Below are 57,671 nucleotides of genomic sequence, written 5' to 3' on the forward strand. Positions count from 1 at the left end.
GGGAGGCACGGGGGCTTCACCGTTGATGAGGATGTCGCCCTTCGCGGATCCGGCGATGGTCGCGAAGCCGCCTTCGTCGAGTTCCTTGCCGATGGAGCAGCTCACCTGGCGTGAGCCGGCGAGCCAGCTGGTGACGTCGATGGTGTTCCAGAAGAGCGTGAGCGTTTTGTCTCGCAGCGCGGTGTCCGAGCCGAGGTAGCCGTTGACGGCTTCGGTGCAGGTCTGTTCGAGGTAGGCGTCCTGGTCGGCTTCGGTGGGGATGCCGCTGGGGAACTGCTGCTGCAGGTCGATGATCGATGCGACTTCGAAGGCGTGTGCCTGGGCGCAGTCGACGGGGTCGGCCGGGACGTTCTGGTTGATGCCGATGCAGGTTCCGACGTCCCACACGTTCGATTGGTCCTGTCCCTGAACCGAGCCGCTCATCTCCTGCGGGATGCCGGTGTTGGAGGACTGTTGGATTCCGCAGCGCAACGTTCGTTCGCCCGACGCCCATCCGGCCTGGCTGGGGAACATGAGCCCGACGCTGAACTTGCCGCTCGGATCGAACTTGGTGCCGAGGTAGTCGTCGACGACGTCGATGCAGTGTTCGTCGCGTAGTTGCCCGAACCGTAGGGCCCCGGGGTACGCGGCTCCCGGGGCGAACTCGAGGCCCGGGTAGGCGGTCATGTCGACGTCCTTGGCGACCTCGAATCGGTGCGGTTCGGCGCAGGAGACTTCCGCCAGATCCTGGCGGTCGGTCTCGGGGTCGTCGGTCGGCGTCCAGTCGAGGCAGGTGCCCGGGTCGGCCGAGCCGAAGGACGCCGCGGACACCGGGCCGTCGGTGGCGGGACCTGCCTCGGAATGCGTCGTGATCTTCTCGGGCTGGGAGAAACCGTCGGACACGAAGAGGGTGATCGCCGCGGCGGCGACGGCGCCGATGGCGACGAGCACCAGGCCACGACGCGCGACGTGGGCGGTGACGGTGCGCTGGTTCGGTTTCTCGGGCTTGCTGGACATCGCCTTCCATCATGCCCGAGTAACTTCTACTGTCATGACGGGACCTGATGACGTCGACGACGTTGCCGAGCTCGCCGGACGGCTGTTCGACATGGCTCGTGCCGGGGACACCGAGGAGCTGACGGCGTACGTCGATGCGGGTGTTCCGGTCGATCTGAACAATTCTGCCGGGGACACGTTGGTGATGCTCGCGGCGTACCACGGGCATGCGGCGACGGTGAATGCCCTGGTCGAGCGGGGTGCGGATGTGAATCGGCCCAACGACAAAGGTCAGACGCCGCTCGCCGGTGCCGTGTTCAAGGGCGAGGACGACGTCGTGAAGGCGCTCGTCGACGGTGGTGCCGACCCGGCAGGGGGTCACCCGTCGGCGATCGATGCAGCTCGGATGTTCGGACGCGAGGACTACCTGGGGTTGCTCGGCAAGTAAGGTTTGTCTCCGTGATCGACCTCAAGTTCCTCCGCGAGAATCCTGACGTAGTTCGAGCCTCGCAGCGCACACGTGGTGAAGACCCTTCACTGGTGGACGCGTTGCTCGAGGCGGATGCGTCTCGTCGCGCAGCTGTGCTGGCCGGGGATCAACTCCGCGCCGAGCAGAAGGCGCTGGGCAAGAAGGTCGGCAAGGCGTCTCCCGACGAGCGCCCGGCGCTGCTGGCCGGTGCGTCCGAGTTGGCGGCTCAGGTCAAGGCTGCCGAGGCGACGCAGAACGAGGCCGACGCGGCCCTCGACGTCGCGGCCCGCAAGATCTCCAACATCGTCGAGGAGGGCGCACCCGCCGGCGGCGAGGACGACTACGTTCTGCTCGAGACCGTCGGCGACATCCCGACGTTCGATTTCGAGCCGAAGGATCACCTCGAACTGGGCGAGTCGCTCGGCCTGATCGACATGGAACGCGGCGCGAAGGTGTCCGGTTCACGGTTCTACTTCATGACCGGGTACGGCGCGCTGCTGCAGCAGGGAATGCTGCAACTCGCGGCGCAGAAAGCCGTGAAGAACGGTTTCACGATGATGATTCCGCCGGTGCTGGTGCGCCCGGAGATCATGGCGGGCACCGGTTTCCTCGGGGCGCACGCGGACGAGATCTACCGGCTCGAAGCCGACGACCTCTATCTCGTCGGAACGTCGGAAGTTGCTCTTGCGGGCTATCATTCGGGCGAGATCATCGATCTGTCCGACGGTCCCAAGCGCTACGCGGGATGGTCGTCGTGCTTCCGCCGCGAGGCAGGCAGTTACGGCAAGGACACCCGCGGCATCATCAGGGTCCACCAGTTCGACAAGATCGAGATGTTCTCCTACATCAAGCCGGAGGACGCTGCGGCCGAGCACAAGAAGCTGCTCGAGTTCGAGCGCGAGATGCTTGCCGCGGTGGAGCTTCCGTACCGCATCATCGACGTCGCCGGCGGCGATCTCGGTTCGTCGGCCGCCCGCAAGTACGACTGCGAGGCATGGGTGCCCACCCAGAACGCCTACCGCGAGCTCACCTCGACCTCGAACTGCACGACCTTCCAGGCGCGTCGTCTCGGCGTTCGGTACCGCGACGAGAACGGCAAGCCCCAGATCGCGGCGACGCTCAACGGCACCCTGGCGACGACCCGGTGGATCGTCGCCATCCTCGAGAACCACCAGCAGGCCGACGGTACCGTGCGGGTACCGGAAGCGTTGGTGCCCTTCGTCGGAACGGATGTCCTGCGCTGACGCGCGGGGTCATCCGCCGAACTTGGCGGTGATCCGGTGCTCGAGCCATTGGAGTGCGATGGTGGGTGGCAGCGCCATCACCATGATCAGTACGACGGTGCCCATGATGTTCTCCATGCGGACCAGGCTGACGTTGCGCAGCAGTTCGTAGCCGATGCCGCTGGACGACGAGAACATCTCGGCGAGAAGCAATCCCAGGAACGCCAGCCCGAACGTCATGCGCATTCCGGTGGCCAACGCCGGCAGCGCCGAGGGAATGACGATCTGACGGATCAGCCGTGGCCAGCCGACCTGCAGTGACGCTGCCATCTTCAGGTGGATCTGCTGGACCGACGCGGTGCTCTCGACGGCGACGAGAAACATGGGTACGAAGGCTGCGTAGAACGTGAAACCGCCTCGGCTCAGTTCGCCGATCCCGAGGAACGACAGGAAGATCGGGTACAGGACGATCTTGGGAATGCTGTTGATCGAGTAGAAGATCGGCAGGATCGACCGTGTCCAGAACGGGCTGATTCCAAGAGCGAGTCCCAGCAGCGACCCGGCCACGGTACTCGCGAGGTAGCCGAGGGCGAGGATGCGCAACGAATCGAGAACGTTCGCACGGAATTCGGCTTTCCCGAGGTCGTCGGCGAGGGAAGACATGGCCTCGGCGGGCGTCGGGAAGATCAGGCTGTTCGCCACGACGGCGGCGAGCCACCAGAGAGCGACAGCCAGGACTGCGACGACGACCGGGGGTGCGAACCGCCGCAGCAGGCTGGGTTTCGTCGAGGGGGAGCGTTTCGGTGCGGCACTCGGTGCGGTGGCAACCTTCGCGGTCACGGTGCTCATCGGCGACGCCTCCAATCGAATCGGTTCAGGGCAGCGGAGATGCCGAGGGTGGCGAGAAGGGCGAGAGCGGTGACGACCAGGATTCCTGCGTACATCTCTGCGATGTCGAAGCTGTCGTAGGCGATGGAGATGTAGTGACCGAGGCCCTGGGTCGACAGGATGAACTCGCTGGCGAGCACGGAGATGATGGCGTAGGACAGGCCCAGCTTGAGTCCGGTGACGATGTTGGGCAATGCATAGGGCAGGAGTATCGACCGGAAGTACTGCCACCGGGTCAATCTCAAGGTCGACCCGAGTTTGGCGACGATGGGGCTGACGGAGTTGAAACCTGTACGAGCGTTCATCGCGACGACACCGAACGCGAAGATGGTCGAGAGTATGGCGATGGGGGCGATGCCGCTACCGAAGAGTACGACCATGATGGGGTACAGCGCGAAGGTCGGCACAGCGTAGTACACGTTGAGGTAGGGCTGGAATGCTCTGTCCCACAAATCGAACCGCCACAGCAGGTAGGCCGCGCCGATCCCGAGCAGCGAACTGAGAACGAATGCGACGACGATGATGCCGAGGGTCCGCCCGAGTGCATCGACGAGGAAATCCGGATCGGTCATGAGCTGCAGGGCTGTGGCGGCCATGTCGGATACCGGCACGATGTCGAGTGGCGAGGCCAACGGGGAGCGTGCGTACATCTCCACCACCAGCACAGCCAGTACGATGACCGCTGCGGTCCAGCCGGCAGCTGGAATCTTCAGTACGGCTTTCGGTGCGGGACGCAGATAACCCGGTACGACGGAGCGTTGTCGCGTTGTTTCTGCCGCAGTGGACGTGGTCGTCATGGCTCCACGCTCATCGTCTTCTTGGCTTCGTCCCGCAGAGTCGACCAGATTCGCTCGTGAACGGTGATGGCCTCGGGGCTGGACAAGACGTCCTCCGACCGCGGCCGCGGAAGATCGATCGGCATCTCGTCGATGAATCGGCCCGGCCGCGCGCTCATGACGAGCACCCTGTCGGACAACAACACCGCCTCCTGAATGCTGTGGGTGATGAACAGGACTCCACACGTGAGCTTTTCGACGATCTTCAGCAGCTCGTAGGACATGACGAGCCGAGTTTGCTCGTCGAGCGCGCCGAACGGTTCGTCGGCGAGAATCAGATCGGGTTCCATCGACAGGCATCGGGCAATGGCGACGCGTTGGCGCATACCGCCGGACAACTGCGTCGGAAAATGGTCGCCGAACTTCGACAGTCCGACGGTGGCGAGCAGTTCGTCGGCGCGTGCCCGTCGTTCCTTCTTTCCGACGCCCTTGACCTCGAGCGCGAACGCGACGTTGTCGCGGACGGTCCTCCACGGAAGCGTCGCCGATTCCTGGAAGATGATGGCGGTCTTGCTCCGTGGGCCGGTGAGCGGACGGTCGTCGACGGTGACGGTGCCCCCGTCGTGGTCCTGCAGGCCCGCGAAGATTTCGAGCAGCGTGGATTTGCCGCAACCGCTGGGCCCGACGATGGAGACGAACTCACCCCGTCCGATCGTCAGGTCGATGTTGTGCAGAGCGGTCACCTCTCCGAAACGCCGGGACACCGAGTCGGCGACGGCGATGTTCGGTGTGGTGGTGGTGCGTGGTCGATCGTCTGTCTGTGTCACGTGGAATACCCTCTCGTGCAGGCGGAGTGAAGATCAGGTGGTGCAGTCGACAGGCATGTCGCGCGCGACGCCGTCGGCCAGGAAATCGGGGTCGAACAGAGTGCAGAAGTCGGGTTCTCGGTCGCTGCCCGACGCCTCGACGCCCGCTTGTGCGGATGTCACGGAAGCCGGGTCGAATCCGCCGCCCCACGTGTCGACCGAGGATGCGCGTTCCACCACCGCCAGTGCCGACGCGGCGTCGAACCCGGTGTAGGCGGCGTAGATCTGCGCCGCGGCTTCGGGATCGGCCTTGATCGACGCCACGGCCTCGGTGTATCCGGCGTTGATGGCGCGGACGACACCTGGATTGGATTCGGCGTAGTCCTTCGTGGTGGTGATCGTGGACTGCAGAAACCTCTGCATGTAGTCGGGGCTGCTGACGATGAGCTTGAAGTCCTCCGGACGCTGCTCGGCGACGATGGAGGGGATGAGCGCGATGTCGACGGAGCCCGCTTCCAGGAGGGCCAGGCCTTCACCGATGCCTCCCGACGAGACCCGTTCGATCTTGCTCGCATCGACGCCGGCGAGGTCGGGTAGCAGAAGCGTGAGCGCGTCGGAGGCGGAATTGGGGCGGGTGTACGCCCACCGGCGAACGTCGTCGATGGAGTTGATCGACGGATTCGATGCCAGCGCGTAGAAATTCATGGGGTATGGCCCCTGGGTGCCGCCCCCGACGATCCGGAGCTCGGAACCGCCTGCGTCGGCCTGGACGATGGAGGGGTAGCTGACCTCGCCGATGGGGATGTTCCCGTCGAGCAGCGTGCGCATCGTGGCGCTGCCGCCTTTGCCCGGCACGATGTTCTCGACGATCACCCCGTGCTTCTCGAAGAGGCCCTGCTGCTGGGCGACGAGCCACGGGATGCTGTAGATCTCCGCGGCTGCGGACACGGTGACGTCGATGGTGACGGGGTTCTCGGGGTCGGCGTCGGGGCCCGGATCCGACCCACAGGCGGTGAGTCCGAGAGCGAGTGTCAACGCCACCGACAGGGCGGCGGTTCGATGAAGGAACATGGCAGGCCTCGTAGACTTGTTGCGGATTCGAGCGGCGGAGCGTCGCCGCAATGACCTCGGCCACTCACGGTGGTGAATGAGACGTAAGTAACAGATGTCCAACTTTAAACATAAGACGTTTACGTCGTCAAGGTGAGCCTGCGGGGCCGCGAGGATGGTCCGATTCACCCTGGGGCGGGATCGATCGAGCTCTTGACTCGTTAATCATCTGATGTTTATGGTGTGAGCAACGCTACAGCCCAAGCCTGAGGAGGCACCGTGGCAACTCACCCCGCAACGCTCGGACGATTCTTCGAGGACTACGTCGTCGGCGACGTGTATCAGCATCCGCTCGGTCGCACCATCAGCGAAGCCGACAACACGTGGATCACGCTGCTTTCGATGAACACGAACCAGAATCACTTCAATGCGCATGTCGCAGAACAGAATCCGATCACCGAAGGGCGAGTGATCGTCAATTCCGGGCTCACCGTCGCCGTTGTTCTCGGTATCTCGGTGCTCGACATGAGTCAGAACGCGATCTCCAATCTCGCGTTCACCGACATCAAGATGAGTCACCCGCTGTACGCAGGCGACACCCTGTACGCGGAAAGCCTCTGCACGGACAAACGCGAATCCAAGTCCCGGCCGTACGCCGGGATCATCTCGATGATCACGCGCGGACTGAATCAAGACGGCGACGAAATCATCTCCTGGAAGCGGTCGGTCATGATCGCCACTCGCGCAAGCGGAATCGGCCAGAACTATTTTCCCGACGCCAAGGCCGGGCCGCTGGAACTGTCGGCCCTCGTCTCGACCGGAACCAACGGGGTGGCGAAATGAGACCACTGGAAGACGTACGGATCTTGTCGCTCGAGCAGTACGGTGCCGGCCCGTTCGGCAGCCTCCACCTGGCGGACCTCGGCGCCGACGTCCTCAAGGTCGAGGACCCCGGTGTCGGAGGCGACGTGGGGCGGTACGTGCCTCCGTATGCGTCGGGGGAGGACTCGTTGTTCTTCGAGACCTTCAACCGGAACAAGCGCAGTATCTCCATCGACCTGAACACCGAGTCCGGGCGCCGCGTCTTCGAGGACTTGGTGCGAGAAAGCGACGTCGTCTACTCCAACCTCCGCGGCGACGTGCCGGCGAAGATCGGCATCACCTACGACGACCTGAAGCATCTCAATCCCGCCATCGTGTGCTGCAGCCTCACCGGGTTCGGTATGACCGGCCCGCGCGCGAAGGAACCCGGGTACGACTACATTCTCCAAGGCTTGGCCGGGTGGATGTCCGTCACCGGTGATCCCGACGGTCCACCGACCAAATCAGGTCTGTCCCTTGTCGACTACTCGGGCGGGTTCGTGGCCGCCATCAGCATTCTCGCCGGCCTTCATGCGGCACGGCGTGACGGCGTCGGCGGCGACTGCGATCTGTCGTTGTACGACACGGCCATGGGACTGCTGACCTATCCGGCCACGTGGCACCTCAACGAAGGTTTCGAGCCGGTCCGGACCAAGAACTCGGCTCATCCGTCGCTCGTTCCGTTCCAGGCCTTCGAGGCGTCCGACGGTTGGCTCGTGGTCGGTTGTGCGAAGGAGAAGTTCTGGCAGCGCCTCGTCGAGGCCATCGGTGCGCCGGACCTGGCGTCGGACCCGCGGTTCGCGAACTTCACCGAACGCGGAAAGAACGCCGACGCTCTCCTGCCGATACTGGAGAAGATCTTCGCGACGGAGTCCGTGGCCCATTGGCTTTCGCTGCTCGGACCGGCGGGTGTGCCGTCCGGACCGATCAACGACATCGCGGAGGCGCTGACCGAGCCGCACACTCTCGCTCGCGGCCTCATCGTGGAGACCGAACACCCGAATCTCGGCACGATCAAACAGGTCGCATCGCCCGTTCGATTCGGCAGCGAGCCTGCCGTCTACACCCGCGCCCCACTTCGCGGAGAACACTTGGACGAGGTGCTCGATTCGCTCGGCTACGACGCCGAGACAGTCGCCGATCTTCGCCGCAGCGGCGCATTCGGGAAGACGGCAGTGGGAAGCACCGTATGAGAACGGCATCGGAAACCCTTGCTGGGTGGGTTGTTTCCTTCGGTTCCGACGATGTCCCGGATGCCGTCGCCCACGCCGTGAAACGGCACCTCCTCGACGGGATCGGCGACGCCATCGCCGCGCGGAGGCTGGGTGCGGGCGCTCCCGGGTGGGCCGTCGCGCACGCACTCGGAGGGCCGGGTGAAGCCCGAGCGCTCAGCGGAGACGTCGCACTCTCGGCGCCCGCCGCTGCCATGGCGACCGGAATACTGGTGCACGCACTGGATTTCGACGACACCCACGCCGGCGGGCTCGTGCATGCCACTGCAGTGGTGCTTCCCGCAGCGTTGGCCGTCGGCCAGGAAGTAGGCGCGACGGGTGCCGAGGTGGTGACGGCGTCGGTGATCGGAATGGAGACGGTGTGCCGACTCGGCGCCGTCAGTCCGCACGGATTCCATGCACGGGGACTGCACGCCACTGCGGTAGCAGGACCACTCGCCGCAGCTGTGGTGGCATCGAAACTCGTCGGCTCGCGCGAGGACACCGTCGTCGACGCACTGGGTATCGCCGGATCGTCGAGCGGCGGGCTCCTCGAATTCCTCGACACGGCAGCGGACACCAAGTCGCTGCACCCGGGTAGCGCCAGTGTCGACGGCATCCTCGCTGCTCGTCTCGCCGCTGCCGGGGCCACCGGACCGCGCACCGTGCTCGACGGTCGCCGAGGCGTGTACGCGGCCCTTGCCGATCGGCCCGTCGACTTCGCCGTGCTGACCGAAGACCTCGGAACACGCTGGGAAGCAGCGCAGATCGGCATCAAACCGTACCCGGCATGCCAGCTCATGCACGTGACCCTCGATGCGGTGACCGCAGCGACGGCAGGAACCGTCGTCGACCCGTCGGACATCGTGTCGGTGCAGGTGCACGTGCATCCGGATTCGTCTCCCTTCGTGTGCGGCGAGCACGCGGGTACGGCCGCACCGCGGAGTACCTACGATGCCAAGTTCGATTTGCCGTGGAGTGTGGCCGCGTTGCTCGTCGACGGGTCGGTGACCATCGCGACCTACACCGACGAGTCGATCTCGCGCAGTGATGTTCTGCAGATCGCCAAGGCGGTCGAGGTGATCGACGCGCCCACCGACGGTCCGGCCGCCGCGGCACCGGGCAAGGCCGTCATCACCCTGCGCGACGGTTCCACGCTCACCGGTGAGGTCGGTGGCAGCCGGGGGACGCCGAGTTCGCCGTTGACCGACGACGAACTGCGCGCGAAGTTCCTGGCCAACTGTGGTGAACATTCACGCGCCGCCGAGCTGGCCAACATCGTCGCGAATCTCGAACTCGAACCCGACCTGACCCGCGTGCTCGATCTAGCCGCGGAGATCTCCCGAACAACCGACTCCTAGGACACGTCATGGATTTCACGTTCACCGAGCAACAGCAGGACTTTCGATCCGCACTGCGAAAGTTCGTCGACAAGGAAATCATCCCGGTTGCAAGCGAATACGAGCGCAGCGGCCGATACCCGACGGAAATCGTCGAACATCTCAAAGCGATGGGCCTGTTCGGAATCACCACTCCCGAGGAGTTCGGCGGACTGGACCTGGACAAGGTGTCCTTCACGCTGGTCTACGAGGAACTCGCACGTGGGTGGATGGGTGTGGCGGGCATCCTCGGCAGTCACAACCTGTCCTGCTGGATGATCGCCAAGCACGGTACCCAGGAGCAGAAGGAACAGTTGCTTCCCAAACTCGCGGCAGGTGTGTATCGCACCGGCGTCGGCCTCACCGAGCCCGGTGCCGGTACCGACCTGCAGGGAATTCGGACGACCGCCAAGCGCGACGGTGACCACTACATCGTCAACGGGACCAAGACGTGGATCACCAACGCCCGCTACGCCAACGTCCTGCCGACGCTGGTGAAAACCGACAACACCGCCGATCCAGCGCACAAAGGCATGAGTCTGTTGCTGATCGACACGGAGACCGAGGGATTCGAAGTACAGCGCGATCTCGGCAAGCTCGGTTACAAGGGCACCGAGTCGTGCGAAATCCACCTCCAGGACGTCCGCGTTCCAGCGTCCGCCCTCCTCGGTGGTGTCGAGGGTCGCGGGTTGCAGCAGGCGCTGTCCGGGCTGGAGATCGGGCGACTCAACATCGCGGGCCGCAGCGTCGGAATCGCCCAGGCTGCCTACGATGCCGCACTGAAGTACGCGAAGGAACGCACCGCATTCGGCCAACCCATCGCGGACTTCCAGGCCATCCAACTGAAGATCGCCGACATCGCGACACGGTTGCAAGCCGCGCGGCTGATGACGTACTGGGCTGCATCGCAGGCCGATTCGGGAAAACGCGTCGACATGGAAGCCGGGATGGCCAAGTACTTCGCCTCCGAAACCGCGATCGAAGCCAGTCTGGAATCGATGCGCATCCACGGCGGCTACGGATACTCCACGGAATTCGTGGTCGAGCGGTTGTACCGAGATGCCCCACTGATGGCGATCGGTGAAGGAACCAACGACATCATGCGCACCGTCATCGCCAAGGCACTCGTGGCAGGCCACGGAGTGATCGGATGACCGCACTGACGTTCCTGTACGTCCCGGGCGACGTACCTGCTCGGTTCGACAAGGCGTCGAGATCCGGAGCCGATGCCGTGGTCCTGGACCTGGAAGACGCAGTCGTCGCGTCGAACAAGGACGAGGCGCGCAGTACCGTCGCCGCGTGGTTGGCCGCCTGCGAACCGGGGCAGGTCGAGATCTGGGTGCGGGTGAATCCGGGTGCTCTGCAGGATGCAGACATCCGTGCGGTTGCAGGCCCGAACCTCACCGGCATCTGGCTACCCAAGGTCGAATCGCTCGAGGAGATCGAAGCAGCCGCGCGCATTCTGGATACGGTCGCACCGCACGCGGAACTCTCGGCGCTGATCGAGACGGGAAAGGGGCTACTCGCCCTACCGGCGATCGCGACGGGCCCGAGGCTGCGGTTCCTGCAGATCGGCGAGGTCGACCTCGCCGCCGACCTGTCCATCGAGCCCGGCGACGACGGTCGCGCGTTGCTGTTCGCACGCAGTCAGGTCGTTGTCGCGAGCGCGGCAGCGGGGCTCGAGCCGCCCCTCGCCGCGGTCTCGGTCGAGTTCCGCGACACCGACGCGTTCGCTGCCGACACCGTGGAACTGCGCAGGCTGGGGTTCCGCGGCCGAGCGTGCATCCACCCGGCCCAGGTGGCCCCGGCACGGGACGCCTTCGTACCGACGTCGGAGGCGGTGCAGGAGGCCGAGGAGATCCTGGAGGCCCTTGCGCAGGCGACATCCGGCGTCGGCGTCGACAAGAACGGACGTCTGATCGACGAGGCCGTCGCACGATCGGCACGCCGAGTTGTCCAGTACGCCCAGAGCCGAACCTAGCGTCGGCGTCAGATCGTCGGCTTGGCGTCGCCTGCCCAGGCGATGCGTTTGGGGTCGCCGTGGCATTCGACGATGGCAGCGTGGTCGCTGTCGAAATAGTCCCACGCCCAGGACAGGAAAGCGTCGACCTTGCTGTGCGCGCCGCTGAGCAGGGCGGCGTGCACACCCAACCAGGCCGCGAACGCGAGGGGACCCTCCACCTGGTGACGGTGCGCTCCCACCTCGGCGACGGCGGCGCCGCGTCCGATCATCGCCATGATTCCCTTGTCCTTGTAGGCGAACGGCTTTCGAGGTTCACCCGCGATGGACAACAGAATGTTGCGGGCGGTCCACGCTCCTGCCTGCTGCGCAACGGATCCCAACTGAGGCAATGTCTTTCCGTCGGAACCGGGGATGTTGGCCACGTCGCCGACGGCGTACACGTCGTCGAACGTCGGTACCGTCAGATCGGCGAGTACGTCGATGCGGCCGCCGTGGCCGGGCGTCACCGACGCCGTGGACGCGATGGGTGACGCGGACTCCCCGCCTGCCCAGACGACAGTGCGGGAGGCCAGGCGAGAGCCGTCGGACAGCTGCACACCGTCGGTGTCGACAGACGCCACACCGACGCCGAGCCGCACCTTCGCGCCGTGCTGAACGAGCTTGTCGTGGGCGTACTCGTGGGAGCGTTCGCTGTACGGCGCGAGCAGCGCGGGCCCGTGGTTGATCAACCACGCCTCGCCGCGGCCGCCCGGGTGGTTCATCTTGCGCAGCGCCGTGAACAGCTCGGCGAACGCGCCCGCGGTTTCGACTCCGGTAGGACCGCCTCCGACGATCACCACGTCCAGCGGGTCGTGTTCGCCCCCGAGGAGGTCGCTGACGTGGTGACGCAGCTTCTCGGCGTCGGCGACGGAGTAGAGCGGAAACGAGTGTTCCTCGGCGCCCGGGGTGCCGAAGAAGTTGGCCGTCGCACCCGCAGCCACCACCAGGTAGTCGCCGGACACCCGCTCGCCACCCGCTACGAGGGAGCGTTCGGAGAAGTTCAGATCGGTGATCTCGGCCTGGACGACGCGCACCGACTTCATCGACTCGAAGATCGACGCCAACGGCCGGGCGATGTCCTCGGCGGGCAGCTGCGACGTCGCCACCTGGTACAGCAGGGGCTGGAACTGGTGATAGTCGTTGCGGTCGACGAGGGTGACGTCGACGCCCTTTCGGCCTAGATCGTGCGCACATGCAATTCCGGCAAGACCGGCACCCGCTACCACCACGTGAGTCATGGGATCCACAGTAGTTCCGCCGCGTGCCGCCCGGCGGGTTTACGCTCTGTCGCATGGTGCGTCTGCGCTCGTGGTTCCTCGGTGAGGTGACCGAGAACCCATCCGGGCATCTGGGTCCGTACCGCAAGCCCACCGAAACCGAACACACCCACCCGTGGTGGAAAGTGATGTGCCTGACGGGCGTCGACTACTTCTCGACGCTCGGGTATCAGCCGGGAATCGCGGCCCTCGCCGCGGGCACTCTTGCACCGCTCGCCACCGTCGTGCTGATCGTGTTGACGCTGTTCGGGGCTCTCCCGGTCTATCGGCGCGTCGCCCGAGAGAGCCCGACGGGTGAAGGTTCCATCGCGATGCTCGAGAAGCTGCTGCCGAAGTGGGGCGGCAAGGTGTTGGTGCTCGTTCTGTTGGGCTTCGCGGCTACCGACTTTCTGATCACCATGACGCTGTCCGCGGCCGACGCATCGGCGCACGTGATCGAAAACCCATTCGCGCCAGCAGGTCTGGACAGCGCACAGGTGATCGTCACCCTGGTGCTGCTTGCGTTGCTCACCGCGGTCTTCCTGAAAGGGTTCACCGAGGCGATCGGAATAGCCGTCGTTCTCGTCGGGACGTTCCTCGCGCTGAACCTCGTCGTCGTCTTCGTCGGATTCTGGGAGATCGCGAAGAATCCGTCGCTGCTGTCCGACTGGCAGCACGCCATGACCGCGCAGCACGGAAACCCGCTCATGATGATCGCCGTCGCCCTCATCGTCTTTCCCAAACTGGCACTGGGCCTGTCCGGTTTCGAAACCGGCGTCGCCGTCATGCCGCAGATCGCAGCCGACGGTGACGACGCGCTTCCCAACCGGATTCGCGACGCCAGAAGGCTCATCACCACGGCCGCTCTCATCATGAGTGGCTTCCTGCTGACGTCGAGCATCATCACCACGGTCCTCATTCCGCAGGACGAGTTCCAGAGCGGCGGCGGAGCCAACGGACGCGCGTTGTCCTATCTCTCGCACGAATACCTCGGCGAGGTGTTCGGCACCGTCTACGACGTCAGCACCATCGCAATTCTGTGGTTCGCCGGGGCGTCGGCGATGGCGGGACTGCTCAACCTGGTTCCTCGCTACCTGCCGAAGTACGGCATGGCGCCGGAGTGGGCTCGCGCGGTTCGACCACTGGTGCTTGTGTTCTCGTTGATCGCGGTCGCCGTCACGCTCTACTTCGACGCCAGTGTCGACGCGCAGAGTTCTGCCTATGCGACGGGTGTTCTGGTACTCATCACCTCCGCGTCGGTTGCGGTCGCGATCTCCGCCGCGCGGAACCGTCAGCGTGTGCAGATGTGGGTCTTCTCGGTCATCGCCGTCGTCTTCGTCTACACCACCGTCACCAACATCTTCGAGCGTCCCGACGGCGTCAAGGTGGCGTCGTTCTTCATTCTGGTGATCATGGCCGTGTCGTTCTGGTCGAGGGTCACGAGGTCATTCGAACTGCGCACCGATTCGGTCGAATTCGACGAGGAGTCGCTGCAGTACATCGAAGAAGCAGCCGCTCGCGGACGGATACGCATCGTCTGCCACGACGCCCGGCATCTGGACCCGGCGGAGTACGCCGCGAAGGAAGAGCAGCAGCGCCGCGACAGCAACATTCCCGCGGACGAGCCGATCCTGTTCCTGGAGGCCAATATCCGGGATGCCTCGGACTTCAGCTCGGACCTCCTCGTCCACGGAGAGCAGAAGGGCGACTATCGGGTGCTGTGGGTCGACGCCTCGGCCGTACCCAATTCCATTGCCGCAGTGCTGCTGCAGATCAGGAACGTCACCGATGTACGCCCCGATGTCTACTTCGAATGGTCCGAGGGCAATCCGCTGGTGAACCTACTGCGTTTCCTCTTCATCGGCGTCGGCGAAGTCGCTCCGGTGACCCGAGAAGTGTTGCGCCGGGCGGAACCCGACCGAGACCGAAGGCCGAACGTGCACGTCGGGTAGGTCTAGAAGAACTGCCCGACGACGAAGCCGGCAACCAGTACCCCGGTCCCTCCGATTTCGGCGACGGCAAGGGTCCACATGAAGGCGTGGGTGCCGTGGACTGGGTTCTCGAATTGGTTGTCCGTGTCTCGCAACAGCCCGTGGACCATGTAGCTCGCGATGGCTGCGACGAAGAAGACGGTGACGACCAGTCCGGCGATCAGATTCACGGCCGTCGGGAAACCGGAGAACTCTGCCAGGGCTGCGAGGATCAGGGTCGCGAAGGAGTACATCAGAGCAGCGCGGTGTGCGATGTCGACGTAAGGGTGGGCCAGAGCCGTCGGCGACGTCGCCATCTGGCGGTACTTCCACACGCCGAGGCCCAGTGCCCACAGCAGGATCATCCCGGCGAGCAGCAGCAGTATCTTGGTGTCGATCCCCAGCATCGTGTCGTACCCCCCGTTCGTGGACGTTGCGTCAGGCGATGTCGCCTATGCAGTACCCGTTGGCCCCGATGCCCAGTGTGAACACTTGGTTCTGTTCGAATCCCGACACGTTCGTCACGTCGGCGTACACCGTCTTGTAGTCCCCGTTGGTGAAGGCCACGTAGACGCTCGCCGGGTTGTAGGACGCCGACCCCGTGAGCCTGCCCGGGTTGTTCGCCAGCGGCGCGGGCGTGGGAACGCCTGTTCCCTGCGGATCCCACGTCGGGCGGGTGTCGCAGACGAGGGGGTAGTCGCCTTCGAGGTCGGCGGGGTCGACCGGCGCTCCCGTGAATCGCCCGAGGTATCGCTCGACGGTGTACGTCGCGTCGAGGTCGGTGAACACCGGTGCGGTGCCGGTCGGGTAGACGCTCGGGCAGGCATAACCGGAGGCGATCTCGCTGCGCTTGATCGACACCGTCGACACCGGGCCGGTCCACGTCACCGCGTACTGACCGTCGACGCCCGGCTGACCGGCCGCGTCGACGATCGAGGCGACGTCGGAGTATCGCACCGGAATGTCCGTCGGCGGCACGGTCCAACACGTCGGCGTCACAGCCGGCGGCCCTCCGGCTTCCAGGTCGGCCAGGAACGCCCCCAGTGCGGACGCGGCCTGCGGATTGCCCGGAACGTCGCCGACGGCGGGTCCTGGAGGCGGTTCGGGAGTGGTCGTCGTCGCTGACGTCGTCGGGGTCGTCGCTGTGGTCGTCTCTTCCGTCGTGGGTGCCGACGGTGGATCGGTGGGGATGCCCTGCTGGCCGTCACCCTCGCACGCGGTGAGTACCAGGACTGCCCCCAGCAGCCCTGCACCGGCACGAGCGATTCTGCTAAGCGAACTCATGTTCAGCTGACCTTCCCCGTTCACGGCTTCTCCCCAGAGCGTTCTTCTCGCGACCGCCCGATACGACTACGCTAGCCGACTGTGGAACCCGTCTACCGAACTGTCATCGGCATCGCCCGCGTCGTCTTCGCGTCCCAAGGCCTGAAGTTCGAGGTGGAGGGCGAGGAGAACATCCCTGCCAGTGGCGGTGCGGTCATCGCCGTCAACCACACCGGGTACCTGGACTTCACCTATGCCGGGCTGCCGCCTCGGCGGGTGAAGCGCTACATCCGCTTCATGGCCAAGAAGGAAGTGTTCGACAACAAGATTTCCGGTCCCATCATGCGGTCGCTGAAGCACATTCCCGTCGATCGTGGCGCGGGCGCGGAGTCCTACAAGGCCGCGGTCGCGGATCTACGCAAGGGCGAGCTGGTCGGGGTGTACCCGGAAGCGACCATCAGCCGCAGCTTCGAGATCAAGGAATTCAAGTCGGGTGCGGCACGCATGGCCATCGAGGCAGGTGTTCCCATCATCCCGACGGTCATCTGGGGTGCGCAGCGAGTCTGGACCAAGGGATTCCCCAAGAGGCTGGGCCGCACCAACACTCCCATCCGCATTGCCGTCGGCGCGCCGTTGGAGCCCGTCGGACCGGCGAACGAGCTGACCGAGAAGCTGCATTCCACGATGAAAGAGATGCTGCTGAAACTGCAGGACGGATACCCGCACGAGCAGGGTGCGTACTGGGTGCCGGCACGCCTCGGCGGCAGCGCTCCGACCCTCGAGGAAGCGGACAAGCTCGACGCCGCGGACGCGGCAGCGAGAAAGGCAAAAAGGGAGGGCTGACGCCATGTCGCGCGAACCGGTGTATGCCGCGTTGACCGGGTTGGTTCGTGCGATCACCGCCGTGCAAGGCCTACGCATCATCTATCGGGGAACCGAGAACATTCCGCGCCGCGGCGGCGTCGTACTCGCCGTGAACCACACCGGGTATCTCGACTTCATGCAGGTCGGACTCGTTGCGCGCCAGGGCAAGCGGCGGGTTCGCTACATGATGAAGAAAGAACTCGAGCGCAATCCCGTCGTCGGGTTCCTGATGCGACACTGCAAGGCCATCGGCGTGGACCGCGCAGCCGGAGCCGAGTCGTATGCCGCTGCTGTGCAAGCGCTTCGGGACGGTGAACTGGTCTGTGTGTATCCGGAGGCCACCATCAGCAGAAGCTTCGAGCTGAAGGCGTTCAAATCCGGTGCCGCACGGATGGCACTGGAAGCGGGCGTTCCGATCGTTCCGGTCGCCATCTGGGGGTCGCAGCGAATCATGACCAAGGACATGCCGAAAGCATTGGGTAGACACAACTTTCCCGTGCACATCGCCGTCGGACAAACAGTTCCGCCGCACGGAACCCCCGACGAACTCACCACAGCCCTACGTAGTGGATTGGAAAGCGCCCTCGGCGTGGCGCAGCAAGGTTACGAACACCCGGCAGGCGCCCGGTGGGTACCGGCACGACTGGGCGGCAGCGCACCCACCCTCGACGAAGCAGCAGTCATCGAAGCGGACGAGAAAGCGCGGAGGGCAAAGGGATAGTCGGCTGTCCCTCGACTGCTCAGCTGGTCGAGGCGTGCCAGACCAACGCGGCGGCGAGAGCGCCTAAGCCGTTGAGGGACCAGTGCAAAGCGATGGGGGCGATGAGGCTGCCGCTTCGGTTGCGAAGCCAGGTGAACACGAATCCCGCCGCGGCCGTCGCGATGACTGCGCCGACGATGCCCACGACCTGGCCGAACAGTCCGCCGCCCAGGAAGTTGCTGAATCCGGTGTTGTTGGCGGTGAGGCCGAGCGACGAAGCGATGTGCCAGAGGCCGAACAGCAGGGAGCCGGCCGCGAACACTCCGCGCGCCCCGTAGATCCGACCCAGGGTGCCGTGCAGGACGCCGCGGAACGCGAGTTCCTCCGGGATGACGGTCTGCAGCGGAATGACGATCATCGACGCGACCAGGGCCGCCGAGATGGTTGCGTATCGATCGGCCATGAAGAACGGCCGAGTGATCGGCAGCAGTGCGCCGATCGCGATGACCGCGAGGACCAGCCCCACGGCTGCGAGAGCATAGATCGAACCGGTCTTCCACTGCTTGGGTGACAAACCGAGCTCGGACCAGCCCAGACCCCGGCGTCGGGTCAAGGCGACGAGAACGACGGCAGCGATGGGGACCGTCGCGATGCTGGCCCACACCGTCGTGAAATGCGCGATGAGGTTCGTTGCGATCAACACGAGCACGACGACGGCCACGTCGAGGTAGGCGTGGAAGCCGCGCCAGCGAGCGGCCCGCGCAGCATCTTGCGTCATGAGCATCCCGCCGAGTGTACGGATCGATGCTGAGAAACTCAGCCGTTCTCGGGCTGGGACTGGGTCGTCGTGGTCGCGGGAGCGTTCGGCGTGGTCGTGGTGGGTTCGGTCGTCGTGACGGGTGGATCGGTGGTCGTCACCGGTGGGGCAGTCGTCGTCGGCACGACGGCGGCGGTGGTGGTGACGGGTGCCGGTGCGGGAGGTACGACGGCGGGAGCAGGCGATTCCGGGACCACCGTGGCGACCTCGGCGGTGGAGGTCGTCGGGGCCGCGGGCGACGGGGACGGCGGTTCGGTCGTCGTGGTGGGCATGGTCCTCGGGACGGGGCCGGGTGCGACGTCGACCTGCGCCGGCGCCGTCGGGCGGCTCGTGGGCTCTGCCACCAGGAATCCGATACCCGCGGCGATCAGCAGAGCAACGCCGGCGACTGCCGCCCACACGACCTTCCCGGAGGCCGGACCGTGCGTCGGGAAGCCGAGTCGGTCGGTCCGATCGAGAGTGGTGGTGTTCACGACGACCCCCATCTCGGAGTCGGTCAGAATTTTCTCCCGCAGCCCGAACGGCGCGGTTGCCAGCGGAAACAGCCGGAGAATCGCGGCAGCTCCGACGACACGCTCCTGCCCGGCTCCGGCCGAACGCTCGAGCTCCTCTCGCGCCCGGGAGATCAGCGTCGACGCCCGACGTGTTCCGATCCCCAGCACCGCGGCGACGTCGGCGTCGGCGAGTCCGTGACGAATACGCAGGTCGAGGACCTCACGGTGCTCGGCGCTCGAGGCAGTTGCCGCCGTCGCGACGAACTCCTGAACGGACCGTTCCTCGTCGCTGGCATCGGGAGCGATCGTCGATGTGAAGTCGCACCGGTCGCGGCGTGGGCGGGGCAGGCACTCGGCCCGAGCGATCGCGTACAGCCAGGCCCGGAATCGTTCCGGATCGCGAAGCACAGCACTCCGCCGTGCGGCGATGAGCATCGTGTCGTGGACGACGTCGGCAGCGGCGTCCTCGTCGGCCAGCATTGCCTTCGCGTAGCTGAACAGGTGGCCGGAATGCCTGTCGTACGCGTCGCCGAGGCCCGAAAGTTGGCCTGCGACCAGCGCGGCAACGATCCGGGCGTCGGGCGAATCCTCGGACACCCCGGGCATCGTCGGCTCCCTCCCTCGTCGGTTCGCAAGTCTAAGGGACCCAGCGGCGGGCACTGCCGGAGCCACCTCAGGCACAATGACCTCGATGCCTACCACCAGCCGCGCACCCCGCCTCGTCGCCAGTGATGTCGACGGAACGCTCCTCGACCACCGCGAGAAGGTCACCGAGCGCACCCGACGCGCTGTACTGGCGATGGTCGGCGACGGCACACCGTTCGTGCTGTCGACGGGTCGTCCGCCGCGCTGGATTTCCCCTGTCGTCGACCAGCTGGGCTTCGCGCCCATGTGCGTCTGCGCCAACGGCGCCGTCATCTACGACGCCGGCACCGACCGGATCCTCGACGCCGAGGTCCTGACCGGGGAGACGCTGCACTGGCTCGCAGACCTTGCATACAAGGCCCTGCCGGGTTGCGGGCTGGCCGCGGAACGCGTCGGCGAAACAGCGCACGACGCCGCCACACCGCAGTTCGTCAGCTCGCCCGGCTACGAACACGCATGGCTCAACCCCGACAACACCGAAGTGTCGTTGGCCGAGGTCATCGACGTCCCCGCCGTGAAATTGTTGATCCGGCTCTCCAGCGCGTCCAGCGGAGACATGGTGGCCGCCCTGGCACCCCTCGTCGACGGCCGGGCCGACATCACCTTCTCCACCGACAACGGACTGATCGAACTCTCCGCACCCGGCGTGACCAAAGCATCGGGCCTCGCCCTCGTCGCCGAACGCCTCAACGTCCAGGCCGCCGACATCGCCGCATTCGGCGACATGCCCAACGACGTCCCCATGCTGCACATGGCAGGCCTCGGCGTCGCAATGGGCAACGCACACCCCGCAGCAGTCGCCGCAGCCGACGAAATCACCACAACCAACGCCGACGACGGCGTGGCCAGAGTCCTCGAACGCTGGTGGTGAGCTCCGTCTCCGGACCGAACGTGACGTTCAGTCACTTCAAGTGACCGAACGGCACATTCGCTCACTCACCCGGTCCACTTTGGCGGCGCCGGTCGGTGCGACTGGGTGGGACGGAGTGCCCGATACTTTCGAAATCGGCGGACTTCCGCTGTTCGTCGAAGTATCGGGCAATCCATTGCATCGGGCGTGCACGAATGCGGGTTTCGCCCCCCTGACGGAAGCGAACGTGACGTTCGGTCACTCCAAGTGACCGAACGGTTCATTCGGTCGCCCTCGCCTCGACGGTTGGCTGGTGCGCGGACGGAGCGGAACGCGGCGCATCAGGTGGTCACAAGCCGAGGTCGGACAGGCTCGGATGCTCCGCCGGTCGCGGTGCATTCCGGTCCCAGAAGAACTTGCGCTCGCTTTCGTCGATCGGCACGTCGTTGATGCTTGCGTGGCGGTGCGTCATCAGGCCGTCCTTGTCGAAGAGCCAATTCTCGTTGCCGTAGGCTCGAAACCATTGACGCGAATCATCCTGATACTCATAGGCGAAGCGGACGGCAATACGGTCGTCACTGTGCGCCCAAAGTTCCTTGATGAGGCGGTACTCGTGCTCGTGGTTCCATTTACCGCTAAGGAATTCGACGATCTGCGCACGGCCGGTCACGAAAACGGACCGATTCCGCCAGACGCTGTCGATCGTGTAGGCCAGCGCAACCACCTCGGGATCACGGCTGTTCCAGGCATTTTCGGCCAGCCTGACTTTCTGTACCGCTGATTCGTCGGTGAACGGCGGAACCGGTGGCTTCGTGGTGGTTTCCACATTTGCAGTCATTGATCGTCCTTCGCTTCGAGGGTTGGTCGAGGTGCTCTGCCCATGTAGACAATGCTGTCTACATGGCAAGAACGTACGCCATGTAGACAGGCTTGTCCACATGCATGTGGCGCCGGTGGACAGATTTGTCTACTCTTGCGACGTGAGCATCTCCCAGACTCTTGATCCGCAGGTCGACGTGTCGGCCCTCCCCGCTCGGGAGCGGATACTGGCCACCGCGTATCGGCTGTTCTACCGCGAAGGAATTCGAGCAACCGGAGTGGACAAAGTGATCGCGGAGGCAGGCGTCACAAAGGTGACCTTCTATCGCCACTTCCCAAGCAAAGACACGCTGATCCTGGCGTTCCTGGACCTACGGCATCGGCGTTGGATGGAGTGGTTCGTCGACGCGTTGGACCGCTACGCTGCAGGCAACCGTCGCAGGCCCGTGGTGGTCTCGGCAGTCGAGGAGTGGCTGACCTCGGATACCTTCCGAGGATGCGCCTTCATCAACAGTGTCAACGAGATCGGGGCTGAACTGCCGGAGGTGTACGAGATCGCCACTCGCCACAAGGCCGATATGGTCGGGGCTATCAAAGCGACACTTCCGCCGGGCCCCAACCGAACCCGCGCGGCACAAGCGCTCGCAGTGGCGATCGATGGCGCTGTTGTACAAGCTCAGTGCCAGCTCGACGCCACATCGGCAGTCAAGGCTCTGACGACGATCGCGTCGACGCTGCTGCCGGAAGGCAGGTAGCTGAGCTCCGCCGGTGCATGCGCAGTGAGATGAATTGCCCGATACTTTCGAAATCGGCGGACTTTCGCTGATCGTCGAAGTATCGGGCAATCCATTGCATCGGGCGTGTACGAATGCGGGTTTCGCCCCCCGACGGGAGCGAACGTGGCGTTCGGTCACTCCAAGTGACCGAACGGTTCATTCGGTCATCGGTGGGGTCGGTCATCGGTGGGGTCGGTGGGGGAGGGAGCGGAGATGGGTCGAGCGGCGATTCGGTGGATTCGAATCGCCGCTCGACTGAGGGTGGTGATTTACGGTGCCGGTGCGGGCTCCGGGGCCGGGGCCGGCTCGATCGGGGCTGCGACGGGGTTCTGCATCTGCTGCTCGTAGGTGTCGTTGTAGGTCTTGATGACCGTGGTGACGATGCCGGTGAGCTCGTTGAAGATCAGTGAACCGTTTTCGAAGTCGGTGCGCAGACCCTCGGGGACGCGGTATTCGTCGGTGGTCGGCAAGCCGAGTTCGCCGTTCTCTCCGCCGAGTGCCATGAACTGTTCGAAGATTTTTCCGATCACGGCAACGGCTTGGCCGGCAAGGGAAGTGAAGATGGAGCCGTTGGCGAACTGTGCGGCTTCGCCTCCGCCCTTGACCTGGACGAGGCCGCTGACGGGGGTGCCGAGGGTACCGGTTTCGCCGCCGGATGCCAGCCACTTCTGGGCGATGGGGTTGGAACTGGCGAGGCGAACCAACTCGTCGACAAGTCCTGGAATGTTCTCTCCCAGAGTGCTGCTCGCGTCGGAGGTCGGCAGGGACGAATCCGTGGTGGTGTCGGATTCCGTGTCGGACGGTGCCGGAGCGGTGTCGACGCTTCCTCCGCCGCCGAGGTTCGCGGCGGCGATGTCGCGAATTTCGTCCATCTTGGCGTAGGCGCCGTCACCGGGACATGCGGTGTTACCGACGTCGCGGTGCGCGAAGATGACCGGCAGGTCGACGCTCTGGCCCTTGCCGACGAAGGTGAAGTTGGTGCCTTCGCTCGTCATCGTCGTCTCACCGTGTGGGTCGAGACCTGCTTTGCCCAAACGCCATCCGAGGAACTTGCCCACCGAGTCGAGGGTTTCGGTCGACGGTGCTTCGCTGGAGTAGTCGCCCATCATTGCGATGCCCATGGTGTTCTCGTTGAAGCCACCGGCGTGTGCGCCCTGGACGGGACGGTCGAGTCCGCCTGCGCGGCCTTCGAAGATCTGACCGTACTTGTCGACGAGCACGTTGTAGCCGATGTCGCACCAGCCGAGCGTCTGTGCGTGGTAGGCGTAGATCGCCCGCACGATCTCGGCCGATTCGTTCTTGGAGTACTCGTTGCTGCCGGCGGTGTGGTGCACCGTCGCACCGCCGAGGAAGTCGTCGTACGTCGGTGTGGCGCAACGGATCGACTCGTCGGCGCCCCACTGCGACCGCGAGATGACCTTCGGTCCTGCGTTGCCCGCGACCGGAGTCGCGATGTCGGCGAGCGCTGAATCGGCGGGGGAGCTGCCTGGCTGGATCAACACTGCGCTGATGTCGGCCAGTGCGTCCGCCACCGGGGTGTCCTGCTGACGCAGCGGCTTCGAAACCGATGCCGGGGTGTATCCCAGCTCCTGTTCCGGTGCTGGTGCCGCCGCGGGTGCGGGGGCAGGTGCAGCGTCGGGTGCCGGCGCAGCGGGAGTGGCAGGCGGTGTCAGAAGAAGCTGAACGGCTTTCGTGGCTCCGACGAAGATGGGCTCGGTGCCCTTCTTGTCCGGCTCGGCCGCGACGTCGCTGGCTGCGGTGTCGATCGGCTCGGTTGCGATCCACGGACCCCAGGACCCGTCGTCGAGCTGGCGACGAACCTGCGCGACGGCACCGTCCACGGCGGTCGACGTCAACGCGACCATGCTGAACGGATCGTCCTGACGCAGTTCCTTCACGACCGCTCCGAGCGGGGCGCCCGGGTCGTCGCCGGCCGGGAGTTCAGCAGGCGGGGCGATCGGGGCCGCGACGTCGTTGCGGCCCGGCACCGGCGCCTGGGCCGACGGGCTCGTCGGGGACGGCACGGTGATGCCGGGGATTTCGGGAATCTGGATCGGCGGGATGGTGATGTTGTCCGGAAGCGGCAGGTACTTCAGATCGGACAGGCGCAGGTCGGGCAACGGCAGACCCGTCAATTCCTGCAGAGGAACGACGATGTCCGGTGCCGCAGTCAGTGCTGTTTCGACGATCTTGGTCGGCACGGTCACAGGGGTGGTCTCGTTTGCCGATCGAACATCGGTGGACGCGGAGTCGCCGGAAATGCTGTAGACCGCCACGGGACTCGCGACGGCCAGCAAGGCGACAGCGCCGAGAACGATCGACGGCTTCGTTCGACGGTGCAAGGCGGTACTCCCTGGTTGTTGGTGCGTGCCTGTCCGACACGATTCGAACAGGCTTGCGAATTGCTTCGAGATTGACTACTCTTCTGTCACAGGAGTCACATCAACCTCATCCGACACAAGGCTAAACCTTAGCTTGAGAGTTAGCCACCTCATGGATTGACCGGCCCACGGCGCGTCGGCATAGGTTTGTTCCGTGACTGTTCACTTCATCGGCGCAGGACCGGGCGCGGCAGATCTGCTGACGCTGCGAGCCGTCGAGCATCTACGCACCAGCCCGGTATGCGTTTATGCAGGTACCTACGTAGACGACGCGATTCTGGACCACTGCCCTCCGGGCGCGCGGAAAGTCGATACCGCGAAGCTCGACCTAGACCGGATCACCGCGGAACTCGTCGGTGCGCACGAGCGCGGCCAAGACGTCGCACGGCTGTGCTCGGGTGATCCATCTCTCTACTCGGCGCTCGCCGAGCAGTCCGCGCGTCTCGACGAAGCGGGTGTTCCGTGGGACGTCACGCCTGGCGTGCCCGCGTACGCGGCTGCTGCGGCCGAGTTGCGCGTCGAGCTCACGGTCCCGGAAGTAGCCCAGTCGGTGGTGTTGACGCGAGCTCATGCCCGTTCGACGGCGATGCCCGACGGCGAGAAGCTGGCCGCGTTCGCCGCGACCGGGTCGACGCTCGTGCTGCATCTGGGGATCACTCGCACGAGGCAGCTCGCCGACGAGTTGACGGGGTACTACGGTGCCGACTGCCCGGCCGTCGTCGTCTTCCACGCCAGCAAGCCGGACCAGCTGACGTTGACGGGCACCCTCGCGGACATCGCGGATCAGGTCGACGCCGCCGGATTGAGACAAGCAGCGGTGATTCTGGTCGGCCCCGCCCTCGGCCGCACGCCCGGACGGGAACGACCCGAGAGGCTTGCTGTGGAGTCTCATTTGTACGACGCGAATCGAGCCAGGACATGAAGGTCCATCTCGTCGGTGTCGGTGGCGGGCATCCGGATCAGGTGACGGTGCAGGCGATCGAGAAGCTCCAGCAGGTGGATGTCTTTCTCGTTGCCGACAAGGGCGACGGCGTCGGCGATCTGGCCGAGGCGCGGACGGAGATTCTGCGGCGCCATGTGACGGGGGACTACCGCGTCGTTCAGGTGCCGGACCCGGCGCGGGATCGGAAGCCGAGTGACTACGGCACGGCGGTGACCGACTGGCACGAGGCCCGGGCGCGTGCGTACCGGGAGGTCCTGGACGGCCTGCCGTCGGACACTGTCGTGGGTTTTCTGGTGTGGGGTGACCCGTCGCTCTACGACAGCACCATTCGTGTCGCCGAGCAGTTGGGCGTGGAGTTCGACGTCACGCCGGGTGTGAGCAGTGTGTCGATGCTGGCGGCGTCGCATCGGATCGTGCTGAACCGCATCGGTGGACCGATCGTGATCACCACGGGCCGGGCTTTGCAGAAGGACGTCGCGGCGGGTGCGGACAATCTCGTCGTGATGCTCGACGGCGGCTTGGCCTGCCGGGAGTTGGTCGGATCGCGGCCATGGGACATCTACTGGGGTGCCAACCTGGGAACGGAAGATGAAAAGTTGGTGGCGGGCGTTCTCGACGACGTCATCGACGAGATCGCGTCGATCCGGGCCGAGCTGAAGGCTAGACACGGCTGGGTGATGGATATCTACGTACTGCGTGCTCGGCGCTGACGAGTACCTGCGGAGCCTGCAGGAGCGACCAGGGGAGGCCGGGAGCGGAGCCTGCAGGAGTGACCATGGGAGGCCGGGAGCGGAGCCTGCAGGAGTGACCATGGGAAGTGAATGCTCCGCTGTCGGATACCCTGGTTGCCCGTGACTGCTGTAAGCCCTGAGCCCACCTCATCCGATGCATCCGTGACCGGCCGATTCGACCTGATCGTCGTCGGATCGGGGTTCTTCGGCCTGACCGTGGCGGAGCGTGCAGCGTCCCAGTTGGGCAAGCGCGTGCTCGTGTTGGATCGTCGCCACCACCTGGGCGGTAATGCCTATTCGGAGGCGGAGCCGGAGACGGGTATCGAGATCCACAAGTACGGTGCCCACTTGTTTCACACGTCGAACAAGCGTGTGTGGGAGTACGTGAACGAGTTCACGGAGTTCACGAGCTATCAGCACCGTGTGTTCGCGATGCACAAGGGCCAGTCGTACCAGTTCCCGATGGGGCTGGGCCTTATTTCTCAGTTCTTCGGCAAGTACTACTCGCCGGCGGAGGCTCGCGCTCTCATCGAGGAGCAGTCCAGCGAGTTCGACGCGAAGGATGCGCAGAACCTCGAGGAGAAGGCGATCTCGCTGATCGGTCGCCCGCTGTACGAGGCGTTCATCCGCGATTACACGGCCAAGCAGTGGCAGACCGATCCGAAGAATCTGCCGGCAGGCAACATCACGCGTTTGCCGGTGCGCTACAACTTCGACAATCGCTACTTCAACGACACCTACGAGGGTCTTCCCGTCGACGGTTACACCGCGTGGCTCGAGAACATGGCGGCCAGTGACCTCATCGAGGTTCGCTTGAACACCGATTGGTTCGATGTCCGCGAGGAACTGACGAAGGAAAGCCCGGACGCGCCGATCGTCTACACCGGCCCGCTGGATGCGTACTTCGACTACTCCGAAGGTGAACTCGGCTGGCGCACGCTCGATTTCGAGACCGAGGTGCTGCCGACGGGTGACTTCCAGGGAACGCCGGTGATGAACTACAACGACGGCGACGTCGGCTACACCCGTATCCACGAGTTCCGTCATTTCCACCCCGAGCGGGAGTACCCGGCCGACAAGACGGTCATCATGCGCGAGTTCTCTCGGTTCGCCGAGAGCGGCGACGAGCCGTACTACCCCATCAACACCCCCGACGACCGGCAGAAGCTCGAGGCGTACCGGAACCGCGCCAAGGCGGAAACCGCGTCGAACAAGGTGCTGTTCGGTGGCCGGCTCGGCACCTACCAGTACCTGGACATGCACATGGCCATCGCCAGTGCGCTGAACCTGTACGACAACACGCTCGCACCGCATTTCGAGACCGGTGCGTCGCTGGCGGGGGACAAATGACGGCCAAACATCTGCTCGACGACGGAATCGCCGACGTAGCACCTGTTCTCGGCAAATCACTGCTGCAGCGGATTCTGCTGCCGCGGTCCGGGGAGCCGCTCGACGTACGCACCCTGTACCTCGAAGAAGCCAAAACCAATGCCCGACGGGCACACTCGGTCTCGCGTACGTCCGTCGCCATCGGTGCGGAGTCCGAGGTGTCCTTCGCAACGTACTTCAACGCGTTCCCGGCGAGCTACTGGCGTCGCTACAGCATCCTGAAGTCCGTCGTGCTGCGTGTCGAGGTTTCCGGGCACTGCCGAGTCGACGTCTACCGGTCCAAAGCCGATGCGTCTCGCATTCACGTCGAAGGTCGCGAAGTGACCCCGAGTGATGCGGCGCAGGAATTCGAGATCGACCTCGGTCCGTTCGAGGACGGTGGCTGGATCTGGTTCGACATCACCTCCGACTCCGAGGTCGTTCTCGAGAGCGCCGGCTGGTACGCGCCGATCGACGCACCGGGTGAGGCGAGCGTCGCCGTCGGCATCCCGACGTTCAACCGTCCCACCGACGCCGTGAAAGCCCTTGTCGCGCTTGGCTCGGACCCGCTGGTTCTCGACGTCGTCGAGGCCGTCATCATGCCGGATCAGGGCACCCGCAAGGCCAAGGACGAGCCCGGGTTCGACGAGGCCGCAGCCGGTCTCGGCGGCAAGTTGGCGGTCCACGATCAAGCGAACCTCGGTGGCTCCGGCGGATACAGCCGCATCATGTACGAGGCGTTGAAGAACACGTCGGCGCAGCACATCCTGTTCATGGACGACGACATCGAGATCGAGCCGGACTCGATTCTGCGTGCGCTCGCGATGTCGCGGTTCGCCAAGGTCCCCACCCTGGTCGGCGGTCAGATGCTGAACCTGCAGGCGCGCAGTCACCTGCACGTCATGGGTGAAGTGATCAACCGCGGCAACTTCATGTGGACCGGCGCTCAGAACGTGGAGTACGACCACGATTTCTCCGAGGACCCGCTGCGCTCGTCGAAGCTGCTGCATCGCCGCATCGACGTCGACTACAACGGCTGGTGGATGTGCATGATCCCCCGCGTCGTCGCCGAGGAGATCGGCCAACCGCTGCCGCTGTTCATCAAGTGGGACGACGCCGAATACGGTTTGCGCGCACGGGAAGCCGGATATCCGACGGTCACCTTGCCGGGTGCCGCGATCTGGCACATGGCGTGGAGCGACAAGGACGACGCCATCGACTGGCAGGCGTACTTCCACCTCCGCAACCGCCTGGTGGTCGCCGCGCTGCACGCTCCGGGCAACGGACGCGGCATCGTGGTCGACACCGTCAAGGCGACCGTCAAGCACCTACTGTGCCTGGAGTACTCCACCGTCGCGATCCAGAACAAGGCGATCCGCGACTTCCTCGCCGGACCCGAGCACATCCTCGACATCCTCCCCACGTCGCTCGGCGAGGTGCACGCACTGCGCAAGACCTATCCCGACGCCGTCGTCGTCGGATCCTCGACGGAACTGCCGCACGCATCCGGTGAGGAAGTCGGAGCCGTCGGCGAGCCGAAGAACCCGCTCGCGAAGGTCAAGCGCCTCGCGTCGGGACTGCTGCACAATGTCCGGCCCGCACACGAGCGGCACCACGAGCGCCCGCAGCTCAATGTCCCGACACTCGACGCTCGCTGGTTCCTGCTGTCGCAGGTGGACGGCGTCACCGTCACCACCGCCGACGGGCGAGGGGTCGTCTACCGCCAGCGCGACCGAGACAAGGCAGCAGCGCTGCTGAAGGAAGCGATGTCGCTGCGAGCCGAGTTGTCGCGCCGGTTCCCCGAACTGAAGGGTCGCTACCGCGACGCCGTCCCTCACCTCACCAGTAAGGAAACCTGGGAACGTGTCTTTCGTTACGAGGCGTAAGAACCAGACCGAATCCGCCGCCGAGGTGCGCGTCCTGTCGGCGATCCAGTCGACGATCGGTGCACAGCCCGGCGTGGTGTCGGTCGCGAGGGGCATGTCCCACTTCGGCGAGCACGCACTCGGTTGGGTGGCTGTGGCAGGCATCGGCGCCGTCGCCGATCCCGGGCGGCGCAGGCAGTGGGCGGGAGTGGCCGTCGGAGCAGTCGGCGCGCACGCCGCGTCGATAGTCGTCAAGCGCATCATCAGGCGCCCTCGTCCCAACGATCCGTCGGTGAAGATCAACGTGTCGACACCGAGCAAGCTCAGCTTCCCGTCCTCGCACGCCACGTCGACCACAGCAGCCGCCGTGTTGCTCGGTCGGTTGACGGGGCTACCCTTGCCTGCGGTCCTGGTACCGCCGATGTTGCTGTCGCGGCTGGTGCTCGGCGTGCATTACCCCACAGATGTTCTTGCAGGATCTGCGCTCGGCGCTTTGTCTGCAGCCGCAGTGTGCAAGTTCGAAGGAGACAAATGAGCGAGGAAGCCACCGCCGTCGGAGCGCCACCGAAGAATCTGCTCGACGGTGTGATCAAGGCGCTTCGTCCACGTCAGTGGGTCAAGAACGTTCTCGTTCTCGCGGCGCCGCTCGCCGCTGGTTCGGTGACGCAGGCCGATGTGCTGGCGCCGGTCGCGCTGGCGTTCGTCGTGTTCTGCCTCGCGGCGTCGGGTGTCTACCTCGTCAACGACGCGATGGACGTCGAAGCCGACCGGGCCCACCCCACCAAGCGTTTCCGTCCGATCGCCGCGGGTGTCCTTCCGGTCAACCTCGCGTACGCGATGGCTGTGGTGTGCCTGGGCGGTGCGATCGGCCTGTCGTTCATCGCCAACTGGAAGCTCGCGCTGGTCATCGGCGTCTACATCGCGATCCAGCTGGCGTACTGCTTCGGCCTCAAGCATCAGGCCGTGCTGGACATCTGCATCGTGTCGTCGGGCTTCCTGCTGCGCGCGATCGCCGGTGGCGTCGCCGCGTCGATTCCGCTGTCGCAGTGGTTCCTGTTGATCATGGCGTTCGGTTCGCTGTTCATGGCCGCAGGCAAGCGCTACGCCGAGCTTCAGCTCGCGGAGAGCACCGGCGCGAAGATCCGCAAGTCTCTCGAGAACTACACCACCACCTACCTTCGCTTCGTCTGGACGCTCTCCGCCACGGCAGTCGTGATTTGCTATGGACTGTGGGCCTTCGAACAAGACGCCGAGACGAACACGAACTGGTTCGCCATCTCGATGATTCCGTTCACGATCGCGATCCTGCGCTACGCGGTGGATGTCGACGGTGGGCAGGCCGGTGAGCCCGAAGAGATCGCGCTCGGCGACAGGGTGCTGCAGGTGCTGGCTCTTGCGTGGATCGGAGTAGTCGGTGTCGCTGTATACGTCGCCGGCTGAGGTAGATCAGCAGGCTTCGCGCGGGGGCCTGACGAGCAAGGCGATCTTCGCCGTCGGCGTCATCGTGACGTCGGTGCTCTTTTTCATCGGGGCCTGGGAACGGCGCTGGATCGCCGACGACGGGCTGATCGTCCTCCGCACGGTGCGCAACCTGTTGGCGGGCAACGGGCCGGTGTTCAACGCAGGCGAACGCGTCGAGACGAACACGAGCACCATCTGGACCTACCTGGTGTACGCGGGCAGTTGGCTCAGCGAGGTGCGCCTCGAGTACGTGGTGCTCACGATCGCGCTCGTCCTGTCGACTGCAGCCGTCGCAGTGGCCATGATCGGAACGTTCACGCTGCATCGCGCCGGTCGCTGGACCGGCGGCATCACCGCGTTCCTTCCGGCCGGGGTGCTCGTCTACATCGCGGTTCCTCCGGCACGTGATTTCGCGACGTCCGGGCTCGAGACCTGCCTGGTGATCTTCTGGATCGCCGTGCTGTGGCTGCTGATGGTGCGCTGGGCGACTCGGGACACCAGCACCGTGGGCGTGCTGTTCCTGGCGTTCTGGGCCGGCCTCGGCCCGCTGGTGCGTCCGGAGCTGGTGATCCTGTCCGGTCTGTCGCTCGTCATGATCTTCCTGGCCCGGCAGAGCTGGCCGAGTCGCGTCCTCGTCTTCGCTGTCGCGGGTGCGACGCCGGTGCTGTACCAGATCTGGCGGATGGGCTACTACGGTCTGCCGTATCCCAACACCGCGGTGTCCAAGGATGCAGGCGGAGCCAAGTGGGCGCAGGGGTTCGACTACCTGTGGAACCTGCTCGGCCCGTACATGCTGTGGCTCCCACTGATCCTTCTCCTGCTCGCGGGTGTGGTGTCCTCGTCGCGCCCGACGGTTCCGCGCACCATCCGTGACGCGCAGGGTTGGCTCCGCAGCCCGACGGCCGTCGTCGTGTTCGTTCTGGTGGGTGGCGTGCTGTCGCTGGTCTACGCGGTGCGCGTCGGCGGCGACTTCATGCACGGACGGACCCTGTTGCCCGCCCTCTTCACCCTTCTGCTGCCGGTGGCGGTCGTACCGCTCCGAGTCCCGACGAGCATGTCCGACGTCCGTCAGGTGGTCGTCTTCGCCGTCGGAGGTCTCGTGTGGGTCACGACGGTCGTGTGGGCGTTCTTCGCGGCGAACACGACGGGTATGCCCGAGGGCTCGATCGTCGGAAGATCCGGCATCGTCGACGAGCGTGCGTTCTACGCGCTCAACACCGGTCATGCGCATCCGATCCTGGCGTCGGACTACCTGGACTACCCACGCATGCGCGCCATGGTCGAAGCCATCGACAACACCCCGGACGGCGGTCTGCTGCTGCCGAGCGCACAGTTCACCTACTGGGATGTCGTACCGCCACCGTTGCCGATTCCTCCCGGCGGCGCCGGCCACACGGTGTTCTTCCTCAACTTGGGCATGACCAGCATGAACGTCGGCCTCGACGTTCGGGTGATCGACCAGATGGGTCTGGCGTACCCGCTGGCGTCGCACACCGAAAGGTTGGAGAACGGCCGCATCGGTCACGACAAGAACCTGTACCCGGACTGGGTCGTCGCGGATCTCGGAATGGTCGGAGAGCACCCGTATCTGCCGTGGTACATGGACGAGGACTGGGTGACGCAGGCTCGCGTCGCGTTGTCCTGCGCGGACACGCAGGAGCTCATCGCGTCGTACCGGGCGCCGTTGACGAAGGAATTGTTCGTTCGCAACATCAAGCGGTCGCTGTTCTACGCCGGATATCGATTCGATCGCGTTCCGGAATACGAAATACAACGATGTGGTTTGGAGCCTCCGATTCTGGAAGGTCACAATTAGTCGATCGGGTCGCGTCGCAATCCGTTCGTCGCCAAGATGGGATATCTCATTTCGGTAACGGACAGCGCCTCACGGACGATGTATGCGAAAGATATGTGTGACTGCCCCTGGTCTGTCGGCCGGGTCAGCGCTCTCGATGAGCGTCGATGGAGGGGCATGACCGCCGAAACGGGTGTTACGTGCAGTGACTGCGCGGTTCACCGACACTGCTGAGAGGTCGAATGCATGCTGGGTAGAACGAAGAAGGGTGCCGGGGGGCGCCTCCGCCGGATAGCTACATCTCTGGTGATGGCTGTTGCACTGCCGCTCGGTCTGGCCGTGGTCGGAACAGGTGCGACCGCCAGCGCCGCGTTCGATCCCGGTGCCCAGGATTTCTGGACCGATTCGAGCATGGGCCCGATCAAGAGCAGGATCTGGCGTGCGGCCGACGGCAACACCGACCGCGTCGTCTACTTGCTGGACGGACTCCGCGCCACCAACGACATCTCCGGTTGGGAGCACGAGACCGACGCAGGTGCCTACCTTGCGTCGTGGAACATCAACGTCGTTCAGCCTGTCGGTGGACAGTCCAGCTTCTACTCGGACTGGTACGCGCCCTCGAACTTCAACGGTCAGAAGTCCACGTACAAGTGGGAGACCTTCCTGACGCAGAACCTGCGCAACAACCTGCGGGACCGTCTCGGGTTCAATCCCAACCGCAACGGCGTCGTCGGCATCTCCATGGGCGGAAGCGCGGCGTTGACGCTGGCGGCGTACCACCCGGATCAGTTCTCCTACGCGGGTTCGCTGTCCGGTTACCTGAACATCTCGGCACCCGGAATGCGCGAGGCCATGCGAGTGGCGCTGCTGGATTCCGGTCGCTACAACATCGACGCCATGTGGGGTCCTCCGTGGGATCCGGCGTGGCTGCGCAACGACCCGTTCGTCTTCGCTCCGCGTCTGCGTGACAACGGCACCCGAGTGTGGGTCTTCGCAGGTAGTGGTCTGCCCGGTGGTCTCGACCGCCCGCGCAGCTTCATCGACTACTACAACACCGGCAATGCAATGGGCCTCGAGGCGATCGCACTGGCGAACAGCCGCGCGTTCCAGATTCGCATGGCGAGCATCGGTGCGAACAATGTCACATATGCGTTCCCTGCCGTCGGCACCCACCAGTGGGGCTACTGGCAGGAGCAGGCGCACATCATGGCACCGGATCTCAGCGCGAACATCGGCTGATTCTGCCCGCTCGACACCCGCAGGCCACCTTGTTTTGTGAGAAATCACTGGTTTGACAGGGTGGCCTGCGGCGGTCGCGCGGGATAGTGTCACAGTCTGATATCGCCCTCGAAGCAAGCACGAGATGCAGATCACAGTTTTGCTTCGGGGCGAAGGAGTGGAATAACCTCCCTTCGGTGCGTATGTCCACTGGACGTGTGCGCTTCACAACTTCATACCCAGTACTACGGCCCGACGGGGCCGAAGACAGCCCTGTTGGAATGCCGGGGGCCGCAGATCGCGGAGACCGCAGCAGAACGAGAGAGAGCACGATCCATGCGATTTTCCGGCCCCTCGAACAAGCCGAGTGTGACCAAACGATGGCGGCAGCGACTGCTCGGACTCGGCGCAGCAGCGCTGGTCCTTCCTCTCGCAGCCGGTGTCGTCGGTGGAGCAGCAGCAGTTGCAGCGCCCACCGCGGTCGTGCACAAGGCTCCTGCCGGTGGACGTGAAGATCTCTGGGTACCGTCCGAAATGGGGCCGATCAAGGTCCAGGTCCAGTGGGCCGCTCGCGGTGGCAACGCCGCCCTCTACTTGCTCGACGGCCTCCGCGCCCGCGACGATCGCAACGCGTGGACCTTCGAGACCAACGCCCAGGACCAGTTCGCAGGCGACGACGTCACCCTCGTCATGCCGGTCGGTGGCCAGGCCAGCTTCTACAGCGACTGGTACGCGGCGTCGAACCTCAACGGCCAGGAAGTCACCTACAAGTGGGAGACGTTCCTGACGCAGGATCTGCCTGCCTTCCTCGAGGGCTACGGAGTCTCGCGCTCCAACAACGCCGTTCTGGGAATCTCCATGGGCGGCTCGGCTGCACTGACGCTGGCCGCGTACCACCGCGATCAGTTCAAGTTCGCCGGCTCGTTCTCCGGTTACCTCAACATCTCCGCTCCCGGCATGCGTGAAGCCATTCGTGTCGCGATGCTGAGCCAGTCCTGGTTCAACGTCGACTCCATGTGGGGACCTCCGTGGAGCCCGGCATGGCTGCGCAACGATCCGTTCGTGTTCGCTCCCGAGCTTCGTGGACTGTCGCTGTACGTCTCCGCCGCATCGGGTCTGCCCGGTGAGTTCGACAAGCCGCGCGCCCCGATCGACTTCTACAACACCGCGAACGGCATGGCACTGGAAGCTCTCGCACTGGCCAACAGCCGCGCATTCCAGGTCCGCCTGGCAACGCTCGGAATCCCGGCTACCTTCAGCTTCCCGGGCAACGGCATTCACAGCTGGCCCTACTGGTCCGCCGAGCTGTTCAAGGCTCGTGGCCAGATCCTCGAGGCTCTGAACGCCTGACCTGTGCTTCTCTCGCCGATGCCGTCCTGCCGTGCGCAGGGCGGCATCGGTGCGTTTCCGGCCTCGATCAGCAGTGTCGTCGGGATCTCGACGATTCCTGATTCACAATTGCACCATCAGTCACAGCGAGCCTCGGCCTGACCGACGCACTTCGCGTGTAGAAAGACTTGAGAACTACAAGTCTGCGACTCATGCGTTCGGTGCGGACTTGATCAGGTAAGAGAAAGAGAGTCACCACCATGCGTACTGGGTCCAACAGGTTCGGCCGGGGTCGAACGGCCGGAACGGCGGCCTGGCAAGCAAAATCCACGAAAGCAGGAGCTCGCCGGATGGCGACGGCTGCAGTCGTCGCTGCTGCGCTGATCTCCCCGTTCGGAGCCGCAGGCATCGCTCAGGCCGCGCCGACGGCCCTGACCGCGCCGTCGCAGACTCAGGCCCCGTCCGGTGCGAGCGTCACGGCCGTCGACTGGCTGTCCGACCGCCGCGTGGCCCTCTGGATCGACTCCCCGTCGATGGGAACGCCCATCCAGGTTCAGCTCCTGCTCGCTCGTGACTGGAACATCAACCCCCAGGCGACGTTCCCGTCGGTGTGGATGCTCGACGGTCTGCGTGCCACCGACATGGAGAACGGCTGGACCGCCGAGACCGACGCGGAGTCCTACTTCGCGGACAAGAACGTCAACGTCGTCCTGCCGGTCGGTGGGCAGTCGAGTTTCTACTCGGACTGGGTGGACCAGGACAACGGCAAGAACTACCAGTGGGAGACGTTCCTGACGAAGGAACTCCCGCCGATTCTCGAAAGCAGCTGGCGCACCAACCAGACCCGCGGCGTCGTGGGCCTGTCGATGGGCGGCACCGCTGCGATGTTCCTCGCTGCTCGTAACGAAGGCTTCTTCAAGTTCGCCGGGTCGCTCTCCGGAATGCTGACGACCACGACCCTCGGAATGCCGCAGGCAATCCAGTACGCGATGGCGGACGCCGGTGGTTTCGACTCCAAGGCGATGTGGGGCGCACCGTCGAACGACCTGTGGGCACAACATGATCCGTACCTTCTCGCGGAGAAGCTGAAGGGCGTGAGCCTGTACGTCTCGAGCGGCAACGGCGTTGCCGGACCGTACGATCCGCCGTCGGGCATCCCCGGCGTCAGCTCCAACTACGCCGGCATGGGCCTCGAGATCCTGTCCCGCCTGACGTCGCAGACGTTCGCGACCAAGCTCAACAAACTCGGCATCCCCGCTCAGGTGGTCTACCGCCCGTCGGGACTGCACACCTGGGAGTACTGGGAGTTCGAGCTCAAGCAACTGTGGCCGCAGCTCGCGAGCGCGCTCGACGTCGAGGCGGACAAGCCGTCGTGCAGCGTCGCCGGAGCAATCGGAAACGCCGCGGGAGCGAACTCCTGGCTGGGCGACTGCCTGACGGCGGAGTACAACGTCGCGGGTGGCCGTGCACAGGACTTCCGGTTCGGTCGCGTGTTCTTCAGCCAGGACACCGGCGCTCAGGTCGTTGCCGGAGCCATCGGCGGTAACTACCAGGGTTCGGGTGGGCCTGCGGGTCCCCTCGGCTTCCCGAAGACCGGTGAGTTCGGAACCCCCGACGGCCGCGGACGAGCCAATGCTTTCCAGAACGGCATGGTCTACTTCACGCCGCAGACCGGCGCGCACGCCGTACGAGGAGCCATCCTCGACGAATGGGCGCGCCAGGGCTACGAGGCCGGGCCGCTCGGCTACCCGGTGCTCGACGAGGTCGCCACACCGTCGAAGCCCGGCGCGGTCCAGGGATTCGAGATCGGTGCGATGTACTGGAACCCTGATCTCGGTACGCATTCCGTGCAGGGCATGATCCTCGGAAAGTACGGCCAGATCGGGTGGGAGAACGGGCCACTCGGCTTCCCGAAGACCAGCGAGCTCGGCCCGATCAGGGACGGCGGCAGGTTCAACGAGTTCGAGGGCGGCAACATCTACTGGAGCCCCCTGACCGGCGCCTGGGCGATCCGCAACGGCGAGATTTTCGACGCGTGGAAGAGCGTCGGCTACGAAGCCGGCCGGCTGGGCTACGTCACGAGCGATCAGTTCGAGATGGACGGCGGCGGAATCCAGCAGAACTTCCAGTTCGGCATCATCACCGTCAAGGACGGCAAGGTGACCATCGCGCCGTGACGTCGCGGCACGTCGGCTCCTGCAGGGTCCCTCAGAGTTCTCTCAGTGGCCGTCGGTAGCGTCTCGGTTTGTCGTCGTCCGTCCGGCCGCCCGGTCGTGAACCCATCGACCTCCGGGTCATGGTCCCAACGAAACGTCGAAGGACTCTCCATCATGCGCACTTCTCTTTCCCGGACACTGTCCCTGGCGGTACTGAGCGTCGCCGCGGGCGGCCTGCTCGTCGCCTGCGGTAGCGACGACTCCACCGCGACCGGGTCACCGTCCACGTCATCGACCACCACGGCGGCGGAGACGACCAGCGCGGAGGCAACCTCGTCGCAGGAGACGTCGAGTGCGGCTCCGACGACCAGCCCCGGCGATGCGGCGACCGCACCGCCGGAGCAGCCGCAGCCGGTGCCCGAGGGATTCCCCGGGCCGACGGAGGCACCCGTCGACGCGCGGGGCCAGGCGTTCCTCGACGAGCTCGAGAAGCAGGGCGTCACAGTTGCGGGCAACGGTGAGATCGCCATCTCGACGGCGTCGTACATCTGCTCCGCCCAGTCCCAGGGCGTGCCCGCCGACGAGATCGCGACGTTCGTGACCGCCAACGTCGGTGTGGAGGCGAGTGCCGCCGGCACCCAGATGTCCGCGGAGCAGGCAGGTGAGACCGCGCAGGTCTACATCGCGTCCGCTCAGAACACCATCTGCAAGGCCTGACGGACACGTCGATGGCCAATCGAACGAAGCGCAAGAGAAGGCTGCTGCCGAAGCTGCTCGCAGTGGTGGTCGTTCTCGGGCTGATCGTCGTAGCCCTGTGGTACCTGCTGGCCGGACGTCTCCCGAAGGAGATCCCGTCGCCTCTGCCGGGGCCAGGGCCCGATCAGCCGCAGTCGCAGCCCGCCGATTGCGCCGACGTCGCGGTCATCGCGATTCCGGGAACGTGGGAGTCGGCCGTCGGCGACGATCCGTACAACCCGACGGCCAACCCGGCGTCGCTGATGCTGAACGTGACCCGCCCGCTGCAGGAACAGTTCGATCCGTCGCGGGCGAGCGTGTACACGGTTCCGTACGTCGCTCAGTTCTCCAACCCGATCGCGTTCCCACCGGACGGGCAACAGTCCTACAACAACAGCAGGACCGAAGGCACCGCCGCGGCCAGAGCCGAACTGGCTCGCGTCAGCGATCGCTGCCCGTTGACGAGCTACGTTCTCGCCGGCTTCTCCCAGGGTGCGGTCATCGCCGGGGACATCGCCGCCGGCATCGGTGCGGGCAACGGCCCCGTCGCCGCGGACAAGGTCCTCGGTGTCACGTTGATCGCCGACGGTAGGCGCGACGGCACGTCGGGAACAGATATCGGACCGCCCGTCGACGGCGTCGGTGCCGAGGTCGCGCTCGGTGGTCTCGACCTTCCGGGAATCACGATGACGGGTGCGCGTCCGGACGGTTTCGGAGCGTTGAACGACCGCGTGAATCAGATCTGCGCGGCGGGCGACCTCATCTGTGCGGCACCCTCGGAAGGGTTGTCGCTGCGCAACATTCCGCAGAGCATCGGCATCCTCGCGGGTGCGGCAGGCAACCCGGTCCACGCGTCGTACAACTCGTTCGTCGTCGACGATGCAGGCACGACGTCGACGCAGTGGACGGCGGGCTGGGCGGCCGGGTTGATCTCGTCGGCGCCGGAGATTCCGCACTCCTGATGCACCCCGTGTAGTTCTCACAAGGTCGCCTCGGGGCACCTGAGGAATACGCACAAAGGTGGTCCCGGCGTACCCCGCGAAGTGTATTCCCATGTCGTGAGCAGATAGAGTGGCGCCTTGGACCAGCTGGCGATTGGCGCTGGGCACCGAAGATGACCGCACGAGGAGACCTATACATGTGTTCTGCCCAGGCCCCCGATCTGCCCGCAGAAGGGCACGTCACGGCACTGCGCAAGTTCCGATTCGCGGCAGGCGGAGAAGGCAACGCGGAGGAGGGCGGGGCGCGTAAGTTCGTCAAGCTGGCTCAGCAGGCGGAGGAGCTCGGGTACGACAGCTTCATGATCCCCGATCACCTGGGCAACCAGGTCGGGCCGATCGCTGCGCTGGGCGCCCTGGCCGTCGCGACCGACAAGATCAGGCTCGGTACGGCTGTCCTCGCCAACGGCTTCCGGCATCCGGCGATTCTCGCCAAGGACGCCGCCACCATCGACGTGCTGTCCGGCGGTCGCCTCGAGCTCGGTCTCGGCGCGGGCTGGATGCGCGACGAGTACGACAAGGCGGGCATCCAGTACGACAAGCCCGGTATCCGCATCGAGAAGCTGGAGGAGAGCCTCGAGATCCTCGACACCTTGCTTCGCGGCAAGGAGTGCAACTTCGAGGGCAAGCACTTCCAGATCTCCGGACTCAAGGGCAGCCCTCGTCCGCGGCAGGGACCTCGTCCTCCCATCTGTGTCGGTGGCGGCGGCCCTCGCATGCTCGCGCTCGCGGCCAAGTACGCGGACATCATCTCGGTGGTTCCGGCCAGCACGAAGGAAGGCAAGCTCAAGCTCTCCGGTATGACGCTCGAGCAAACCCTCGAACGCGTCGAGCTCATTCGCGCAGCAGCCGGGGATCGCTTCGACGAGATCGAACTGAACTGGGCCATCACGACCATCGTCGTCACCGACGATCGCGAGCAGATGGCGGAGATGGCGCTCGCCGCATTGGACAACGGATATCCGCCCAACGTCGACGTGGACGTGAAGCTGAGCGTCGAGGACATCCTGACGTCGCCGTACCTCGCATTCGGGACATACGAGGAGATCGCAGATCAAATCCGTAACGTTCGCGCGAAAACGACGATGTCCTATGTCGGGGTTTTCCCCACTCAGATGGAAGCGTTCGCTCCGGTCATCGACCTGTTGAAAGGCGAGTGACCGAAGGACGTGTCTTCCGGGCATGCGCCGCCGTTTCGGAGGAGCATGACGAAGACAGCAAGTATTTGCCGTGAGGCAAGCTACCAGCTAGTAATATTCACGCAGTTCGGGTGCGAGTCGTGAGTGAAAAGGAAGTCGGGGCGCGGGCCGAAAGAGCTCCGGGGCGCCAGCTTCGGGAAGCGCAATCGCAGCGGACACCGTCGGAGGAGAAACGAACACCATGAGCCACACATTCGATGACTACATCGATGAGAACGGCCACATCACCATCGCCGAAGGCAAGACGCTCGTCCGCCACGTCGAGGTGAACGTCGCCGAGAACGCCGACACTCTTGCCTATCGGTTCATGGATTACTCCCGCGAACGTGACGGTGAAGCACACGAGCTCACCTGGGTCGAGTTCGGCAAGCGTCTTCGCGCGGTGGCAGCACGGCTGCAGCAGGTCACCCAGCCCGGTGATCGCGTCGCAATTCTTGCTCCGCAGGGCCTCGACTACGTCGTCGCATTCTTCGGCGCCATCTACGCAGGCACCATCGCCGTGCCGCTGTTCGACCCCGACGAGCCCGGTCACACCGACCGTCTGCACGCGGTCCTCGGCGACTGCAGCCCTACCGCGATCCTGACGGCCACCAACTCCGCGGCCGGTGTCCGCGCCTTCTTCCGTGCACTCCCCGCCAAGGAGCGCCCCCGCGTCATCGCTGTCGACGCCATCCCGGACAGCGTCGGCGAGACCTGGGTCGAGCCCGCCGCCAAGCTCGACGACATCGCGTACCTGCAGTACACCTCCGGCTCCACCCGCGTCCCCGCAGGCGTGGAGATCACGCACCGCGCGGTCGGCGTCAATGCGCTGCAGATGGTCGACAGCATGGAGATCAACGAGGACTCGCGCGGCGTCACGTGGCTGCCGATGTTCCACGACATGGGCCTGCTGACGGTCATCCTGCCCGCGCTGGGCGGCAAGTACATCACCATCATGAGCCCCCGCGCGTTCGTGCAGCGGCCGTGGCGCTGGATCAAGGAACTCGCCGCGGTCTCCGACGGTGCAGGCACCTTCGCTGCCGCCCCGAACTTCGCGTTCGAGCACGCTGCGCAGCGCGGACTGCCGAAGAACGGCGAGAAGCTCGACCTCTCCAACGTCATCGGCCTCATCAACGGCAGCGAGCCGGTCACCACCACGTCGATGAAGAAGTTCAACGACGCGTTCGGCCCGTACGGCCTGCCGAAGTCGGCCATCAAGCCGTCCTACGGCATGGCCGAGGCGACGTTGTTCGTCTCCACCAGCAAGCATGCCGACGAGGCCAAGGTCGTCTACGTCGACCGCACCGAGCTCAACGCAGGCAACTTCGTCGTCGTCGACGCCGACGCCCCGGGCGCGATCCCGCAGGTCTCGACCGGCACCGTCGCTCGTAGTCAGTGGGCAGCGATCGTCGACTCGGACTCCGCGACCGAACAGGCCGACGACCACGTCGGCGAGATCTGGCTTCACGGCGAGAACATCGGTCAGGGCTACTGGGGTCGCGACACCGAGACCACGGAGACGTTCCACAACAAGCTCGTCAGCCGCATCGCGACCGGCTCGCACGCCGACGGTGCCCCGGACGGCGCCAACTGGATGCGCACCGGAGACTTCGGCGTCTACCACGACGGCGAGCTGTACATCACCGGCCGCGTCAAGGACCTCGTCATCGTCGACGGCCGCAATCATTACCCGCAGGACCTCGAGTTCTCGGCGCAGGAATCCAGCAAGGCACTGCGCCCCGGTTTCGTCGCCGCCTTCTCGGTCCCGCTCAACCAGCTCCCGGACATCGTCTTCGACTTCAGCGGCTCTGCGCTGACGAAGGATCCCGAGGACGGCGCCGAGCAACTCGTCATCGTCGCCGAGCGCGCCCCGGGCGCGGGCAAGGCAGATCCGCAGCCCATCGCCGACGAGGTCCGCGCCGCCATCTCGGCACGGCACGGCGTCACCGTCCGCGACGTCCTGCTCGTCCCGGCCGGATCCATCCCCCGCACCTCCAGCGGCAAGATCGCCCGCCGCGCCTGCAAGGCCGCCTACATCGAGGGCACCCTGCGCGGCGGCTACCAGCAGCAGGCCTTCCCCGACGCGGAACTGCCGGACTGACGTCTTCGGATCGGGTCCCGTTTCCTTCTACACGTAACTTGGTGAGTGATGGCTGAACAAGAAACCGACAAGATCCAGCGTGCGGAGGGCGACGGCGACTTGACTGTCGCTCAGCTTCGCGAGTGGCTACGGAACTGGGTCGCCGAGGCAACCAACCAGTCACCGGACCAGATCTCCGACGACCGGCCGATGGAAGAGTTCGGCCTGTCCTCGCGTGACGCGGTCGCACTGAGCGGTGAGATCGAGGAGCTCGTCGGAGTCACGCTGACCGCGACGGTGGTCTACCAGCACCCGACGATCGCGTCGCTCGCGAAAATCATCATCGAGGGCGAACCCGAGGTACCCGCGGGCGATGTCGACGACTCCTTCTACACCCGTGGCATCGTCGCCGGAGACTCGCACGACATCGCCATCGTCGGCGTCTCCACCCGTTTCCCCGGAGCAGGCACCACCCCCGAGGAGATGTGGGCCCTGCTCAGCGAGGGCCGCGACGGCATCACCGATCTGCCCGACGGCCGCTGGGAGGAGTTCACCTCCGACCCGGCCATCAAGGCAGCCGTCGACGCCACCGTCACCAAGGGCGGCTACCTGGACGACGTCAAGACGTTCGACGCCGAGTTCTTCGCGATGTCGCCCAACGAAGTCGTCAACGTCGACCCGCAGCAGCGGCTGGCTCTGGAGCTCACCTGGGAGGCGCTCGAGCACGCGCGCATCCCCGCCAGCTCGGTCAAGGGCTCGCAGGTCGGTGTCTTCATCGGCAGCTCGTCCAACGACTATCAGCTCCTCGCCGTCAGCGACCCGAAGGCGCACCCGTACGCCCTGACCGGAACGTCGACGGCCATCGTCGCCAACCGCGTCTCGTACTTCTACGACTTCCGTGGCCCGTCCATCGCAGTCGACACCGCGTGCTCGTCCTCGCTCGTCGCCGTCCACCAGGCCGTGCGCAGCCTGCGTACCGGTGAGTCGGACCTCGCCGTCGCCGGTGGCGTCAACATGTTGCTCGCACCGCCCATCACCGTCGGCTTCGGTCAGACCGGTGTGCTCGCGCCCGACGGCAAGATCAAGGCGTTCTCCTCCGACGCCAACGGCATGATTCGCTCCGAGGGTGGTGGCCTCGTCGTACTCAAGCGGCTCGAGGACGCCAAGCGCGACGGCGACAACATTCTCGCAGTGGTCGCAGGCTCGGCCGTCAATCAGGACGGACGCTCCAACGGGCTGCTCGCACCGAGCCCGGATGCTCAGGCCGACGCGCTGCGCTTCGCCTATCGCGATGCAGGTATCGCACCGTCCGGCGTCGACTACATCGAGGCGCACGGCACGGGAACCATCCTCGGTGACCCCATCGAGGCCGACGCTCTCGGACGTGTCGTCGGACGTGGCCGCGACGCAGACAAGCCGGCACTGCTCGGATCGGCCAAGACCAACTTCGGTCACCTCGAATCTGCCGCCGGTGCAGCAGGTTTGATCAAGGTCGTGCTGGCCATGCAGCAAAATCGTCTGCCTGCCTCGCTCAACTACGCGGGACCGAACCCGTACATCGACTTCGACAAGGCACACCTGAAGGTCATTCCCGAGGGTTCCGAATGGCCGCGCTACACCGGCAAGGCCGTCGCGGGTATCTCCGGCTTCGGCTTCGGCGGCACCAACGCCCACGTCGTGGTGAAGGAGTATGTCGCCGACGAAGTTTCGGAGGGTTTCGATCCGGAGGCGGTTGATCCGGAAGCTGTCCTGGTAGAGGGTGTTTCGCCGGTCTCGGAGATCGAGACCACCGATCCCGTCGCCGAGGCCGAAGAAATTCTGGAGCAGTCCGTTTCGGTCGACGAGACGGTCGTTCTCGCGGTGTCCGCTGCTCTGCCATCGCGCCGTAAGCGCGCCGCATCGGATCTCGCGGACTGGCTCGAGACCGAAGAAGGCAGCACGACGCCTCTTGCCGACGTCGGCCGTGCGTTGGCCAAGCGCAACCACGGACGTTCGCGCGCAGTGGTTCTCGCGAAGACCCGAGCGCAAGCGATCACGGGGCTTCGTGCCATCGCGGCCGGTAAGCCCGGGCAGGGTGTCTTTTCCGCTGATTCGCCGGCCTCCAACGGTGCTGTGTGGGTGTTCTCCGGCTTCGGCTCGCAGCATCGCAAGATGGCATCGACGCTGTACCGCACCAACCCGATCTTCGCGGCGGCACTCGACGAGGTCGACGAACTGCTGATCGACGAGGCCGGCTACTCCATCAAGGAGATCATCCTCGACGATTCGCAGACGTACGAGTTCGAGAACTCGCAGGTCGGTATCTTCGTCATCCAGATCGCCTTGGCTGCAACGCTTCGTGCGCACGGCGCCGAGCCCGCCGCCGTCATCGGGCACTCGATGGGTGAGGTCGCCGCGGCGTACGTTGCAGGCGGGCTCAACCTCGAAGACGCAGTGCGCATCATCTATGCCCGCTCGCGACTGTTGGCCGAAGGCCAGGACGGTCTGGGAGCCGCGTCGCAGGGCGCAATGGCGTTGGTGGAGTACACAGCAGACGAGGTCACCGCGCTGACCGATCAGTTCCCGGACGTGGAGCCCTGCGTGTACGCCGCGCCGACGCACACCACCGTCGGTGGGCCTCGTGCGCAGGTGGAAGAACTTGTCACCGTCGCCGAAGCAGCCGGAAAGATGGCTCGCCTTCTCGACGTCAAGGGCGCGGGCCACACGTCCGCCGTCGATCCGCTGCTCGGCGAACTCGCCGCCGAACTTGCAGGCATCGAGCCCAGCACGCTGACGGCCGGGGTCTACTCGTCCGTCGATCTCGAGGCGCACTACCGCGTCGGACACGAGGCCATCCACGGCGTCGACTACTGGGTCAAGGGCATGCGGCACCCGGTGAACTTCACCCAGGCCGTCAATGTTGCTGTCGGAGACGGACACACGACGTTCGTCGAACTGGCTCCCAATCCTGTCGCGCTGATGTCGGTGGCGGCAACGGCATGGGCTGCCGGTGTCGCGGACTCGACGCTGATTCCCACCCTGAAGCGCAAGGAAGACGAGTCCGAGACGTTCCTCGCTGCCCTGGCGCAGCTGTACGTCCACGGCCATGCCCTGGATCTGCCGACTCTCTTCGCCGAAGGGGGCTACGCTCCCATCCCGCGTACGGCCTACCTCCGCAAGGAGTTCTGGCTGAACACTCGCGTCAATTCCAGTGGTAGCGGCCGTATTCCGGGATCGCACGTCGCCCTCCCGGACGGCAGGCACGTCTGGGAGGTCGAGGCGCCGAGCGTCGAGTCTCTGGGAACTCTGGTCGAAGCCGCGGCAGCGCAGGTCTTCTCGGGCGTTGCGCTCGGTGCATCGGTGTCGCACGCCGCCATCCCGACCGCAGGAACCTTGGTGACCACGCTGACCCCGCACCTCGGGGGAGCGTCCGTCCAGGTGCACGCGCACGCGGGCTCGTCGTTCACGTTGCTGCACGACGCCGTCGTGACGTCTGGCGAGGCGCTGCCGGAACCTGTTGTCGCCGAGCCTTCCACGGGTGTCGTGGACCGTGGCCGGCCCGGAGTGGAGGAGTTGCCGGAGGTTGTCGAGGATTTCGGTGATCGTTGGGATCCAAACGGCAACCAGAAGCTCGAAGACCGCCTGGCCATCATCGTCGCCGAGTCCATGGGGTACGCACCCGAGGACCTGCCTCCCGAGATCCCGCTCATCGAGCTCGGTCTCGATTCCCTGAGCGCCGTCCGCATCAAGAACCGCGTGGAGTACGAGTTCGACATCCCCACTGTTCAATTGCAGGCCGTCAGGGACGCAAACCTCCTCGAGGTGGAGAAGTACCTGCGGTACGCGATCGAGAACCGTGAGGAAGTTCAGGCTCTCGCAGACAAGCAGGCGGCCGAGAAGGAAGCGGAAAAGGAAGCCGAAAAGGCTGCCGAGGCCGGAGCGGGGGCACGGGACGCCGCAGTCGACACCGCGGTCGCGTCGGACGAGGTTGCGACGCCGAGTGCGGAGTACCAGCCGGCGCCGTCCGCGCAGACCGATCTCGGTGGCAAGGAAGCTTTCGCGGAAGCAGCGGGATCCGATGTTCCGCCACGTGACAACGCCGAGCGCATGACGTTCGCGACGTGGGCCGTGGTGACGAAGGAATCCGCCAAGGGCATCTTCAACACGCTCCCGATTCTCGACGACGAGACCGCGGAGAAGTTGGCTGCGCGCCTCACCGAGCGGGCCGGCGGCGAGATCACCTTCGACGACGTGCTGGATTCGGAGACGATCGAGCAGCTCGCGGACAAGGTGCGTCCGCACCTCGAGGGCGGAGAGATCGACGGTCTCGTCCGCAATCTGCGTCCGCGTCCGGAAGGATCCACCGCGACACCGGTGTTCGCGTTCCACTCGGCCGGCAGCTCGACGGTCGCGTACGAACCACTGCTGCGCAAGCTCCCTGCGGGTACTCCGATGTACGGGTTGGAGCGCGTCGAGGGGCCGATTTCGGTCCGTGCGGCGGAGTACGTTCCGCTGATCAAGGCGATCCAGCCGGAGGGCCCGTACGTTTTCGTCGGATGGTCCCTCGGCGGCATCCTGGCCTACGAGGTCGCCCGTCAGATGGAGGAAGAGGGCATCGAGGTCGCGTACGTCGGACTCCTCGACACCGTCATGCCGGGTGCGAAGATTCCCGACACCAAGGACGAGGTTCGTCGTCGGTGGGAGCGGTACGCGAAGTTCGCGAAGAAGACGTACGACGTCGACTACCCGATTCCGTACGACAAGCTCGTCGAAGCCGACGACGAAGGCCAGATCCGGATCATCACCGATCTGGTCAAGCTCAGCGGCGCCAAGATCCCGGGCGGAATCATCGAGCACCAACGCACGTCGTGGCTGGACAACCGCGCGATCGAAACAGCGGAGCTCAAGCCGTACGGCGGCCCGGTGACGCTGTACATGGCGGACAAGTACCACGACGACGCCATCGCGCTCGAGCCTGCCTACGCCACTCGTGAGGATCACGGCGGCTGGGGACCGGTCGTGAAGGATCTCGAGATCGTGCAAATCGGAGGCGACCATCTCGCCGTCGTCGATGAGCCGTACATTGGACGAATTGCGGCACACATGACGAAGAAGCTCGATGAGATCGAGTCGCTGAGAACCGGAGACTAAATCTTGACTGGTACTACCGCCGAAAAGTTGGCCGACCTGCGGGCCAACCTCGAACTTGCCAAGGAACCGGCAGGTGAGATCGGTATCGCCAAGCGCGCGAAGAAGGGCATCCCCAGTGCCCGGCAACGCATCGACATGCTGCTCGATCCCGGCAGCTTCGTCGAGATCGGCGCCTTGGTGAAAGCGCCCAACGACCCGTCGGCTCTCTACAGCGACGGTGTCGTCACCGGTCACGGAACAGTCGACGGTCGCCCCGTCGCCGTCTTCTCGCACGACCAGACGGTGTTCGGCGGAACTGTCGGCGAGATGTTCGGCCGCAAGGTCGCCGGCGTGATGGACTTCGCCATCAGGGTCGGATGCCCGGTCATCGGCATCAACGACTCCGGTGGCGCTCGCGTGCAGGACGCCGTGACGTCCCTGGCCTGGTACGCCGAACTGGGGCGTCGCCACGAGCCGCTGTCCGGAATGTGCCCGCAGATCTCGGTCATCCTCGGCAAGTGCGCAGGCGGTGCCGTCTACGCGCCCATCAACACCGACGTCGTGGTCGCCACCGAAGAGGCGTACATGTTCGTCACCGGACCGGACATCATCAAGTCCGTGACCGGCGAGGACGTCAGCCTCGACGACCTCGGAAGTGCACGCAAGCAGGCGCAGTACGGCAACGTGCACCACGTCGCGCCCGACGAGAAGGCCGCGTTCGACTGGGTTCGCAACTACCTCAGCTACATGCCGTCGAGCTGCCAGGAAGACCCACCCGTCGTCAACCCGGGTCTCGAACCCGAGGTGACGGACTCCGACCTGTCGCTCGACAAGATCATGCCCGACGCCGACAACGCCGGTTACGACATGCACGACATCATCCTTCGGCTGTTCGACGACGGTGAATTCCTGGAGATGTCGTCGGAGATCGCACCCAACGTCATCACCGGTCTGACCCGTGTCGACGGCCGGTCCGTCGGTGTCGTCGCCAACCAGCCGATGTACCTCTCCGGTGCACTCGACGCCGACAGTGCCGACAAGGCAGCACGTTTCGTGCGCATCTGCGACGCCTACAACATTCCGCTGGTCTTCCTCGTCGACACACCCGGCTTCCTCCCCGGCGTCGACCAGGAGAAGGTCGGCGTCATCAAACGCGGTGGCCGATTCCTGTTCTCCTACATCGAAGCATCGGTACCCAAGGTCACCGTCGTCGTCCGCAAGGCCTACGGCGGCGGTTACGCCGTCATGGGTTGCAAGCAGCTCGGTGCCGACATCAACTTCGCTTGGCCCACAGCGCGCATCGCCGTCATGGGTGCCGAAGGTGCCGTCAACATCATCGGCCGCAAGCAGATGGCCGCCGCGGGAGAGAACGCTCCCGCCGTGCGTCAGCAGCTCATCAACTTCTACAACGAGCACGTGGCCACTCCCTGGGTCGCCGCGGAGCGTGGCTACATCGACGCCGTCATCGAGCCCTCGAGCACCCGCCTCGAGCTCCGCAAGGCGCTGAAATTGCTGAAGGACAAGGAAGTCTTCAAGAACCCACGGAAGCACCACCTGTTCCCGATCTGACTGTTGCTGGGTGGCTGCCCCCTACCGCATGCTGAGCAAGGACCGCCGTCGCTCCCTCGGTCCACGTTTCCAGTACCCGATGTGTCGGTGAAGAGTTCGAGGTGGTCTGGCATGCTGTCCAAATGACTGCGGGGCGTGAAACGACGGCATTGGTGAAGGTGGTCTTCGAGCTGCCCAGGACCGAGGACAACTGGCCACCTGTGGGTTCCGAGCGTATGTGGGCGATACCCCGTGGTGACGATCTCGTCGAGCTCAACAACACGCCGTTCTTCGTTCGGGGCGCTGCCGAAGGCGACATCGTCCGTGTCGAGGAGAACGCGGACGGCGAACTCGTCGTCCAGGACACCGTCGAACCGTCGGACAACTGCACGGTCAGAGTCATCCCGTTGCGGGACGGCGGGGAGACCCTTCAGTCGGTGATGGACGTGTTCGGGGAATTGGGTGCCGAAGGCGAAGGCGCCGAACAGTTCAACTTGCTCGCTTTGAATCTTCCGTCGTCGGTCGACCATGGTGCCATCAAGCAACTGCTGATGGCAGGCGCGGCCGACGGCCGATGGGAGTGGGAAGGTGGCGCGCTCACCCAGGAATTTCGCGACGCCTGATCGCGTGCCTGGGCCCGTCACGTGATCAGGAACGACCATCCCGACGGTCGAGGATTCGGCTCGAGCCGACAATTGCCACCGCAGAGAGAAATATGGTCGCGCCGACGACGGACAGGGTGGATCCCGCGGTGAGCGAGCCACCGTCTCCGAAGGTGCCGGTGGCGAGTTGTGTTGCGCGCGAGACCAAGGCATGCGGCAGTACGACGATGGCGGCACCGACGTCGGCGGTGAGCAGGAATGCCGAGACGCCTGCGCCGACGAGCGCAAGGGCAATCGGTACGGCGAAGGATCCGACGAGCATCGACAGTGCGGACTGCACTGCGGCCAGTGGAACCGCCGCGAAGATGGTCAACCCGGCGGCGATCCACAACGGCGCGGGCAGTGGTCCGTCCAGTCCGAACACCAGTTTGCCGACGACGAGGACTGTCGCGACCATCGACACCTGCATGGCAGCGGTGAGGAGTGCCACGACCGAGGTCTTGGCGACGACGATTCGTAGCGAGGGGGCCCGGCCGCTCATCAGGAAATTCCAGTTCCCTCTGTCGTGCTCGGGTTTCCAGATCAGCGATGCCAGGAGGGCGACTCCCAGTGCGAGCGGGAAGAGGCCGTGGAACACCACCGTTCGCAACCAGAGTGTGTGCCAACCGTTCTGAAGTTGTTCTCCGGACAGAACTGTATTGAATGTTCCGACTCCGACTATCAGGATGGGCAGCAGGATCACGACGGTCAGGCTCTGGGATCGTTTGAGTTTGATCAGTTCGGCGGCAACGGTGTTCATGCCAGAAACTCCTGTCGATCGAGCCGAGCCGTGACGAACAGAAACAGTGCGACGCCGACGACGGCGAGCCCGGCCACACTGGTGTAGGACGGGGACAGTGTCATGACGTGGTCGCCTCGGTAGTCCGCGGCGGACGCGAGTGCGTAGTACCCCCACGGGGTGAGATGTGCCAGCCACGAGGGAAATCCGGATGCGCAGATCGCGACGACGGTGCCCAGGACGCCGATTCCCAGCGAGATCAGCTGGTTGACCGCGAGTGTCGAAACCGTCAGGTGCAGCGTCAGGACCGCGAGATTGACGACGACCATCGCGCCTGCGTAACCGAGCCATGTCCACAGCGGCTTCGTTCCGCCGAGTAGCGCCCCGAGGGAGACGGCCGCGACGGTCGCTGTGGTGACGACGAGTCCAGCGGATACCACCTTGGCACGTAGGAGTTCACCGAGGGCCACTCCGGTGGCGCGACTGAGAAGCCATCCGTTGCCGTGGTGTTCGATGTCGATGGTTCGGCTTGCGACTACGGCGATCATGAGCGGCGAGACGAGGGGAAACGCGAGGGACAGTCCGGCGAGGGACAGTACCGAGGCGTGCTGTGCGGCATCCCCTGTCATCGTTCCGACGACGGTCAGCGCGACGATGCCGGCGGTCATCGACGCAGCAAGGGCCACGAGGTGCAGATGCCGCAGTTTGGCGAACTCGTTGCGCAGTATGTTCACAGTCTTCCGCCGCTCGTGAGGTTCATGAAGACGTCGTCGAGTGACTGCTCGTCTCGCCGGACTCCGTAGACCCCGGCTCCGGATGCGACGAGTTCGCCGACGACGTGGGCGGTGTGAAGGTCGTCGACGGATGGGATACGCAGCGTCTCTCGATCCCGAAGCTGTTGTTCAGCAGTGGAATTGGGGTTGTCTGAACCGAGGATGTCGATGACGACGTCGGGAGTGGAGGCGGCAAGAAGTTGGTCGCGGCTGCCTTGGAAGATCAGTCGCCCCTCGCTGAGAATTCCAAGTACGTTCGCCGTCTTGTCGATCTCGCCGAGGAGGTGCGACGACACCATGACGGTCACTCCGTGCTCGGCGAGATGCTTCAGCAGGGCTCGAATTTCCTCGATTCCCGCGGGATCCAGTCCGTTGGTGGGCTCGTCGAGCACGAGAAGTCGGGGTTCGCGGGCCAGTGCCATGGCGATTCCGAGTCTCTGCTTCATTCCGAGTGAGTAGTTCTTCACCTTCTTGTTCAGTTGGTCCTGCAGTCGAACGGTGGCGACGGCGCGAGTGATCTGGTCGTCGGTCGAGCCCAGGTATCGTTGCACGATCTTCATGTTCTCTGCGCCCGTGAGGTGACCGTAGCCGGGTGGTGATTCGATCAACGAACCTATCTCGGTGAGCAATTCGCGTCGGGTGTCAGAGTTCATCGGTCGACCGAACACTTCCACTTCACCGGAAGTCGGCCGGATCAGAGACAGCAGCAGTTTCATCGTCGTCGACTTGCCCGATCCGTTGGGACCGAGGAAACCGTAGACGCAGCCCTCGGGAATGGCGAGGTTCACGTCGTCGACGACGGTGTGGTTGTCGTATCGCTTGACGAGGCTGTGAGTTCTGACGATGTCCATGCCTCGACCCTGCCGCGGATCGAGGATGGAATCATCCGTCCAGAGGATCAATCACGAGTACTACCGCGGTATGACCCGGTGAAGGGCAACGAGCTCTACCGATCGAACACCCTCAAGTTCCCTGGCGTCCAGAAGCCGGACCTGGTGACTTCGTTGGTGTCGAGTGTTGCCGGTACGGCGCCGGGGTAGTACTGCTCGTACCGTTCGAGCGAGCCCCAGTCGCGAGCCCAGTCGCGGTCGAGGTACGTCGGGACGGTGACGGGACGGGCGAGGAGTTCGCTCCAGCCGAGGGGGCCGCCGTTGTCGCCGGACTGCCAGGTGTCGGTGGAGCTGACGGCCAGTGGGCGGTCCGGGAGGATGCGGTATCCGGGTACTTCGGCGACGCCGTATTCGTGGTCGAACGGGCGCTGGCAGGGGAACTGCAGTCCTACGGCCCAGTCGAGCAGTACGGGCTGTTCGCTACCGATGAGGTCGTTCAGCTTCTCCAGCTGAGGTACTCGCGGTGGCGTGAATGCGAACCACTGGTCGCCGGTGAGGTTGGGGTCGTTGGCGACGATGCGCACGGCGTCGGCGTCGGCGGGCAGGTCCGCGATGGGGATGCGGAGGTTGCGCCACGACGGTGCGGGTCCGATGTCGCGGGGCAGGTAGGTGCCCTTGACGTCGACGGTTCCGTTGGGCTGACGCGTGCCGTACTCGACGAGGAGCGACTGGCCGTATGTCATGGCGCCCGTGTCGTCGTAGGACAGGATGCGGCCTGCGGCGGACACGACGATCAGCGGTGCGCTGTCGGAGCGCTCGGGCAGTGAGTACCAGCTCGAGGTCGCCGACGCCGGTTCCTGGATGCCTGGCTGGTAGGAGCCGAGGACGGGGGTGGTGGCCGGGTCCAGTCCGAAGGGCAGGGCTGCGGTGGAGCCGTTGACGCCGAGGGCGCCGATGCCGCCGCCGGTGCCCGAGCTCTGGCCTTCTTCGAATGCGGGTCCGACGCTCTGCTGGTCGGTGTTGCCCTGTCCGGGTTTCACCTCGACGGCGTCGGCGCTGAGGTCGGTGGGAATTCCGTTGGGGGTGAAGCCCGACGGGGTTTCGCCTCCGAGTGGGCCGGTCTGTGGGTCGAAGGCCGACGGGATGGGGTTCAGGATGCCGGCGTTGGGGTTCGATTCCACCAGCACGTCGTTCGCGAGGCCGCACGAGTTGCCGGTGAGGGCCTGGACGTTCGAGCGTGCGAGCGAGTAGGCGGGGTACTGGGACACTGCTCCCTTGACGAGGGAGAGGACTTCGAACAGCACCATGAGCCCGGCGATCACCGTCAGCGGTGCGGCGGCGAATTTCTTGATGCGCCTGCCTCGTTCGCTACCGGCACGGGGTTGTGGCGGTGCGTAACCCTCACGGAGGTACTGCCATCCCGCCAACGCGAGTGCGGCGGCGAAAAGCACGAGGAACAGGGTGTTGGATTCGTTTCCGCCGAGCGAGACGGTCTTGTCGAACCACGGCACGCCGTAGCTCGACACGTACCAGTACCCGTTGATTCCCGAGAACGCCAGTGCCAGCACGAACATCAGGCCGGCGAGGAATATCGTTCGGTTTCGGCGAGACCTCAACGCGCTGGCGGAGATCGCAACGGCGGTCAGCGCGGCGAGGCTGCCCGCGATGCCTGCGTACGACCCGAAGTGGTGGGTCCACTTGGTCGGGTTGAACATCATGAAGAAGATCGTTCCGAACACGACGCCGATGAGACGCCAGGCCGGTCCGTTGGAGATTCCGGGAACTCGCCTGCGTCGCAGCAGGATGAACAGCGTCGAGAACAGGCACAGCAGCATCACGAGGAATGCGAAGCGGCGAGCGACGGAACCGTCGACCGTTTGGACGAACAGATAATAGTAGCGCAGGAAGTCCTGGTACCACTGCTCGTTGGGGCCGATTGCCGTGCGCACACGCGTCGACTCCATGACCGTCGCGTAGGTCTGATCGGCGAAGACGACGACGAGGACCAGGAAGCCGGCGGCAGCGAGCGGTGCGAGAAGCGGCAGGGTGCCGACCAGGCGGTGGCGTCGAACGACGATGCGCGCCATGGGCCGCGCTCCGGCCAACAGGGCAGCGACACACATCAGGCCCGTCGGCGCCGAGGCGAGGGTGAACGCGCCGATCAGGAACGCCGTCGCAGCAGGAAGCAGTCGGCCGGTGGCGATGGCCCGTTCGATGGAGCACCACGTCAGGAGGGCGCCGAGCGCGACGATGGGCTCGGGGCGGAGGCCGTTGTTGTAGGGCAGCCAGAACGCGAGGAACACGAGTCCGCCGGTCCACAGCGCCACGTTGGACTTACGTACTGCACGGCCGAGACGCGGGACGACCTCGCGGCTGATGACCATCCAGCAGAGAACGCCGGCGATCAGGGCTGGCAGGCGCATCCAGGGGCTGGCGGTGGAGATCTTCGCGAAGACGGCGAGGACGTCGTAGTACCACCCGAACGGGGCCTCGGGGACTCCGAACCAACGGAAGTAGTTGGCCATGTAGCCCGACTGGTCCGCGGCCCGAGCCATGGTCAGCAGGTAGCCGTCGTCCGAGGTGTTGGCGCCGACGAAGTGCCAGCCGACGAGGACTCCGACGACGGTGACGTCGACTCCGGTGAACTTCCACCAATGCGACGGGAAGAACCGTCGGTGACCGCGTCCGTCGATGCCGTCGAGGCGACCGAGGGCGGTGACGGCGATGATCGTGCAGACCACCGCGAGAATCATCGCCAGCAGCTTCAGGATCGTCGGGCTGGAGGAGAAGCGCGAGTCGACGTCGATGGTGACGTTCAGTCCGGCGGGTGCGGCGCCGTCGAGGTCGGTGAAGACGCCGACGACCTGGGGCCGCAGGTCACCGTCGAGACGTCCGGTGCGTTCGAGGCCTTCGTCGTCGACGAGGCCGGTGAACGATGCCGAGGTGTAGTCGATGTTCGAGGTGATCTCGATGGAGCTGCAGGCTGCGCCCTGTACGTCCTCGCGCGGTGCCGACGCGACGACGACGTTGCGGTCCAGTACGTCGACCGAACCTTCGTTCACTCGCACGAACAGGCTGTTGAGCGCGGCACCCTCGCCCTGAGGCGGCGCGGTGGCGAGCAGCAGCCCGCCCTGCGGGGGTAGTGCGGCCACCGCGGAACACGGGATGGTCGCGGTCAGGGAGATCGGCGCCTGCGAGACGAGCGGGGCGTCGATGTCCTGGATCGAGCCCGATTCCGGCCACGAGATGGTCGACGTCGTCTGCACGACGGGCAGGAACGGCGTCAGGAGAGCCAGGACCGCACCGAGAAGACCCGTGACGATCGCGACCAGACGCGTCGTACGCACCGTGGATCGCAGATCGGTCCCGGTGCCCTTCGACACCGAACCCTTCGGCTGGGGGGCGTCGGGCACGGCGGGAGAATCATTCACGGCGTCGGGCACGGTTGTCGATGTTATTCGAACGTGATCGGTTCACCGCACCCGCATCGCGATGAAACCGGCTGTATGCCGGTTTCATCCGACCCTTATCGGACCTTCGGTCTCCCACCCGCTGCGGGTGACGGTTCCGACCGTCAATTCTGCCGGCGTCGCCGACGTGTCCAGTGGGATGAATCTCTCGAGCGAGCCCCAGTCGCGATCGAGATCATTGTTCAGATAGGTCGGGACAACCTGGGCGGACAGCACGAGTTGTTGCCAGCCGAGCGGCCCACCGCCGAAGGCGTCCATCACCGGACTGTGTGCGGCGGCACCGCTGCGGTCCGGCAGGATGCGGTACTCCGGCAGTTCCGCGACGCCGTCCTTGTGGTCGAACGGGCGCTGGCACGGGAAGCCCAGCGCGACGGTCCAGTCCAGCATAACGGGCACGTCGGGTCCGATGACGTCGACGAGTGGGGTCGTGCGGGGGATCCGCGGCGGCGTCACGGCGAGCCATTGATCCGGTGAGATGTCGCCGTCGGTTGCGACGAGGCGGATGCGGTCGGCTTCACGTGGGATGTCCGACAGGGGCACTCGCAGGTTGCGCCACGACGGCTGGGGCCCGATGTCGATCGGGGTGACGCGGCCCAGGACCTGATCGCCCGCGGCGTACTCCACCTCGAGCGGCTGGCCGGAGGCCACGATGCCGTCGGAGTCGACGGATCGGATGCGCCCGGCGGCGCTGATCGCGATGAAATCGTTGCCAGGAGCGGAGCCCGCGGATCGACCCGATCGGTCCGCATCCGACGGAAGGGAGAACCATTCGGTTTCGAGGGTTGCGGGTTCCGCGGTGTCGGCGCCGTAGCTACCGAGGACGGGCGTGCGCGACGGGTCGAGCCCGAACGGCAGTGCGACGGAGCTTCCGTTGATGCCGGTGGCTTCGGTGGTGCCGCCTTGGGTGCCGGAGGAGCCTGCGGAGGTGGGTCCCTGAGTGTCGGAGTCGGTGCCGCTGTCGGGGTCGTTGCTGAATCCGCGGGTGCTCTCCTGGGAGACGTCTTCTTCGTCGGCGGTGAGATCGTTGGGGATTCCGTCGGGGGTGAAGCCGACGGTGTTCGGTCCGGCCAGTGCATTCTGGACGGTGGAATCGATCGGTGTCAGCATCGAGCTGTTCGGATCTTCTTCGACGAGAACGTCGTTCGCGAGGGAGCAGGAGTTGCCTGCGAGCGCGTTCAGGTTGGAGCGGGCCACCGAGTACGCCGGGTACTGGGCGACGATGCCTTTGGCGAAGGACGCGAGCTCGAACAGTACGACGAATGCGGCCATCACCGTCAGCGCGGAGACTCCGAAGCGTGCGGAGCGGGTGCTGGTTCGGTACGGCGCGCGGAGGTGTTGCCAGCCTGCGTACAGCAACGCGAGCACGGTCAGTCCGAGGAAAATGGTGGAGAAGCCTTTGCCGAGGATCATCGGAGGCTTGTCGAACCAGGGGATTCCGTAGCTCGAGACGTACCACCAGCCGTTGGAGCCGGTGAACGCGAGCGCGGCCAGGAACAGCACGGCAGCGGTGAACAGAGTGCGGTTGCGTGCGTTGTCCCGGGTGGCCGACGCGACGGCGACCGCCGCGACGGCAGCGAGCGATGCGGCCAGGCCCGCGTAGACACCGAAGTGGTGGGTCCACTTGGTGGGAGTGAACATCATCAGGGCGAGGGCGCCGATCACGATGCCGACGATGCGCCTGGACGGTCCGATCGCGACGCCGGGGATGCGGCCGCCTCGTCGGAGCATGACGACGATGGTGACGATCACGCACAGGATCATCGCGAAGACGGCGAAGCGCCGTGCGAGGGAGCCGTCGGGTGTGATCTCCATGAGGGAGTCCCAGCGGGCGCGCTCGTTGAACCAGGCGACGTTGGGTCCGACGGCGGCGCGGGCGCGGGTGGCTTCGAGGACTGTCGAGACGGTCTGGTCGGCGAACACGGCGGCGACGATGACGACTCCCGACGCCAGGATCGGGGCCAGGACGGGTGCGTAGCCGACGGTGCGGGCGCGTGCGATGACGATGCGGACGAGTGGGCGTCCGCCGGCGAGGAGCGCGGCAACGCAGATCAGACCCGTCGGGCCTGCGGCGAGCGAGAACGCGGCGATGAGGACTGCGACGGCCGCGGGCAACAGTCGGCCGGTCGCGACGGCGCGTTCGATGGAGCACCACGTCAGCAGGGCACCGAGAGCGATGATCGGCTCGGGTCGCAGGCCGTTGTTGTAGGGCAGCCAGAAGGCGAGGAACAC

General features: G+C 65.2%; 46 protein-coding genes (1 of these 46 running past the window's edge). 29 read left to right on the plus strand and 17 right to left on the minus strand.

The genetic code is table 11. The annotated features are described in order from the left end of the window. The coding region (locus CH289_RS09925; RefSeq protein ID WP_094727846.1) for a septum formation family protein at positions 1-996 on the minus strand (996 nt) is incomplete at its 3' end. A gap of 34 nt (positions 997-1,030) precedes the next feature. Here CH289_RS09925 and CH289_RS09930 point away from each other — a divergent pair. Together CH289_RS09930 and serS are read left to right on the plus strand one after the other, a co-directional pair. Beyond that, positions 1,031-1,423, plus strand: a complete 393-nt coding sequence (locus CH289_RS09930) for an ankyrin repeat domain-containing protein (RefSeq protein WP_094727847.1) — start codon at positions 1,031-1,033, stop codon at positions 1,421-1,423. Positions 1,424-1,434: 11 nt separating this feature from the next. Next, positions 1,435-2,688, plus strand: a complete 1,254-nt coding sequence (serS, locus tag CH289_RS09935) for a serine--tRNA ligase (RefSeq protein WP_019667097.1) — start codon at positions 1,435-1,437, stop codon at positions 2,686-2,688. A gap of 9 nt (positions 2,689-2,697) precedes the next feature. On the opposite strand, the gene CH289_RS09940 is transcribed toward serS, so the two are convergent. From CH289_RS09940 to CH289_RS09955, 4 genes are read right to left on the minus strand one after another with little or no spacing between them, the layout of a single operon-like run. Then, complete coding sequence (locus CH289_RS09940; protein ID WP_033189358.1) at positions 2,698-3,516, minus strand: ABC transporter permease; 819 nt, start codon at positions 3,514-3,516, stop codon at positions 2,698-2,700. Next, complete coding sequence (locus CH289_RS09945) at positions 3,513-4,352, minus strand: ABC transporter permease (protein WP_033189357.1); 840 nt, start codon at positions 4,350-4,352, stop codon at positions 3,513-3,515. Before CH289_RS09945 ends, CH289_RS09940 begins: the two co-directional genes overlap by 4 nt. Continuing rightward, positions 4,349-5,158, minus strand: a complete 810-nt coding sequence (locus CH289_RS09950) for an ABC transporter ATP-binding protein (RefSeq protein ID WP_019667100.1) — start codon at positions 5,156-5,158, stop codon at positions 4,349-4,351. Before CH289_RS09950 ends, CH289_RS09945 begins: the two co-directional genes overlap by 4 nt. Positions 5,159-5,191: 33 nt before the next feature. Next, positions 5,192-6,208 (minus strand): ABC transporter substrate-binding protein, encoded by a 1,017-nt coding sequence (locus tag CH289_RS09955; RefSeq protein WP_019667101.1) that lies wholly within the window; start codon positions 6,206-6,208, stop codon positions 5,192-5,194. Positions 6,209-6,466: 258 nt separating this feature from the next. Here CH289_RS09955 and CH289_RS09960 point away from each other — a divergent pair, with 258 nt between their 5' ends. The 5 genes from CH289_RS09960 to CH289_RS09980 are packed head-to-tail and all read left to right on the plus strand — an operon-like array spanning position 6,467 to position 11,619. Further along, a complete protein-coding gene (locus CH289_RS09960) occupies positions 6,467-7,030 on the plus strand; it encodes a MaoC family dehydratase (RefSeq protein WP_019667102.1) in 564 nt (187 codons plus the stop codon). Continuing rightward, positions 7,027-8,241: a CaiB/BaiF CoA transferase family protein gene (locus CH289_RS09965; RefSeq protein ID WP_019667103.1), complete on the plus strand. Its 1,215-nt coding sequence runs from the start codon at positions 7,027-7,029 to the stop codon at positions 8,239-8,241. The genes CH289_RS09960 and CH289_RS09965 overlap by 4 nt, the downstream gene beginning before the upstream one ends. Continuing rightward, positions 8,238-9,620 carry an MmgE/PrpD family protein gene (locus CH289_RS09970; RefSeq protein WP_094727848.1) on the plus strand — a complete coding sequence of 461 codons (1,383 nt, stop codon included), beginning with the start codon at positions 8,238-8,240 and terminating at the stop codon, positions 9,618-9,620. Before CH289_RS09965 ends, CH289_RS09970 begins: the two co-directional genes overlap by 4 nt. An 8-nt stretch (positions 9,621-9,628) precedes the next feature. Further along, a complete protein-coding gene (locus tag CH289_RS09975; RefSeq protein WP_020111785.1) occupies positions 9,629-10,792 on the plus strand; it encodes an acyl-CoA dehydrogenase family protein in 1,164 nt (387 codons plus the stop codon). Beyond that, positions 10,789-11,619 carry an HpcH/HpaI aldolase/citrate lyase family protein gene (locus CH289_RS09980; protein WP_019667106.1) on the plus strand — a complete coding sequence of 277 codons (831 nt, stop codon included), beginning with the start codon at positions 10,789-10,791 and terminating at the stop codon, positions 11,617-11,619. The genes CH289_RS09975 and CH289_RS09980 overlap by 4 nt, the downstream gene beginning before the upstream one ends. An 8-nt stretch (positions 11,620-11,627) precedes the next feature. On the opposite strand, the gene CH289_RS09985 is transcribed toward CH289_RS09980, so the two are convergent. Then, on the minus strand, positions 11,628-12,878 hold the full coding sequence (locus CH289_RS09985) for an NAD(P)/FAD-dependent oxidoreductase (protein ID WP_019667107.1): 1,251 nt from the start codon (positions 12,876-12,878) through the stop codon (positions 11,628-11,630). Between the two features lie 53 nt (positions 12,879-12,931). On the opposite strand from CH289_RS09985, the gene CH289_RS09990 reads away from it, so the two are divergent. After that, complete coding sequence (locus CH289_RS09990; RefSeq protein ID WP_020111788.1) at positions 12,932-14,848, plus strand: APC family permease; 1,917 nt, start codon at positions 12,932-12,934, stop codon at positions 14,846-14,848. A 2-nt stretch (positions 14,849-14,850) separates the two neighbouring features. Here the strand turns inward: CH289_RS09990 and CH289_RS09995 are convergent, their stop codons facing one another. Further along, complete coding sequence (locus tag CH289_RS09995; RefSeq protein WP_019667109.1) at positions 14,851-15,273, minus strand: hypothetical protein; 423 nt, start codon at positions 15,271-15,273, stop codon at positions 14,851-14,853. A gap of 31 nt (positions 15,274-15,304) precedes the next feature. After that, positions 15,305-16,150, minus strand: coding sequence for a hypothetical protein (locus tag CH289_RS10000; RefSeq protein ID WP_249277286.1), 846 nt, complete (start codon positions 16,148-16,150; stop codon positions 15,305-15,307). Positions 16,151-16,231: 81 nt separating this feature from the next. Here CH289_RS10000 and CH289_RS10005 point away from each other — a divergent pair, with 81 nt between their 5' ends. Both CH289_RS10005 and CH289_RS10010 read left to right on the plus strand, forming a co-directional pair. Continuing rightward, positions 16,232-16,972 (plus strand): lysophospholipid acyltransferase family protein, encoded by a 741-nt coding sequence (locus tag CH289_RS10005; protein ID WP_019667111.1) that lies wholly within the window; start codon positions 16,232-16,234, stop codon positions 16,970-16,972. Positions 16,973-16,976: 4 nt separating this feature from the next. Then, positions 16,977-17,714 carry a lysophospholipid acyltransferase family protein gene (locus CH289_RS10010; RefSeq protein WP_037140701.1) on the plus strand — a complete coding sequence of 246 codons (738 nt, stop codon included), beginning with the start codon at positions 16,977-16,979 and terminating at the stop codon, positions 17,712-17,714. 19 nt (positions 17,715-17,733) lie between these two features. Here CH289_RS10010 and CH289_RS10015 read toward each other — a convergent pair whose 3' ends face one another. Together CH289_RS10015 and CH289_RS10020 are read right to left on the minus strand one after the other, a co-directional pair. Further along, positions 17,734-18,477 carry a CPBP family intramembrane glutamic endopeptidase gene (locus tag CH289_RS10015; protein WP_019667113.1) on the minus strand — a complete coding sequence of 248 codons (744 nt, stop codon included), beginning with the start codon at positions 18,475-18,477 and terminating at the stop codon, positions 17,734-17,736. 32 nt (positions 18,478-18,509) lie between these two features. Beyond that, positions 18,510-19,610 (minus strand): RNA polymerase sigma factor, encoded by a 1,101-nt coding sequence (locus CH289_RS10020; protein ID WP_020111792.1) that lies wholly within the window; start codon positions 19,608-19,610, stop codon positions 18,510-18,512. 76 nt (positions 19,611-19,686) lie between these two features. Between CH289_RS10020 and CH289_RS10025 the strand changes: the two genes are divergently transcribed. After that, a complete protein-coding gene (locus tag CH289_RS10025) occupies positions 19,687-20,520 on the plus strand; it encodes a Cof-type HAD-IIB family hydrolase (RefSeq protein WP_020111793.1) in 834 nt (277 codons plus the stop codon). A 328-nt stretch (positions 20,521-20,848) separates the two neighbouring features. Here CH289_RS10025 and CH289_RS10035 read toward each other — a convergent pair whose 3' ends face one another. Beyond that, a complete protein-coding gene (locus CH289_RS10035) occupies positions 20,849-21,337 on the minus strand; it encodes a nuclear transport factor 2 family protein (protein ID WP_094727849.1) in 489 nt (162 codons plus the stop codon). Between the two features lie 142 nt (positions 21,338-21,479). Between CH289_RS10035 and CH289_RS10040 the strand changes: the two genes are divergently transcribed. Next, the gene (locus tag CH289_RS10040; protein ID WP_020111796.1) at positions 21,480-22,073 is read left to right on the plus strand and encodes a TetR/AcrR family transcriptional regulator; all 594 of its coding nucleotides are present in this window, start codon (positions 21,480-21,482) and stop codon (positions 22,071-22,073) included. A gap of 290 nt (positions 22,074-22,363) precedes the next feature. On the opposite strand, the gene CH289_RS10045 is transcribed toward CH289_RS10040, so the two are convergent. After that, complete coding sequence (locus CH289_RS10045; RefSeq protein WP_020111797.1) at positions 22,364-24,436, minus strand: N-acetylmuramoyl-L-alanine amidase; 2,073 nt, start codon at positions 24,434-24,436, stop codon at positions 22,364-22,366. Between the two features lie 193 nt (positions 24,437-24,629). On the opposite strand from CH289_RS10045, the gene CH289_RS10050 reads away from it, so the two are divergent. The 17 genes from CH289_RS10050 (at position 24,630) to CH289_RS10130 (ending at position 49,612) form a co-directional block, all read left to right on the plus strand. Then, positions 24,630-25,397, plus strand: coding sequence for a cobalt-precorrin-4/precorrin-4 C(11)-methyltransferase (locus tag CH289_RS10050; protein WP_020111798.1), 768 nt, complete (start codon positions 24,630-24,632; stop codon positions 25,395-25,397). After that, complete coding sequence (cobF, locus tag CH289_RS10055; protein WP_094626813.1) at positions 25,394-26,128, plus strand: precorrin-6A synthase (deacetylating); 735 nt, start codon at positions 25,394-25,396, stop codon at positions 26,126-26,128. The genes CH289_RS10050 and cobF overlap by 4 nt, the downstream gene beginning before the upstream one ends. A 111-nt stretch (positions 26,129-26,239) precedes the next feature. Continuing rightward, entirely contained in the window at positions 26,240-27,499 is a 1,260-nt protein-coding gene (glf, locus tag CH289_RS10060; protein WP_373454687.1) for a UDP-galactopyranose mutase, read from the plus strand. Then, positions 27,496-29,403: a glycosyltransferase gene (locus CH289_RS10065; RefSeq protein WP_037140687.1), complete on the plus strand. Its 1,908-nt coding sequence runs from the start codon at positions 27,496-27,498 to the stop codon at positions 29,401-29,403. The genes glf and CH289_RS10065 overlap by 4 nt, the downstream gene beginning before the upstream one ends. After that, entirely contained in the window at positions 29,381-29,917 is a 537-nt protein-coding gene (locus tag CH289_RS10070) for a phosphatase PAP2 family protein (RefSeq protein WP_170949282.1), read from the plus strand. Before CH289_RS10065 ends, CH289_RS10070 begins: the two co-directional genes overlap by 23 nt. Further along, positions 29,914-30,822, plus strand: coding sequence for a decaprenyl-phosphate phosphoribosyltransferase (locus tag CH289_RS10075; RefSeq protein WP_019667124.1), 909 nt, complete (start codon positions 29,914-29,916; stop codon positions 30,820-30,822). Before CH289_RS10070 ends, CH289_RS10075 begins: the two co-directional genes overlap by 4 nt. Then, the gene (zomB, locus tag CH289_RS10080; RefSeq protein WP_019667125.1) at positions 30,797-32,659 is read left to right on the plus strand and encodes a flagellar motor control protein ZomB; all 1,863 of its coding nucleotides are present in this window, start codon (positions 30,797-30,799) and stop codon (positions 32,657-32,659) included. Before CH289_RS10075 ends, zomB begins: the two co-directional genes overlap by 26 nt. Before the next feature lie 225 nt (positions 32,660-32,884). Then, positions 32,885-33,877, plus strand: a complete 993-nt coding sequence (locus CH289_RS10085; RefSeq protein ID WP_026348133.1) for an alpha/beta hydrolase — start codon at positions 32,885-32,887, stop codon at positions 33,875-33,877. A 315-nt stretch (positions 33,878-34,192) separates the two neighbouring features. Next, positions 34,193-35,206: an alpha/beta hydrolase gene (locus CH289_RS10090; protein ID WP_027498814.1), complete on the plus strand. Its 1,014-nt coding sequence runs from the start codon at positions 34,193-34,195 to the stop codon at positions 35,204-35,206. Between the two features lie 329 nt (positions 35,207-35,535). Then, the gene (locus CH289_RS10095) at positions 35,536-37,362 is read left to right on the plus strand and encodes an alpha/beta hydrolase-fold protein (RefSeq protein ID WP_019667129.1); all 1,827 of its coding nucleotides are present in this window, start codon (positions 35,536-35,538) and stop codon (positions 37,360-37,362) included. 153 nt (positions 37,363-37,515) lie between these two features. After that, complete coding sequence (locus CH289_RS10100; protein ID WP_019667130.1) at positions 37,516-38,058, plus strand: DUF732 domain-containing protein; 543 nt, start codon at positions 37,516-37,518, stop codon at positions 38,056-38,058. Between the two features lie 11 nt (positions 38,059-38,069). Further along, entirely contained in the window at positions 38,070-39,038 is a 969-nt protein-coding gene (locus CH289_RS10105; RefSeq protein ID WP_094727850.1) for a cutinase family protein, read from the plus strand. Between the two features lie 176 nt (positions 39,039-39,214). Continuing rightward, entirely contained in the window at positions 39,215-40,234 is a 1,020-nt protein-coding gene (locus CH289_RS10110) for an LLM class F420-dependent oxidoreductase (protein ID WP_019667132.1), read from the plus strand. 220 nt (positions 40,235-40,454) lie between these two features. Then, the gene (gene fadD32, locus CH289_RS10115) at positions 40,455-42,353 is read left to right on the plus strand and encodes a long-chain-fatty-acid--AMP ligase FadD32 (RefSeq protein ID WP_019667133.1); all 1,899 of its coding nucleotides are present in this window, start codon (positions 40,455-40,457) and stop codon (positions 42,351-42,353) included. 48 nt (positions 42,354-42,401) lie between these two features. After that, positions 42,402-47,462, plus strand: coding sequence for a polyketide synthase Pks13 (pks13, locus tag CH289_RS10120; protein ID WP_094727851.1), 5,061 nt, complete (start codon positions 42,402-42,404; stop codon positions 47,460-47,462). 3 nt (positions 47,463-47,465) lie between these two features. Then, on the plus strand, positions 47,466-49,010 hold the full coding sequence (locus CH289_RS10125; protein WP_027498815.1) for an acyl-CoA carboxylase subunit beta: 1,545 nt from the start codon (positions 47,466-47,468) through the stop codon (positions 49,008-49,010). 122 nt (positions 49,011-49,132) lie between these two features. Then, positions 49,133-49,612, plus strand: a complete 480-nt coding sequence (locus CH289_RS10130; protein WP_037160467.1) for a DUF4265 domain-containing protein — start codon at positions 49,133-49,135, stop codon at positions 49,610-49,612. Between the two features lie 25 nt (positions 49,613-49,637). On the opposite strand, the gene CH289_RS10135 is transcribed toward CH289_RS10130, so the two are convergent. The 5 genes from CH289_RS10135 to CH289_RS10155 all read right to left on the minus strand — a co-directional run. Beyond that, positions 49,638-50,390: an ABC transporter permease gene (locus CH289_RS10135; RefSeq protein ID WP_037183361.1), complete on the minus strand. Its 753-nt coding sequence runs from the start codon at positions 50,388-50,390 to the stop codon at positions 49,638-49,640. Then, entirely contained in the window at positions 50,387-51,103 is a 717-nt protein-coding gene (locus CH289_RS10140; RefSeq protein WP_037183359.1) for an ABC transporter permease, read from the minus strand. Before CH289_RS10140 ends, CH289_RS10135 begins: the two co-directional genes overlap by 4 nt. After that, the gene (locus CH289_RS10145; RefSeq protein ID WP_037183357.1) at positions 51,100-51,993 is read right to left on the minus strand and encodes an ABC transporter ATP-binding protein; all 894 of its coding nucleotides are present in this window, start codon (positions 51,991-51,993) and stop codon (positions 51,100-51,102) included. Before CH289_RS10145 ends, CH289_RS10140 begins: the two co-directional genes overlap by 4 nt. A gap of 95 nt (positions 51,994-52,088) precedes the next feature. After that, on the minus strand, positions 52,089-55,415 hold the full coding sequence (locus CH289_RS10150) for an arabinosyltransferase domain-containing protein (RefSeq protein ID WP_020111808.1): 3,327 nt from the start codon (positions 55,413-55,415) through the stop codon (positions 52,089-52,091). A gap of 72 nt (positions 55,416-55,487) precedes the next feature. Then, a protein-coding gene (locus CH289_RS10155; RefSeq protein WP_179276788.1) for an arabinosyltransferase domain-containing protein crosses the window boundary here: on the minus strand, positions 55,488-57,671 show its 3' portion. The gene runs 1,017 nt beyond the window's last position; only the last 2,184 of its 3,201 coding nucleotides appear in the window; the start codon falls outside the window, past its right edge — the gene reads right to left on this strand; it ends in the stop codon at positions 55,488-55,490.

The organism is Rhodococcus sp. RS1C4, assembly GCF_002258225.1.
Taxonomy (GTDB): domain Bacteria; phylum Actinomycetota; class Actinomycetes; order Mycobacteriales; family Mycobacteriaceae; genus Rhodococcoides; species Rhodococcoides fascians_E.

What these genes read in the sequence shown, in the direction of transcription:
- glf (WP_373454687.1), top strand. Translation starts at nt 26,240, where the DNA reads ATGCTCCGCTGTCGGATACCCTGGTTGCCCGTGACTGCTGTAAGCCCT.
- CH289_RS10065 (WP_037140687.1), top strand. Translation starts at nt 27,496, where the DNA reads ATGACGGCCAAACATCTGCTCGACGACGGAATCGCCGACGTAGCACCT.
- CH289_RS10015 (WP_019667113.1), bottom strand. Translation starts at nt 18,477, where the DNA reads ATGCTCATGACGCAAGATGCTGCGCGGGCCGCTCGCTGGCGCGGCTTC.
- CH289_RS10145 (WP_037183357.1), bottom strand. Translation starts at nt 51,993, where the DNA reads ATGGACATCGTCAGAACTCACAGCCTCGTCAAGCGATACGACAACCAC.
- CH289_RS09945 (WP_033189357.1), bottom strand. Translation starts at nt 4,352, where the DNA reads ATGACGACCACGTCCACTGCGGCAGAAACAACGCGACAACGCTCCGTC.
- CH289_RS09980 (WP_019667106.1), top strand. Translation starts at nt 10,789, where the DNA reads ATGACCGCACTGACGTTCCTGTACGTCCCGGGCGACGTACCTGCTCGG.
- CH289_RS09975 (WP_020111785.1), top strand. Translation starts at nt 9,629, where the DNA reads ATGGATTTCACGTTCACCGAGCAACAGCAGGACTTTCGATCCGCACTG.
- CH289_RS09965 (WP_019667103.1), top strand. Translation starts at nt 7,027, where the DNA reads ATGAGACCACTGGAAGACGTACGGATCTTGTCGCTCGAGCAGTACGGT.
- fadD32 (WP_019667133.1), top strand. Translation starts at nt 40,455, where the DNA reads ATGAGCCACACATTCGATGACTACATCGATGAGAACGGCCACATCACC.
- CH289_RS10135 (WP_037183361.1), bottom strand. Translation starts at nt 50,390, where the DNA reads ATGAACACCGTTGCCGCCGAACTGATCAAACTCAAACGATCCCAGAGC.
- CH289_RS09940 (WP_033189358.1), bottom strand. Translation starts at nt 3,516, where the DNA reads ATGAGCACCGTGACCGCGAAGGTTGCCACCGCACCGAGTGCCGCACCG.
- CH289_RS10075 (WP_019667124.1), top strand. Translation starts at nt 29,914, where the DNA reads ATGAGCGAGGAAGCCACCGCCGTCGGAGCGCCACCGAAGAATCTGCTC.
- CH289_RS10100 (WP_019667130.1), top strand. Translation starts at nt 37,516, where the DNA reads ATGCGCACTTCTCTTTCCCGGACACTGTCCCTGGCGGTACTGAGCGTC.
- CH289_RS09955 (WP_019667101.1), bottom strand. Translation starts at nt 6,208, where the DNA reads ATGTTCCTTCATCGAACCGCCGCCCTGTCGGTGGCGTTGACACTCGCT.
- CH289_RS09970 (WP_094727848.1), top strand. Translation starts at nt 8,238, where the DNA reads ATGAGAACGGCATCGGAAACCCTTGCTGGGTGGGTTGTTTCCTTCGGT.
- CH289_RS10130 (WP_037160467.1), top strand. Translation starts at nt 49,133, where the DNA reads ATGACTGCGGGGCGTGAAACGACGGCATTGGTGAAGGTGGTCTTCGAG.
- CH289_RS10025 (WP_020111793.1), top strand. Translation starts at nt 19,687, where the DNA reads ATGACCTCGATGCCTACCACCAGCCGCGCACCCCGCCTCGTCGCCAGT.
- CH289_RS10000 (WP_249277286.1), bottom strand. Translation starts at nt 16,150, where the DNA reads ATGAGTTCGCTTAGCAGAATCGCTCGTGCCGGTGCAGGGCTGCTGGGG.
- cobF (WP_094626813.1), top strand. Translation starts at nt 25,394, where the DNA reads ATGAAGGTCCATCTCGTCGGTGTCGGTGGCGGGCATCCGGATCAGGTG.
- CH289_RS10085 (WP_026348133.1), top strand. Translation starts at nt 32,885, where the DNA reads ATGCTGGGTAGAACGAAGAAGGGTGCCGGGGGGCGCCTCCGCCGGATA.
- CH289_RS10020 (WP_020111792.1), bottom strand. Translation starts at nt 19,610, where the DNA reads ATGCCCGGGGTGTCCGAGGATTCGCCCGACGCCCGGATCGTTGCCGCG.
- CH289_RS09990 (WP_020111788.1), top strand. Translation starts at nt 12,932, where the DNA reads ATGGTGCGTCTGCGCTCGTGGTTCCTCGGTGAGGTGACCGAGAACCCA.
- CH289_RS10010 (WP_037140701.1), top strand. Translation starts at nt 16,977, where the DNA reads ATGTCGCGCGAACCGGTGTATGCCGCGTTGACCGGGTTGGTTCGTGCG.
- pks13 (WP_094727851.1), top strand. Translation starts at nt 42,402, where the DNA reads ATGGCTGAACAAGAAACCGACAAGATCCAGCGTGCGGAGGGCGACGGC.
- CH289_RS10095 (WP_019667129.1), top strand. Translation starts at nt 35,536, where the DNA reads ATGGCGACGGCTGCAGTCGTCGCTGCTGCGCTGATCTCCCCGTTCGGA.
- CH289_RS09985 (WP_019667107.1), bottom strand. Translation starts at nt 12,878, where the DNA reads ATGACTCACGTGGTGGTAGCGGGTGCCGGTCTTGCCGGAATTGCATGT.
- CH289_RS09995 (WP_019667109.1), bottom strand. Translation starts at nt 15,273, where the DNA reads ATGCTGGGGATCGACACCAAGATACTGCTGCTGCTCGCCGGGATGATC.
- CH289_RS09930 (WP_094727847.1), top strand. Translation starts at nt 1,031, where the DNA reads ATGACGGGACCTGATGACGTCGACGACGTTGCCGAGCTCGCCGGACGG.
- CH289_RS10105 (WP_094727850.1), top strand. Translation starts at nt 38,070, where the DNA reads ATGGCCAATCGAACGAAGCGCAAGAGAAGGCTGCTGCCGAAGCTGCTC.
- CH289_RS10110 (WP_019667132.1), top strand. Translation starts at nt 39,215, where the DNA reads ATGTGTTCTGCCCAGGCCCCCGATCTGCCCGCAGAAGGGCACGTCACG.
- CH289_RS10035 (WP_094727849.1), bottom strand. Translation starts at nt 21,337, where the DNA reads ATGACTGCAAATGTGGAAACCACCACGAAGCCACCGGTTCCGCCGTTC.
- CH289_RS10090 (WP_027498814.1), top strand. Translation starts at nt 34,193, where the DNA reads ATGCGATTTTCCGGCCCCTCGAACAAGCCGAGTGTGACCAAACGATGG.